This window comes from Sinomonas flava (assembly GCF_039531875.1).
In the GTDB taxonomy this organism is placed as follows: Bacteria; Actinomycetota; Actinomycetes; order Actinomycetales; family Micrococcaceae; genus Sinomonas; species Sinomonas flava.
The window spans coordinates 1-54,710 of the sequence record NZ_BAAAQW010000007.1 but is presented as its reverse complement, the minus strand read 5'-3'; the positions used below and the strand labels follow the sequence as shown (position 1 = coordinate 54,710).

The following is a 54,710-nucleotide window of genomic DNA, read 5'->3' as shown; positions in this document are numbered from 1 at the left end:
CGAGGGCCCGCTGGGTGGAGAAGTAGTCATAGGCGATCTCGGACGGGTGGACCTCGTGGGCGAATCGGACGCCGCACTCGTCGAAGACGTCCAGGATCGGGTTCCACCGGTCGGCGAAGTCCTGGTAGCCGGCCTCGATCACCTCGGCGGGAACCGGCGGGAACATCGCCACATACGGCCAGATCTTCGACCCGGTGAACCCGACAACCGTGTCCACGCCGAGGGCCCTCGCGAGGCGGGCGGTGTTCTTGAGGTCCTCGGCGGCGCGCTGGCGCACGCCCTCGGCGTCGCCGTCGCCCCAGACGGCGGAGCCGACGATGGCCTGGTGGCGGAAGTCGATCGGGTCGTCGCAGACGGCCTGGCCCTTGAGGTGGTTCGAGATCGCCCAGAGCCTGAGGCCGTGCCGCTCGAGGATGCCGAGGCGTTCGTCAATGTAGGCCGCGTCGTCCCAGCGGGCGGCGTCGAGGTGTTCGCCGGAGACGGCGATCTCGAGGCCGTCGTAGCCCCAGCCGGCCGCGAGCTCGGCGACCTCCTCGAGCTTGAGGTCGGCCCACTGGCCGGTGAACAGGGTGAACGGGCGGGGCATCGTGATCTCCTTCAGTTCTCGCGCACGTGGTCGTGTCAGAGCTGGACGGTGATGGATTTGGCGGCGGCGGATTCCTCGATGGCGGCCAGGACGCGCTGGACCTGGAGGCCTTCGTCGAAGGAGGGGGAGGGGGCGGTGCCGTCGCGGATGGCGGTGAGGAAGTCGCGGATCTGGTGGGTGAAGGTGTGCTCCCAGCCGATCATGTGGCCCTGGGGCCACCAGGCGCCTGCGTACGGGTGGGCGGGCTCGGTGACCAGGATGCGGCGGAAGCCCTGCTCTTCGGCGGGGGCGGTGGCGTCGAGGAACTCGAGCTCGTTCAGGCGCTCGAGGTCGAACGCGATGGCGCCTGCCGAGCCGTAGGCCTCGATGCGCAGGGAGTTCTTCCGCCCGGTGGCGGCGCGGGAGACCTCCACGGAGGCCACGGCCCCGGAGGCCAGGGACAGGGTGGCCCAGGCGGCGTCGTCGACGGTGACGTCCTCGGGCCCGTCGGGGCCGGGGCGCTGGGCGGTGAAGGTGTGGAGCCGGCCGGAGGCCTCGGTGACGGTGTCCCCGGTGAGGTACTGGACCTGGTCGATGGCGTGGGAGGCGATGTCGCCCAGCGCCCCGGAGCCGGCGGTCTCCTTGCGCAGGCGCCAGGTCATGGGGGCGTTCTCGTCGGCGAGCCAGTCCTGGAGGTAGGAGGCGCGGACCTCCCGGACGGTGCCGATGCGGCCTGCGGCGATGAGCTGGCGGGCGTAGGCCAGGGCCGGGACGCGGCGGTAGTTGAACCCCACCATGGAGGCGATCCCGCGGGCCCGGGCGGCGCGGGCGGCCTGGGCCATCCGCTCGGACTCGGGCAGGGAGTTGGCCAGGGGCTTCTCGACCAGGACGTGCTTGCCGGCCTCGAGGGCGGCCACGGCGATCTCGGCGTGGAGCCAGCCCGGGGCGCAGATGTCCACGATGTGCACATCGTCCCGGGCGATCACCTGGCGCCAGTCGGTGGCGGACTCGGCCCACCCGTACCTCGCGGCGGCCTCGGCGACCTCCCCGGCGTGGCGGCCCACGAGGACCCTCTGCTGAACGGCCGGGACATCGAAGAACGCCCCCACGTTCCGCCACGCCTGCGAATGCGCCCTGCCCATGAACGCGTACCCGATCACCGCCACACCCAGAGGCGGCTGCGGCTCGGCCGGAGCCTGCTCCGATTTCACATGTACTCCTTCAGTTCGGATGTCCGCGGCCTACTTGACGGCGCCGGCGGACAGTCCCGCGACAAGGTGCTTCTGCACCAGAATGAATCCGATGAGGACGGGAAGCGAGACCACGACGGACGCGGCCATGAGCTGGTTCCAGAAGACGTCCGATTCGCTCGCATAGGACTTGAGCCCCAAGGACAGCGTCTTGGTCGACTCGTTGGTCAGCACCGAGGCGAAGAGGACCTCTCCCCAGGCCGAGATGAATGAGTAGACCGCCACGGCGATGATGCCCGGCTTCGCGACGGGGAGGATGACCCTGACGAGGGCGCCCATCCGTCCCGTGCCGTCGATCATGGCGGCCTCCTCGAGCTCCTTCGGGATCGAGGCGAAGTAGCCGGTGAGCATCCAGATCGCGAACGGCAGGGTGAACGTCATGTAGGTGATGATCAGGCCCAGGTACGAGCCCTGGAGCTGGATCCCCGTGATGTTCCGGATCTGCGTGAAGATCAGGTACAGCGGCAGCAGGAAGAGGATGCCGGGGAACATCTGCGTCGAGAGGACCACGAGGCTGAACGGGCGCTTGCCCCTGAAGGGCAGGCGTGCGATGGCATAGGCGGCGAGGACCGCGACCGTGACCGAGAAGGCCGTGGCGCACGTGGTGATGATCAGGCTGTTCTGGAAGTACTTGGCCAGGGGGACCGTGGACCAGATGTCGATGAACGGCGCGAGGGTGATCTCGCGCGGGATCCACTGGAACAGCCCGGAGACGTCCTTGAGGGGCTTCAGCGAGGTCGAGACCACCACGTAGAGCGGGATCGCCACCCACAGCGAGAGGAACGTCAGGACGACGGCGCGCAGGATGCGGAAGTTGCGGGTCTCAATCATTCTCGTTCCCCTTGGGAAGGACCATGCGGATGTAGAACACGGAGGCGATGAACAGGGCGATGAGGAGGAGGACGCTCATGGCCCCGCCGAGGCCGAAGTTCCAGCTTCCGAACGAGTTCTGGTAGATGAGCGGCGAGACCAGGGTGGCTTCCTTGGGCGACGCCGCCCCGAAGAGCACGAAGGGGATGTTGAACTGGTTGAAGGTCCACAGCGACATGACGAGCAGGAGGACGCCGTTGGCTGGCCGGACCATCGGGAGCGTGATGGTGCGGAACTGCTGCCACAGGGTCGCGCCGTCGATCGAGGCCGCCTCGTAGACGTCGTTGGGGACGTTCTGCAGGGCTGCCAGGAGCATCAGGAACGCGAAGGGCCACAGCTGCCAGATGTTCACGACCACCATCGCGCCGAAGGAGTTCTGGCCGAGGAGCCAGAACGGCCGCTCGTCCCCGAAGAGGTGGAGGGTGTCGACGAGGATCTGGTTCACCGCGCCGTCGCGCTGGTTGAACATGAAGGCCCAGGCGATGGTGCCGACGTAGGCCGGCAGGGCGTAGGGGACCAGGAAGAAGGTCCGCAGGAGACCGCGGCCCTTGAAGTTGGAGGTCAGGAACACCGCTCCGGCCATGCCGAGCGCCCACGAGCAGCCGACCACGAGCACGGTGTACAGGAGGGTCCGGCCCAGGGTCGAGAAGAAGGCCTGGCCGATGGTGCTGTCGGGGTTGAGGCCGTTGACGAAGTTCTGCAGGCCCACGAACGGGGCTGCGAGCCAGTTCGTGAGGTTGAGCTGGTTGAGGGAGATGAACGCGATCCACACGCCCAGGAGCATGGGGCCGATGTGGATGAGCAGCTCGAGCAGCGCTGCCGGGGCGACGAGGCCGTACGGCAGGAACGACCGGCGACGGCGGCGGGGAGCGTGGGCGGGCGACGGCGCCGTCTCGCGCTCGCTGCCCCGCTTCGTGGAGGGCATGGTGGTCTGCGACATGGAGACTCCTCGGGCGGGGTGCGGGGCCTTGCGGCCCCGCACCTGCGCTCATGGCTACTGGGCCGCAGCCATCTGGTTGTTGGCGTCGGCCAGGGCGGCCTTGATGTCCGCCTCGCTGACGGAGCCCGTCGCCGCCTTGGCGAAGAGGCCCTTCATCGCTGTGCCGTTCAGGGTCTCCATCTGGCCTTCCTTGGCGATGAGCGGCATCGGCTTGGCGTGGTTGGCCAGGGCGTCCTGCTTCGCCTTGACCTCCTCCGTCTGGAAGGCCGGGTCCTTGTCGGTCACGCCGTTGACCACCGGCAGGGAGGAGAAGGCCTTGTTGAGGTAGGCCTGCTCGTCGTCGCTCGTGAGCCAGCCTGCGAGCTTGAACGCGTTGTCCTTGTTCTTGCTGTTCTTGAACACGCTGATGTTGATGCCGGCGACGTGGCTCTGCGTGCCCTCGTCACCCGTCGCGCCGGCGGTCATCATCGGGACCGCGGCAACGCCCCAGTCCTTGAAGTCGCGGGCGGTGAAGTTCTTGATCGGGCTCTGGTCGAACATCATCGCGGCCTTGCCGTTGATGAGGTTGTCCACCTTCTGCGCGCCGTCCACGATCTCGGCGTCGGAGGGCGCGATGACCTTGTCTGTCGCCATGAGGTCGATGAACTGCTTGACGCCCTTCACCTGCTCAGCGCTGTCGAACGTGGGCTTGCCGGAGGAGTCGAAGAGCTCGCCGCCGTTCTGGAGGCCGCGCACGAACGCCTGGTGCGCGTTCTGCTGCACCGATGCGCCGGCAACGGTGAAGCCCCACTGGTCCGGCTTGCCGTCCCCGTTGGTGTCCTTCGTGAGCTTCTTCGCGTCGGCCACGAACTCGTCCCAGGTGGCAGGGGCCTTGTCGATCCCCGCGGCCTTGAAGAGCTTGGTGTTGTAGTACAGGTTGTAGGCGAGGCCGTAGATCGGCACCGAGGTGGGCGTCTTGCCGGGGGCGCCGCCGGTGGACCAGCTGGACTGGACGAAGCGGTCCTTGCCACCGACCGCCTCGAGGAGCTTGCCCTCGACCGGCTCGAACGCTCCGGTCTCCTGGAGGGTCACGGCCCACGTGTTGCCGATGTTGAGGACGTCGGGTCCGTCGCCGCTGGTCACGGCGGTGAGGATGCGGTTGTACAGGTCCGGCCAGCCGATGACCTCGAGCTTGACCTTGACTCCGGTCTTCTCCGTGAACCGGTCGAGGGACGGCTTGAGCTTCGCCGCCGTGTCCTCGATGCTGTTGCCCTGGTTCGACGCCCAGTAGGTGATGGTGTCGCCTGAGGCGTTTCCGCCTCCGCCGGATCCGCCCGAGCCGCAGGCTGCGAGGCCCATGGTCATGGCGGCCGCGGCTGCGACGGCGGAGAGGAACTTGAGTGGTTTCTTCATCGTTGCTCCAGGTTCTCGACGTTGAGTGAGTGGGACGTGCTGCGCGGAGGAGGTGCCTAGGCGCCGAGCGTGGGGGCGGTCGGGTCCCAGTCCTCGGGGAGGGCGGGGGCCGCAAGGGCGGTGCTCTCGACGTCGACGAAGCTGCGCGTCTCGATCGATTCGGCGACGGCCACCATGGCGTCGAGCACGTGGAACGCGAGCTCGCCCTGGGCGCGGTGGGGGCGCCCCTCGCGGATCGCGCGGGCCATCTCGAGGACGCCGGCGCCGCGGCTGGCGGTCGAGCCGACGCTCGGGACCGTGGTCCAGTCCTCCTCGCCGAGGCGGCAGATGCGGATGTCGCCGTCGAACATGTTCGGGTCGGGGAGCGCGATCGTGGCCTCCGTGCCCGCGATCTCGACGAAGCCGGCCCGCTTCAGCGCCGAGTCGAAGCTGAAGACGCTCTGGGACGACGTTGCGCCTTCGAACTCCGCCATGGCGCTCACGTGCGTGGGAACCGTCACGGAGAACTCCTCCCCGGCCTTGGGGCCCGAGCCGATCACGCGGATGTCCCGCGACCTGGAGCCGAGGGCGGCGACGCGCTTGATCGAGCCGAAGACCTGGACGAGCGTCGTGAGGTAGTAGGGGCCGATGTCGAAGAGCGGGCCAGCCCCTTCCTGGAAGAGGAAGGCCGGGTTCGGGTGCCACGACTCCGGTCCGGGGGACTGCATGAGCGTCAGCGCGGTCAGCGGGGTTCCGATGTCGCCGCGCTGGATCATGCGGAAGGCGGTCTGCAGCCCGGCGCCCAGGAACGTGTCCGGGGCGCACCCGAGGCGGACGCCCGCGGCGTCGGCCGCCTTGAGGAGCGCCTTGCCGCTCTCCCGGTCGAGGGAGAAGGGCTTCTCGCTCCACACGTGCTTCCCGGCCTCGACGGCGAGGGTGCCCACCTCCACGTGGGCCGCTGGGACCGTGAGGTTCACGACGATCTCCACCTCGGGGTGGCCGATCACGGTGTCCACGCCCCCGTGCACCGGGATGCCGTATTCCTCGGCGCGCGCCTTGGCCGCCTCCGGGAAGATGTCGCCGATGGCCAGCACCTTCACGTCGGGGAAGCTCGTGAGGTTGTCCAGGTACTGCTTGCTGATGAATCCCGCGCCGATGACGCCGACGCCGACCGGTCCCCGCGCGCTCATGCCTGGACCTTCCCGGCCGAGACGAACCCGAAGCTCTGCTCGACGGCGTCGAACATGTCTCCCCTGAAGTCGTCGAGCTCGACGACGGCTGCCTCCAGCGCGGTCGCCGCGCCGATGACCTCGAACACGGGGATGCTGCCCTGGCCGAGCGGGAGCTGGTCCGAGGGCTCACGGGTGACGGGGCCGTCCTTGATGTGGATGAACTTCACGCGGTCACCGAGCCGGCCCAGCAGCTCCACCGGGTCCTGGCCGCCGACGGCCGCCCAGTAGGTGTCCAGCTCCAGGACGACCTCCGGGTCGAGGTGGTCGGCGAGGTGCTCGAGGGGAGTGCGGCCCTCGATCAGGTCCTCGATCTCCCACCAGTGGTTGTGGTAGCCCACGCGGAGGCCGTGCTCGGAGGCCTTCTTCGCTGCCTCGTTGAGCTGCCGCGCGGTCTCCTTGATGCTCTCGAGGTCCTTCCACCGCTCGGCGGGGACGTGGGGGTCGATGACCGTGCCGATTCCGAGGTCACGGGCGGCGGCGAGGATCTCGTCCTGGTCTTCCTGCAGCAGCGGAGCGTGGCCCGACGGCGCAGTCAGTCCGTTCTCCGCCAGCGCGGCGCGCAGCTCCGCGGCCTTCGCGACGAAGCGGTACGGCTCTACCTGCGTGAAGCCGATCTCGGCCAGACGCTTGATGGTGCCGGGCAGATCCTCTTCGAGGGATTTCCGGACGGTGTAGAGCTGGATCGAAAGTGACACTGTCTCTCCTCGTGGCTGGACGCTGGGCAGTCGTCGCGGTCGGAGGTGCGCGGCGAGTGAGCTGCCTCACAGCAAACCTAGGAGTGCTTTTGACGAACGTCAAGCAAAAGATTTCGGTTTATCGTCATTCTTCTGAAGCCGTAGCGTGCAGAAGGGGTGCGTGCTATCACTGATGCATGACGTCGCCATCCAACGCCCCCTCCGCGGCCCTCGAGGCCAGCGGCAGCCTCGCGCGTGCCGGCGACCTGTTCCAGCTCCTGCGGGACGGAAAGCCCTGGACGCGGGCAGAGCTGGCCATGACGACGGGCCTCGCACGGTCTACCGTCGCCGGCAAAGTGGACCTCCTGCTCACCTCGGGCCTCGTCGTGTCCGTGGGCGAGGCGCTCTCGAGCGGGGGCCGCCCGCCGTCGCGCTTCGCGTTCCACGCCCAGGCGCGCGCGGTGCTCGCGGCCGACGTCGGCGCAAGCCACGTTCGCGTGGCCCTCACCGACCTCAACGGGGAGGTCCTCTCCGAGCGGCGGGCAGAGAAGCCGGTCGCGGAAGGCCCCGAGGCGGTCCTGGGCTATGTCGTGGAGTCGGGCAAGAAGCTCCTCGCCGAGAGCGGCCGCCCCGAGAACCGGCTCGCCGGCGTCGGCATCGGCCTCCCCGGGCCGGTCGAGCACGCCACCGGCAGGCCAGTGAAGCCCCCGATCATGCCCGGCTGGGACGGGTTCGACGTGGTCGGATTCGTCCAGCGCACGCTCCCCGTCCCTGTCCTCGTGGACAACGACGTCAACATCATGGCGCTCGGCGAGCGCGCCGCGTACTGGCCGGAGGTCGATGACCTGCTCTTCATCAAGGTGGCCACCGGCATCGGATCGGGCATCATCTCGAGCGGCCAGCTCCAGCGCGGTGCGGACGGCACGGCCGGCGACCTCGGGCACGTCCGCGTCGCGCGCGGCTCCGACGTGGTGTGCCGGTGCGGCAACGTCGGGTGCCTCGAGGCCCTCGCGTCCGGCGGCGCCGTCGCCCTTTTCCTCGCGGGGCAGGGCGTCGAGGCCCAGGCGGGCGCCGACGTCGTCGACCTCGCCGCGAACGGCAATCTCGCCGCGATCCAGGCGCTGCGGCAGGCGGGGCGGGACATCGGCGAGGTCCTCGCGACGTGCGTGAACCTGCTCAACCCCAGCGTGATCGTGCTCGGGGGGTCGATGGCCGCGGCGGGCGACCACATCATGGCGGGCGTGCGGGAGGTCGTCTACCACCGCTCGCCCCCGCTCGCCACGACGAACCTGCGCATCGTGCTCTCCCGCGCCGGTGAGCGGGCCGCCGTGATGGGCGCGAGCCAGCTCGTCTCCCAGCACGTGCTCTCGCCCGCAGGCGTGGAGGCGGCCCTCGCCGCGACGGCGAACGCCGGATGACGCCCCGCACCCTGCGCCACGGCCAGCGGTGCGAGGTCTGGACCGCGCCTGCCGACGGCGGCCAACCCGAGCTCGCCTTCGTCACCGCGGAGACCCTGTTCGAGGCACCCAACTGGCTCGCCGACGGGCGCCTCCTGCTCAACGGCGGCGGACGTCTCTGGTTCCTCGCGCCCGACGGCGGGGGCCCCGAGCCGCTGCCCGCGACCGGCCTGCCGCCTGTCAACAACGACCACGTCCCGGCGCCCGACGGCACCGCCGCCTTCTGCTCCGCCGACGACGGCCACATCTACCGCGTACCGCTCGCGGGCGGCGCGGCGGAGCGCGTCACGCACGACGACGGGGCGCGCCACTTCCTCCACGGGGTCAGCCCGGCGGACGGCGGGCGGCTTGCGTACGTGGAGATCCACGACGGCGACGTCCGCCGCCGGGGGCGCCTCGCAATCCTCGACCTCGCAGACGGCGCGGTGGCCCTCCCCGACGTGGGGGACGGGCACTGCGACGGCCCCGAGTTCACGCCCGACGGGGCGTGGATCCTCCTCAACACCGAGTCCTTCGGCAGGGTCGCAGGCCATGCTCGGCCACCCCGCCGACGTCCTGGTGCACGTGGTCCTGGCAGACCCTGCCGACTGGGCCGCAGAGCGTCGCAGGATCGAGGTGTTCGGCGGCCAGGGGACCATGAACGTCAACAGCTGGGCGCCCGACAGCAGCCGGTTCGCGTACGTCGGCTACCCGATCGGGGACGGGCTCCGATCCGGCGCGTGAGGCCCCTCCGAGAGGGTATACAGCCCTCACCGAGACAGTGAGGCTATCTGCACGAGGAGGACTCATGCGCGCGCTGCAGGAATACGCCGGCCTGCTGAAGGAAGGCGGACCGTGGTGCACCATCCACGTCGACGTCAGCACCGGGACGGTCGACACGCTCGAGGCCACGGACGTGCTGGGCGAGAACGTCGGGCGGATGCTCGCGGCCGCCGGAGCGGACAGGAGCTGCCGGACCGCGGCTGAGCGGCTTGACTGGGCCGCCAAGGGCCTTCCCGCCCCGATCTCGCGGTTCGTGCTCATCCGCGGCGGCGAGGTGGTGGTCAACGAGGTTCTGCCGGGTGCTCCGAGCACTCCGCTCGTGGACGTGGGGCCGATCCCGAACCTCGTCCCGCTTGCCGAACACCGGGGCACCGACCTGGCCTACCTCGAGGTCGAGGCCGAGCGCGCCGACGCCGAGATCCGGCGGCGGCGGGCCTCCGCGCACGCGCCGCTCGCGGAGCAGGAGGTTCACGGCGACACCGAGAACCTCAAGAAGGTGCCCTCCGGCGGCTGGTCCCAGGGCCGCTACCAGCGGCGCACCGAAGAGGTCTGGCGCAGGAACGGCGCCGAGGTCGCAGCGGAGGTAGACCGGCTCGTCGAGGCCGGGGGCGTCGACGTCGTCATCCTCTCCGGCGACGAGCGAGCCCTCGAGAAGATCCGCGAGTCGCTCGGCGAGCGCGCGGCGAAACTCGTCCGCGTGGTGCCGATGAACTCGGCTGCTCCCGGCGCCGACCGCGAACGCTACGAGGAACAGGTCGGCACCATCGTGGACGAGGTCGCCGCGGGACGGCAGGCCCGGCTCCTCGAGCGGATGGCCGAGGGCCGCGGGGCGCTCGCGGCCCACGGCTGGGGCGCGGTCATCCACGCACTGCAGGGCGCCAGGGTCGACACGCTGTTCCTCGCGCCGAGTGCCGTCGTCCAGCGGCGCGTCCTCGCCCTCGACGGCGCGCCCTGGGTGGCGTCCACGGAAGCCGAGGCTGTCGGTGCGGGCGTGCTCGGCCACGCGGATCCGTCGGCGACGCTCCTCCGCGCGGCCGTGCTCACCGACGCGGACACGGTGCTGGTCCCCTCGGACGTGCTCGACGGCGGCGAGGCGGCCTCGCTGCTGCGCTGGTAGCAGCGCCTCCCGAGGCCACCGGCGCCTGCCGGCGGCCCCGGTGTCAGTCGGAGGCGCGACGGGCCGTCAGGACGGTGTCGGTCAGCACGGCCGTCTGCCCCTCCGGCCCCGTCGCCGTGCGGCCCTCGGTCTCGCGTGTCTCCACCGTCCACTCGTGCGGACGCAGCCCGAGCGCGGCGGCGAGCTCGTCCGCCGAGGGCAGCGGCGCCTCGCCGTCGTGCGCGTGCTGGGACCACGGCGGGAAGGCCGTGTGGCCGACCACGAGCAGCATCCCGCCCGGCGCGACCGCGCGGGAGGCCGCGAGCAGGATGTGCTCGCGCGGCAGGTCGACGGGCGAGTGCAGGAAGGCCGCGGTGACGAGGGTGTAGTCGCCCACGGGCTCCCACGTCGCGAGGTCGTGGCGCTCCCAGGTGATGCGGTTGGAGACGCCGGCGTCGAGGGCGTGCTTGGCGGCCCGGCCGAGCGCGACCGAGGAGACGTCGACGCCGGTCACCACCCACCCCCGCTCCGCCAGCCAGATCGCGTCGGCGCCTTCGCCGCAGCCCAGGTCCAGCGCCCGCCCGGGCGCGAGCATCCCTACTTCCCGCACCAGCGCGGCGTTCGGCTTCCCGCTCCACACGGCGTCGCGCTCGCGGTAGAACCCGTCCCAGAATTCGCCCGTCGTGGGCTTCGGCTCGTTCGTCATGGACCACTCCTATCGGGCGCCCGCGCGTGGCACAAGGGGCCTGCGGCCCGGCGGCCGTGGCGAGGCCTTCCCGCTGCCGGTGGCGCTACGTACCCTCGGGGCAAGGAGGTGTGAAGCATGAACGCAGTGCAGGGCGACCGCATCGTCATCCGGGGCCGCACGGTGGACTCCGCAGACCGCCACGGGGAGATCCTCGAGGTCCGTGGAGCGAACGGGGAGCCGCCGTACCTCGTGAAGTTCGACGACGGCCACGAATCCGTCGTCTTCCCCGGCGGGGACTTTTCGGTCGAGAAGGCCGGGAGCTGACGGCGACAGACGGCAAACCTTTGGCACGTTATGGCAAGCGATTGCCATAACGGCCCTGTCCGCCGGACAATGGAAGGTGTGTCCGGTGAACCTGCCCCGATCCGCGCCGTCCTCGTCGGCGCAGGAGCCATCGCCCGCTCCCACGCGAGGGCCATCGCGGCCACCCCAGGCGTGGAGCTGGCCGCGATCGTGAGCCGCGGGGCGTCGGGCGCACGAGTCCTGGCCGACGAGGTCGCGGCGTCCGGTTCCCGCCTGCCGCAGGCTGCGGGGAGCCTCGGCGAGGCGCTCGGCCGGGGCCGGGGCCGGGGCGCCGGGACGTCGGACGGCGCGACGCCGCTCGTCGTCGTCGCGACCCCGACCTCGTCCCACCTTGCCGTGGCTGCCGAGGCGCTGGCCGCAGGTGCCCACGTGCTCATCGAGAAGCCGCTCGACGTCGACCTGGACGCGGCGCGGGCGTTCGCCCGCGATGCGCGTGAGGCGGGGGAGTGCCGGGTGGTCTCCGTCGTGAGCCAGCACCGCTTCGACGCCGCGAGCCTCGCCGTGCGGGACGCTGTCCGCGCGGGCCGGCTGGGGACCGTGGCGTCCGCGGTCGCGACCGTCCCGTGGTGGCGCAGCGCGGCGTACTTCCAGGCCTCCCCGTGGCGCGGCACCTTCGCCGGCGACGGCGGCGGCGCACTCATGAACCAGGGCATCCACACCCTCGACCTCGTCGTGGCCCTCCTCGGCCGCCCGGTGGAGGTCATGGCGATGACGGCGCGGACGGTGCACGCCATCGAGGCCGAGGACACGGCGGGAGTGCTCCTCCGCTTCGAGTCGGGCGCGATCGCGACCGTCCACGCGAGCACCGCGGCGTATCCCGGCCTCGCGTCCCGCCTCCAGGTCTCGGGGAGCCTGGGATCGGCAGTGATCGAGAACGAGACCCTCGTCTACCTGCACACCGACTCCGCGCCGGATGCCCCGGACTACGGCCTGTACGGCGCTGGGAACCAGCTCGCCGGGGCGGCCGCGGCACCGCGGGCGGACCCCACCGAGTCGCCCGCGGGCCTCGCCCGCCAGTACGCGGACGTGGTCGGCGCCATCCGCACCAGGCGTGCGCCGGCCGTGACGGTCGACGCCGCGCTGCTCATCCTGGGCGTGGTCGAGGCGGCCTACCGCTCGGCGCGCGAACGCCGGGCCGTCGCGCTCTAGGAAGCCGCGGCGTCGTGCGCCCCGGCCGCCGATCCGCGCCTCGGTATATTTGATCTATGCCGATCACCAAGCGGGTTGAGCCTACGCTCCTGACCGATCAGGTCTACGCGACGATCCACGCTGCGATCCTGAGCGGAGACCTGCCTGCTGGGTCTCGGCTGACAGTCCGGGAGCTGGCCGAACAGGTCGGCACGAGTGCGATGCCGGTGCGCGAGGCGATCCGCCGGCTCGAAGAGTCGGGCATGGTCGAGCGGGAGCCGCACAAGGGTGCGGTGGTCAAGGCCCTCACGCTCCAGGAGCTCGTGCACGTCTACGACATCCGCAAGCTGCTCGAGGTCGAGGCGGCGCGCCTGGGGGCCCAGGGCATCAGCGCCGAGGACTGCGACCGGATGCAGGATGAGTACGACCTCATGCTCGCCGCAATCCGCGAGCACCGCGTGCCGGACCTCCTGGACCACGACGAGGCACTGCTCACGATCCTGTACCGCGCCTCCGGAAACCCGCTCCTCGTCCGGATGGTCCAGAACCTCTGGCAGCAGTGCCGCCCCTACAAGCTCGTGGGCGCGCAGGGCACGTTGGACACGGCCGGCGACGACTCGCTGTGGCGCTACCAGCAGGAGCTCATCGCCGCGGCGCGGAGCCAGGACCCGGCCGCCGCGGCGTCGGTGAACAACGCGTCGCTCGTGGACGCCACCGAGCGGATCCGGGCCCTCCTCGCGGCCCAGGGCCGCCAGTCCTAGCGGGGCCGCCGGTTTCACCGGCCGCCGGCTCAGAGGCAGCCGTCCGGGCCGCACACCTCTCCGCCGAGGCTCTCGGCGTCGTCCCTGACGCCCGGGCCTGCGGGCTGACCGACCATCACGAGGGGATTCGCCTCGCGCCACGCGGTCTGGAGCGCCTGGGTGAAGAGCTCGGCGGGCTGGGCGCCGGAGACGCCGTACTTGCTGTCCAGGACGAAGAACGGCACGCCCTGGATGCCCAGCGCGCGGGCCTGGCTGATGTCTGCGCGGACAGCGTCGCGGTACGTGCCGGCGTCGAGCGCCGCGGAGATCTCCGCACTCCCGAGCCCGGCCTCAGTCCCGACCGCCATCAGGACCTTGCGGGAGCCGATGTCGAGGCCCTGCTCGAAGTGGGCCGAGAGCAGGGCCTCCTTGACCGAGTCGGCCATGGCGTTCCCGCCGCGGGCCTTGGCGAGGTGGATGAGCTCGTGGCCGGAGAACGAGTTGGCAACCACGACCCGGTCGAAGTCGTAGTGGAGGCCCTCCCCGGAGGCGACCTCCGCAACGTGGTCGAACATCTGCTGAACGCGCGCGGCCGGCACGCCCTTGCGGGTGCTCAGGTAGTCGAGTTCGGTGCCGTCGTAGTGCTCGGGGAGCGTGGGGTCGAGCTGGTAGCTGTGCCAGGTGACCGTGATCTGGTCCTTGTGGGGGAAGGCAGCCAGGGCCTTCTCGAAGCGGCGCTTGCCGATGAAGCACCAGGGGCAGGCAATGTCGGACCAGATGTCAACGTTCATGAAAGCTTCAAGTTCTCCTCGGCCCAGAGTATTCCAACTCTTCTACGTCTTGTAGAAAAGTGGGAGAATGGTGCTGCCCGGAAGGGCATCGAAGGAGATGAGGGCAATGACAACCCTGACGAGGAACTGGCTGGGACGGGCCGCTGCAGCCGCGGGCCTTGCCGCCCTCGGCGTCTTCGCGGCGGTCTTCTTCGTGGCAGCCGAAGCGACGCGGGCCTGGGTCTACACGGCCGGCTTCCTCGTGGCACTGGGCGCGGTGGTCCTCGCGGCGGCCGCGCGGCTCCGGGAGCACCGGGAGAGGCCGACGCTCAGGCCCCTCACCCGGCTCGGATGGTGGGCCGTGGGGCTCGCCGCCGGGGGAGCGGTCCTGCTCGTCGGCGGCCCGCTGCTCATGCGCCTCTTCGTGGCGGCGACCGAGACGGCCTTCGTGCCCGCCTCCCCGGCGCTCCTGGCCCTGGGGGCCATGCTCGCCGCGGGAATCGTGGCCGCGACTGCGTGGTTCCGCCGCGCCGAGCGGTCCCTGCTGGTGCTGCTGACGATCGTCCCCGCGCTGTTCGCGCTCTACTTCATGGTCGGCGAGTTCGTCTTCCCGCACTAGCAGCCTACGCACGACGGCGCCGCCCGCCTCTCGGGGGCGGCGCCGTCGTCGCTGCAGGTGGGATGAGTTGAGGGGCCCCATGTCCGCGCAGCACCACTACGCGGGAGGCCCCTCAACGGTGTTCCCGGATGTCCCGCCCCCGGCCTTCGGGGTGCCTGTTGCGATGGAAGCGCGCGGGATCCGGGAGATTCATTGGGCCCGGGTTTCGACTTCGCTCAACCAGCGGGCCCCAGCGGGCGCAGGCTAGGCCGCGGCGAACTGCCGCTCAGGCAGGCCGGCCTCGAACTCGTCCTCCTTGCCCGCGGTCTCGCACAGGAAGCGCGCGTAGGCCGGCATAGTCAGGAAGGTCGGGAACTCGGCACCGAGGGCGCACTCCTCGAACAGCTCGCGGGCGTCGCGGAAGCGGTCGCCGTCGAAGCGCTCGAGCTTGGCGAACTCCTCGTCGAGGATCTCCTCGACCCACTGGCGGGTCACGATCTCCCCCTGGTCTGTGATGGCCCGGGAGTAGATCCACTGCCAGATCTGCGAGCGGGAGATCTCCGCGGTCGCTGCGTCCTCCATGAGGTTGTGGATCGCGACCGCGCCGGAGCCCCGCAGCCACGCCTCGATGTAGCGGATGCCGACTTCGATGTTGTTGCGGATCCCGCCCTCGGTGATGGTGCCCTGGCACGTGCTCAGGTCGATGAGCGCGCGGTCATCCGGTGTGACGTCCTCACGGAGCCGGTCGATCTGGTTCGGCCTGTCGCCCAGCACGGAGTCGAACACCTCGCGCGCCACGGGCACCAGGTCCGGGTGCGCGACCCACGAGCCGTCGAAGCCGTCGTGGGCCTCGCGCTGCTTGTCGGCGCGGACCTTCTCGAAGGCGGTCGCGTTGATCTGCGGGTCCTTGCGGTTGGGCACGAAGGCGGCCATGCCGCCGATCGCCATGGCACCGCGGCGGTGGCACGCACGCACGAGCTGCTCGGTGTAGGCCCGCATGAACGGCTGCGTCATGGTCACCTGGGAGCGGTCCGGGGTCACGAAGCGCGGCCCGCGGGTGCGGAAGTTCTTGATGATCGAGAAGATGTAGTCCCAGCGGCCCGCGTTGAGGCCCGCGGCATGGTCGCGCAGCTCGAAGAGGATCTCCTCCATCTCGAAGGCGGCCGTGATCGTCTCGATGAGCACCGTCGCGCGGATGGTGCCCTGGGGGATGCCGAGCAGGTCCTGGGCCAGGACGAAGATGTCGTTCCAGAGCCGGGCCTCGAAGCGGTTCTCGATCTTCGGCAGGTAGAAGTACGGGCCGTGGCCGAGGGAGAGCAGGCGCTTGGCGTTGTGGAAGAAGAACAGGCCGAAGTCCACGATCCCGCCCGCGATCGGCCTGCCGTCCACGAGCATGTTCTTCTCGGGCAGGTGCCAGCCGCGGGGGCGCACGACGATGGTCGGGCGCTCGGCGAACGGACGGAGCCGGTACTCCTTACTCTTTGAGCCCTCAGTGAGCGTGAAGTCGATGCGGTCCTCGAGCGCGTCGATGAGGTTGATCTGGCCGCGGATCACGTTGCGCCACGACGGCGTCTGGGAGTCCTCCATGTCAGCCAGCCAGACCTTAGCCCCCGAGTTGAGCGCGTTGATCGTCATCTTCCGGTCCACCGGGCCGGTGATCTCGACGCGGCGGTCGGTCAGGCCGGGTGCCGGCGGGGCAACGCGCCAGTTCGGGTCGTTGCGGATCTCGGCGGTCTCGGCGGGGAAGCGCGGGTCGACACCCTTCGCGATCTCGGCGCGCCGCGCATGGCGCGCTTCGAGGAGCTCCTGGCGGCGCTCGGCCGTGGCCCGGTGGAGGTGCGCGACGAACTCGAGGGCGTCCGGGGTGAGGATCTCGTTCTGGCGGGCCATCGGCTGGGCCGTGAGGGTCACGCCGTTGATCGTGAAGTTGTCGGTGAACGTGTTCATGGGAGGTCTCCTGGGTGATGTACGACGCCGGGTGGGCCGGGAAGCGGCCCCGGCCCACCGGCGTCGTCGGACTGTGCCGAATCGTTAGTGGAACTGGCCCTCTTCGGTGGATCCCACGAGGGCGAGAGTGCTGGCGTTCGGGTTCAGCGCCGTGGAGACCAGATCGAAGTAGCCGGTGCCCACTTCGCGCTGGTGCTTGGTTGCGGTGTAGCCGCGGTCTTCGGAGGCGAACTCGCGCTCCTGGAGGTCGACGTAGGCGCTCATGCCGTTGCGGGCGTAGCCGTGGGCGAGATCGAACATCGAGTAGTTGAGGGCGTGGAAGCCAGCCAGGGTGATGAACTGGAACTTGAAGCCCATCGCGCCGAGCTCGCGCTGGAACTTGGCGATCGTGTCGTTGTCCAGGTGCTTCTTCCAGTTGAACGACGGCGAGCAGTTGTAGGCGAGCATCTGGTCCGGGTACTCGGCCTTGACGGCCTCGGCGAACTTGCGGGCCAGGGCGAGGTCCGGCGTTCCGGTCTCCATCCAGATGAGGTCGGAGTACGGGGCGTAGGCCTTGGCGCGGGCGATGCACGGCTCGACGCCGTTCTTGACCCGGTAGAAGCCCTCGGCCGTCCGCACCGGCTGTCCCTCTTCGCGGAGGATGAACTCGCGGTCCCGCTCGTCCACATCTGTCGTGATGAGCGTCGCGGCCTCGGCATCGGTGCGGGCGATGATGACGCTCGGCACGCCGGCAACGTCGGCGGCGAGCCGAGCAGCATTGAGGGTGCGGATGTGCTGCTGGGTGGGGATGAGGACCTTGCCGCCGAGGTGGCCGCACTTCTTCTCCGAGGCGAGCTGGTCCTCCCAGTGCACGCCTGCTGCGCCGGCCTGGATCATGGACTTCATGAGCTCGTAGGCGTTGAGCGGGCCGCCGAAGCCGGCCTCCGCGTCGGCGACGATCGGGACCAGCCAGTCCTCGACCGTCTGCTTGCCCTCGGAGAACTCGATCTGGTCAGCCCGCTGGAGCGCGTTGTTGATGCGCCGCACGACGGCGGGCACGGAGTTCGCGGGGTAGAGCGAGTGGTCGGGGTAGGTGTTGCCCGAGAGGTTCGCGTCGGCCGCAACCTGCCAGCCCGAGAGGTAGATGGCCTTGAGGCCGGCCTTGACCTGCTGGACGGCCTGGTTGCCCGTGAGGGCACCGAGGGCGTTGATGTAGCCGGTACCGTTCTCGCGGCCCTCCGTCACAGCCTTCCACAGCTTCTCGGCGCCGCGGCGGGCCAGCGTGTTCTCCTCCGGAACGCGGCCGCGGAGGCGGATGACGTCCTCGGCCGAGTAGTCGCGGGTGAGGCCTTCCCAGCGGGGGTCGGCGGACCACTCGAGCTTCAGGGCCTCGGCCTGCTGCTCGAGGGACTGGCTCTGGGGCTCGAACTCTGCGGTCATGGCGGGTCTCCTTCGACTCTGTGCGGTGATGGTGCGGCAGTGGTTTCGGCTTCGCTCAACCACCGTGGGTTTCGCTCAACCACCGTGCTGTTCTTCGTGAGAACAACTTTTCCGTGTCTGCAACCCCGACAACAGGGAAAAACGCTGGAAAGAAATGCCAATCTTCACGTATTCTCAAGAAATGCCGCGTTCGACGTCGCCCGCCCCCGCCCGCACGCAGCCCCCCGCCGGGTGGGGCCGCCCCGCTGAGGCGCCCGCCGCCGTCGTGCGCCGGGCCGGGACCGCCGCGCCCGAGGCGGGCGTCGACGTCATTGCGCTCGGCCGGCGAGTGCGCCACCTGAGGAAGGCCGCCGGTCTCACGCTCGACGACCTGGGCGCCGCGGTGGGCGCGGCCGCGAGCCAGCTCAGCCTCATTGAGAACGGCAAGCGCGAGCCCAAGCTCAGCCTGCTCCAGCAGCTCGCGGGTGCCCTCGGCGTGGGAGTGGACGCGCTCCTCGGCGCCGAGCCTCCGAGCCGCCGCGCCGCCCTCGAGATCGAGCTCGAGCGCTACCAGCGCAGTCCCCTCTACGAGAACCTCAACCTGCCCAAGATCCGCGTTTCCTCACGCCTGCCGCTGGACGTGCTCGAGTCCCAGCTGGGGCTGCTGCGCGAGCTCGAGCGCAAGATGAACGAGCAGGTCGCCACGCCGGAGGAGGCCCGACGGGCGAACGGCGAGCTGCGCAAGATGATGCGCGAGCGAGGCAACTACTTCCCCGAGTACGAGGCGGAGGCGCAGAAGGTCCTCGCCCAGGTCGGCTACACGTCGGGGCCGCTGAGCCAGCACACGATCTCGGACATCGCCACGCACCTGGGCTTCACCCTGTACCACGTGGGGGACCTGCCCCACTCGACGCGGTCCGTCACCGACCTGAAGAACCGCAGGATTTACCTGACGCACAACCAGCGGTCCGACCACGACCCCCGTTCGGTGCTCCTCCAGGCCCTCGGGCACTACGTCCTCGGGCACGAGACCCCGCGCTCCTATGGGGACTTCCTCGCCCAGCGCGTCGCGACCAACTACTTCGCCGCGGCGCTCCTCCTCCCCGAGAAGGCCACGGTCGAGTTCCTGCAACGGGCCAAGGCCGCCAAGGAGATCTCGGTGGAGGACCTGCGCGACTCGTTCGCGGTGAGCTACGAGACGGCCGCGCACCGCTTCACGAACCTCGCCACCCAGCACCTCGGCCTCACCACGCACTTCCAGAAGACCCACCAGTCCGGGATCATCTACAAGGCGTACGAGAACGACGGCGTCAACTTCCCGATGGACCACACCGGCGCGATCGAGGGACAGCCCTCGTGCAAGGCCTGGACGAGCCGTGCCGTCTTCGACGTGCCGGACAAGTTCAGCTCCTACAGCCAGTACACCGACACGGTCACGGGCACGTTCTGGTGCACGGCCCGGACAGAGCGCAGCGCGAGCGGGGAGTTCTCCCTGAGCATCGGCGTCCCGTACCAGCACGTGAAGTGGTTCCGGGGGAGGGAGACGACGGCGCGCGCCGTCTCACGCTGCCCCGACCCGGACTGCTGCCGGCGGCCGCCCATGGAGCTCAGCGACCACTGGGCCGGCTACGCCTGGCCGTCGGCGCGAGCGCACTCGCACCTGCTCGCAGCCATGCCGCCGGGGGCGTTCCCGGGTGTGGACGAGACCGAGGTCTACTCGTTCCTCGAGGCCCATTCGGGCGCCTGAGCGGACCGGGAAGGGTATCCGGGGGCGGGAACGCCGGAGCTCAGCCGGGGAACGGCGCGGCCGGGATGTCCGCCTTGCCGTCGTGGTCGCCGTCGCCGTAGGCCCGCATCGCGATGCGCTCCGCGAGTTCCTCGTTCATCTCGTAGGGGGGAACCTGCCGGAACGCATGGACCTCGCGCTTGCCGGGCTTCTGCCTTGCCTCGGCCGTCGCACCCGTTTCCGACACGGGCTGGGCTTCGTGATCGGAATCCGTGCGCTTCTTGAACAGGCTCATCCTGACCTCCCGTAGGTGGATCACATCACCTTTTCACGATACGCCGGGGGACTGGGAAGTCTAGGGGAGCATGGCCGTGATGCCCCGGGCCGCCGTCCCGCGGCGTGGGCAGCCGCAGTCTCAGCCGTGGAACGCGCGGTACGCCGCTTCCGCCGCCGGGTGCAGGGGGATGCCGCTGGTGTTGATGAGGGTCTCCGGGCTCAGGAACTGCACACCGAGGCTCGAGGCCGGCACGAGCTCGTTTGCGTGCTGCAGCAGCAGGTCCACGGTCGCGCGGACCACCTCCGCGCCGAGGTCCTCGCGGCAGAGCAGCAGGTTGGCGACTCCCACCGTCCACGCGGCGGGGATGCCCTGGTAGCTGTCCTCCTGGACCAGCACCCGGTCGTAGAAGCCGCCGTAGGCTGCCCGGATCGCCGGGATCAACGGGGAGAGGTCCAGCAGGCGCAGGCTCACCTCCTTCGTCGCCGCGGCGATCGCGGCGGTCGGGACCCCGCCGGACCAGAAGAGCGCCTCAACGCTTCCGCTCCGCAGCGCGGCAAGCCCCTGGTTCAGCCCGAGCGGCATCGCGCGGACGGTGATTCCCGCGGCGTCGAGCAGGCGGTGGGCCGTGAGCGACGTCCCGGAGCGCGGATCGCCGACCGCGACCGCGTTCCCCGCGAGATCCGCCACCGCCGCGATGCCGCTGTCGGTGCGCACCACGCAGTGGACGTAGTTCTCGTACACCTTGCCGAGGGCGGCCATCCCCCCGCCGCGCTGGACCGCGGCGTCTGCGAGGGCGATGGCCAGGGTGGCCTCCCCGCGGGCGAGCCGGTCCATGTTGTCCAGGCTGCCGCCGGTCTCGAGGGCTGACGCGTCCGCCGCCACGCCGTGGCGACGGAGGGAGCCCGCGAGGAGGGTCGCGAACTCGAGATAGAAGCCGCCGGGCTCCCCGCCCGCGACGGTCATCGTCCCGCCCGGCGGGTTCGGGCCGCAGCCGGCGGCCGGGAGGACGGCTCCGGCGAGGGCCGCCGCGAGCCCCGCGCGGAGGGCAGTCCGGCGGCTCGGGAAGCCTCCTGAGGCGGAATCAGGCATCGGTGGCCTCCACGCCGCCGTGCGGGAGGGCGCCGTCGTGCGCGGCAGTGGCTGCGGCGGGGAACTCGACCCGGGCGACGAGGCCGTGCGGCTCGGCGGCGGCGAGGACGAGCCGCCCGCCGTTTGCACCGGCGAGCCGCTCCACGATGGTGAGACCGAGCCCCGTGCCCCGGGTGTCCCGGTTGCGCGGGGACCGCCAGAAGCGGGTCGTCGAGGAGGCGAGCTCCTCGGGGGAGAGGCCGGGACCGTCGTCGGCCACCTCGATGGCCACCGCGCCGCCCCGGGATGCGGCGCTGACCCGGATGCGGGCGCCGGGGGCGTACTTGACGCCGTTCTCGAGGAGCTCGCCGACCATGTCCGCGAGGTCCGAGCTGTTGCACACGAGCCGCAGCGGCGGGACGGGGGCATCCGCGAGCACGAGCCGTGTCCCGGTCTGGGCGGCGGCGGGCGCGGCCCGCTCGACGGCCTCCTGGAGCACCGTCCAGGGATCCAGGAGCGCTGCGCGCTCGCCGAATGAGGCGCCCGCGCCGCCGGGCCCGGAGCCCTCGTGGACCCTGTGCTCGGCGGCGGCGAGGCGCAGCAGCCCGTCCAGGATCTCCTCGACGTGCTCGAGCTCGTTCGTCACGCCCGCCGCCGCGGCCCGCTGGGACGGGGTCGTGAGCTCGAGAGCGAGGAGGTCCGCCCGCAGGCGCAGCGCGCCTATGGGGTTGCGGAGCTGGTGGGAGGCATCCGCGATGAGCTGCCGCTGGGCCTCCATGCTCGCTCCGACGTGCTCTGCCATCGCCGAGAAGGCCTGGCTGAGCTCCTGCAGCTCGGGAGGGCCCTCCCCGCGCAGCCGGGTGGCGCGCCCGGACTGCTCGAAGTCGGCGACGGCGGCCGTGAGCCGGTGCACGGGCCGCAGCACCCAGACGGTGGCCCGCTCGGCGCCGACGATGAGGAGCGCCCACCCCGCCAGCGCCCCGAGGCCCACGAGGAGCCAGCGCTCGCGCAGCTTCTGCTCGGCCGCGCCCAGATCGACGTCCAGCACCGCCTCGCCGAGCACCTGGCTCGCCGTCCCGAAGGAGCGGGCGACCACCTCGGACCGCGGGCCGAACGGCCGCACGGGCTCGAGTGTCGTGTCGCTGAGGTTGAGCCGGGCACGGCCGAGCGCATCGCGCACGTCCGGGCGGTCGGGGCTGAGGCCGCCGGAGGCCAGCGTGGCCTGCGGGGTGCGGATGACGATCCCCTCGCCGTAGAGCGCCGAGTACCGGTCCATCTCGCGCTGGAGCTGGGACGTCTCCCCGGACACCACCGCGTCATCCGCGACCTGCGCGAACCGGTTGAGCGCCGCGACGCGATTGATCTGCAGTTCCTGGGTCAGCTCGCGGCTGACGGAGGCGAGGATCGAGGCGGAGACCACGGCGACGATGAGGATCGAGAACAGGCTCAGGATGCCCAGCACCCGCAGCCTCACGCGGTCGTCCCCTGGCCCGGGGCGCCGCTCTCGATCCGGTACCCCACGCCGCGGACGTTGATGATGAACCCCGGCAGCCCGAGCTTGGACCGCAGGCCGCTCAGGTGGACGTCGAGGGAGCGTGAGCTGGCGAGGAACGCGTCCCCCCAGAGCGCGTCGAGGATCTGCTCCCGTGTCACGACCGAGCCGGCGTGCCTTGCCAGGAGCGCGAGGAGCTCGAACTCGGTCGCGGTGAGGTTCAGCTCCCGGGGCCCGACGGCGGCCACTCGCCGGTCGAGATCGACGCTCACCTCGCCGGCCTGGAGCCGGTGCGGCTCGGTGCCGCCGCCGCGGGCCGTGCGGCGGGCCACCGCTTCGATGCGGGCGAGCAGCTCGATGAGCTTGACCGGCTTGACGAGGTAGTCGTCCGCACCGGAGCGGAGGCCGAGGACCACGCTGCGCTCGTCGTCGCGCGCGGTGAGGATGAGGATGGGCGCGCCGGTGACCTGGCGCAGCTTGCGGAGCACCTCGAGGCCGTCCATGTCGGGCAGGCCGAGGTCGAGCAGGATCATGTCGTGCTCGCGGTGCGCGAGGAGGGCGTCCGCCCCGCGGCCCACGCGGGCCGCCTGATGCCCCGCGGAGCGGGCGGAGGCCAGCAGCGCGGAGGCCATCGCGTCGTCGTCCTCGACGATCAGCACCCGCATTGCCATTCCCTCCGCATCCCCGCCCGAGACTATCCGAGCCGAAGACTTAAGGAACTGTTAGGAATGCCCCCTCCGGCTTGGGGCCGTGTCCCGCGTCACCCTAGCGTCGGTGTCCATGAGCATCACACACCCCGGGTCTTCGAGCAGCGCTGCTCAGACCAGGCGAGCCATCGCCAACACCCTCAAGGGCTCCGCAGGGAACCTCATCGAATGGTACGACCTCTACGTCTACGCGGCGTTCTCGGCGTACTTCGCGAGCTACTTCTTCAACGCCAAGGATCCTGCCCAGGCGCAGATCGATGCGTACCTCACGTTCGCGCTCACCTTCCTCATGCGTCCCGTCGGCTCGTGGTTCTTCGGCCGCTATGCGGACCGCCACGGCCGCCGCGCCGCCCTGACGCTCAGCGTGAGCCTCATGGGCGTCGGCTCGCTGCTCGTCGCGGTGCTGCCCGGCACCGCCCAGATCGGCGTGTGGTCCACCGTCCTCATGTACGCGTCGCGCCTGCTGCAGGGCTTCTCCGTGGGCGGCGAGTACGGCACGAGCGCCACCTATATGTCCGAGGTGGCGACCGCGAAGCGCCGCGGATTCTTCTCGAGCTTCCAGTACGTGACGCTTGTCGGCGGGCAGGTCCTCGCGCTCCTCTCGCTCGTGATCCTCCAGTCCACGCTCGGCGAGGCCGACCTCAAGGCGTGGGGCTGGCGCATCCCGTTCGCGATCGGCGCCGTCGCCGCCCTGATCGTCCTGTGGCTGCGCCGCACGATGGACGAGACCATCTCCAAGGAGCAGGTCGCCGCCGCGAAGGGCCACGGCTCGGCGTCCGGCGAGGGGGGCGAATTCGAGGCGGTCCAGCCCGGAACGCTCAAGCTCCTCTTCACCAAGCACTGGAAGCCGTTCGCCGTCGTCGTGTTCCTGACCATGGGCGGCACGTGCGCGTTCTACCTCTACACGACCTACATCCTGAGCTTCATGAACAACGTCTCGGGCATCCCGAAGACGCAGACCTCGGTGATCAACTTCTGGGCGCTGTTCGTGTTCATGCTCCTGCAGCCGGTGTTCGGGCTGCTCTCGGACAAGCTCGGCCGCCGGCCGCAGCTGATCGTGTTCGGCGTCCTCGGCGCCATCTTCACCTGGCCGATCATGTCCACCCTCGCCGGGGTCAAGGACCCGATGATCGCGTTCCTGCTCATGCTCGCGGGCCTTGTCATCGTGGTGAACTACACCTCGATCAGCGCCCTGGTGAAGGCCGAGCTCTTCCCGTCCTCCGTCCGCGCCCTCGGCGTGGGCCTGGGCTACGCCGTGGCGAACTCGCTGTTCGGCGGCACGGTGCCGTTCATCGGCGAGTGGCTCTCCAGCGCCGGGCACAAGGAGTGGCTGTTCACCTACGTGACCATCACCATCGTGATCTCGCTCGTGGTGTACATCTTCTTCCTGCCGAACAAGAAGCACACCCCGCTCGACACCGAGTTCGGCGCGGCGTTCGGCACGCCCGCCACCGCGGACGACGACGGCCGCGAACCTTCCCGCGTCAGCTGACCCGGCGCGCCCCGCGCCCCCGCGCCCCGCGCCCCGCGCCCCGCGCCCCCGCCCCGTCTGGGGGTCACCTCCTGAGGGTCGCGTCCTGTTGGTCTATGTCCTGTCATTGACCAACAGGACGTGACCCTTAGACGGGGGAGAGGTGGGAGAATACTGGCCGTGAAGTCCCCCGCACGCTACGCGTCCATCGGCAGCCCCTTCTTCGCCGTGTTCCTCGCGGCCATGGCCGTGATCCTCATCCTGAGCAACATCGGAGCCTCGAAGGGCGTCCAGCTCGGCCCGATCATCACCGACGGCGGCTTCTTCCTGTTCCCGCTCGCGTACATCCTCGGCGATGTGGTGAGCGAGGTGTACGGCTTCCGGGCCGCGCGGACCGCCATCGTGACGACCTTCTCGCTCTCGCTCTTCGCCTCGGCCTGCTACTGGGCCATCATCGCCCTGCCCGGGTTCGACGACGAGTTCGGCGCCGCGAAGCAGGCCGCCCTCGAGGGCGCGCTGGGCCCGGTGCCGCAGATCGTCGTCGGCTCCCTCCTCGCGTTCCTCGCGGGCCAGCTGACCAACTCCTGGATCCTCGTGAAGATGAAGGCGCGGGTGGGCGAGCGCACGCTGTGGGCCCGCCTCATGGGCTCCTCCGTGGCTGGCGAGTTCATCGACACGCTCATCTTCTGCGCCGTCGCGGCCCCCGTCATCGGAATCGCGGACGTCGGCGCGTTCGCCAACTACGTCCTGGTCGGGTTCGTCTACAAGACCGGGGTCGAGTTCCTCTTCGTCCCGGTCACCTCCCTCGTGATCCGGCGGGTGAAGCGCCTCGAGCCGAGCTACGCCGTTGCGACCGAAGGTGTCCACGCCTAGTACGCCCTTTCGGCCACGGACCGTCCGCGTGATACGAACATGGGGATGACCCCCCGTCCCAGCCCCGCCTCCGCTGCCGCCCGCCCACCCCGCCGGACCGCCGGCGTCGGGCTGCTCCTGGTCTCGATCGGCCTCATCGCCCTGACCATGCGCGGCCCCTTCGTCGCGGTGGCCCCCGTGGTGCGCCACCTCGAGGACGAACTGGGCCTCTCGGCGTGGGAGCTCGGGCTGCTGACGGGCATCCCCGTCCTGTGCTTCGCCCTCGCCTCACCGCTCGCCTCCCTCTCCGCCCGGCGCCTCGGGGCGGAGGTGGCGGTGACGCTGAACCTCCTCGGCGTGCTGGCCGGCGTCGTGCTCCGCTCGCTGGACGGCACGGTTGTGACGATGCTCGGCACGGTCCTCCTCGGTGTCGCCATCACGGTCGGCAACATCGCCGTCCCGCTCATCATCCGGCGCGACTTCACCCCCGGCCGCCAGGGCATGGCGATGGGCGTCTACACGGCCGCGCTCAACGTCGGCTCGTTCGTGACCTCCGTGGCGTCGGCACCTCTGGCGGATGCGTGGGGCTGGCGCTTGTCGCTCGCCTCCAGTGCCCTCTTCGCGGTCGTCGCCCTCGTGTTCTGGGCGGCCGCAGTGGGGGTGCGCCGCGCGGCCGTTCCCGAACCGGTGGCCGCAGAGGGAAACAGGACGCACGACGGCGGCCGCCGCCGGGGCGTCGCTGTCACCGCTGCGCTCGTGGTCGGCTTCGGCGGCCAGGCCTTCTCCTACTACGGCGTCACCGCATGGCTGCCGAGCCTCCTGTCCGACGAGCTCGGGCTGTCCTCCACGTCAGCCGGCGCCGGGGCGTCGCTGTTCCAGATCCTCGCCATCGTCGGCGCGCTCGGCACGCCGCTCCTGGCCCGGCGTGCCGGGACCATGGCGGCCGTCGTGACGCTCGGCGTGCTGTGGCTCGCGGTGCCGGTGGGGCTTCTGGCCGCGCCAGGCCTGTGGGCGGTGTGGTCCTCGCTGGGCGGGGCCGCGCAGGGCGGCGGCATCACCTTGATCTTCAGCGCCATCCTCGCGATCGCCCGGGACCAAGCCTCTGCGGGACGCATGTCCGCGATCGTGCAGGGGGTCGGCTACGGGTTCGGGGCGGTGGCGCCCACGCTCATCGGGTCCGTCCACGCCGCGGCAGGGTCGTGGACGCCGCCGCTGCTCATGGTGCTCGGGTCGGTCCTGTGCTTCGCCGTCGGGACGTTCGCGGGCCTGCGGATGGCCGCCCACCGGCGAGGCTGAGCCGGGCACGCGTCGTCGTGCGTCAGGGGCCGTAGTAGCGGCCGAGCGTCTCGGCCTTGAAGTCGTAGAAGGTGCCGTCCTCGATCGCCCGGCGCGCGTCGTCGACCATCCGGACCACGAACCGCTCGTTGTGGATCGAGATGAGGGTGTGCGAGAGCATCTCGGAGGCCTTGAAGAGGTGCCGGATGTACGCGCGGGAGTAGTTGGCGCACGTGTAGCAGTCGCAGCCGTCCTGCAGAGGGCCCCAGTCCCGCTTGTACTTGGCCCCGGAGAGGTTGAGCCGTCCCTCGGCGGTGTAGAACGCGGAGTTGCGGGCCACGCGGGTGGGGGAGACGCAGTCGAACGTGTCGGCGCCGGCCTCGATGGCCACGAAGATGTCGTCCGGCTCGGAGATGCCCAGCAGGTGGCGCGGCTTGTCCTCGGGAAGCGCCTCGGAGCACCAGCCCACGATCGTGCCGAGGTTCTCCTTCTCGAGCGCGCCGCCGATCCCGAAGCCGTCGAACGGCATCGCGCCGAGGTCACCGCACGCCTTGCGGCGCAGGTCCTCGTACTGCGCGCCCTGGATGACCCCGAAGAGCGCCTGGTACGGCTTGCCGACGCGCTCGTCGGTCAGCCGGAAGTGCTCGGCGACGCAGCGCTCGGCCCACTTCCGCGTGCGCTCGAGCGCCTCCTCCTGGTACCGGCGCGAGTTGTGCAGGGTGGTGAGCTCGTCGAACGCGAACATGATGTCCGCGCCGATCTGGTGCTGGACCTGCATGGAGATCTCGGGGGTGAACCGGTGCCTGTCCCCGTTGAGGTGGCTCTTGAACCACACGCCGTCGTCGTCGATGTGGGCGAGGCGCTCTTTGCCGGGCGCCACGGCATCGTCGGCCCCCGCCTTGGAGGGCGCCGTGGCGTCCCTCTGCGGGCCCGTCATGTCGATGACCTTCTTGAACCCCGACCCCAGGCTCATGACCTGGAACCCGCCTGAGTCTGTAAACGTGGGCCCGGGCCAGTTCATGAAGCGGCCGAGCCCGCCGGCCTCGTCGAGGATGTCCGCGCCCGGCTGCAGGTACAGGTGGTACGCGTTCGCGAGGAGCGCCTGCGCGCCGAGCTCCGCCATGGACTCCGGCAGGACGGCCTTGACCGTAGCCTTGGTGCCCACGGCGATGAACGCCGGCGTCTGGATGGTCCCGTGCGGGGTCGTGATGGTGCCGGTGCGGCCGAGTGCCGGCGCGCCGTCCCCACCCTCGAGGCGGGTGCCGACCCCGAAGGAGAACTCGGACTGGCGCGGATGGGCTGCGGCGGCGGACGACGGCGCCGGGGCGGCTTCGGGGGCGACGGGAGCGGAGTCTGGCACCCGTCCAGTCTGCCACCCGCCCGATAATGGGTGGATGCCGAAGATCTCCGCCCCCTCCGTCCCGGAGCACCGCGAGGCCCAGCGGGCGGCGCTCATCGCGGCCGCCGAGGCGATCCTCCTCGCCGAGGGCGTCGCCGGGGTGGGCCCCCGCAGCGTCACCGAGCGCGCCGGACTGGCCCGGTCCAGTTTCTACGACTACTTCCCCTCGAAGAACGAACTCCTGGTCGCCGTCGCCACCAAGGCCTTCGAGCAGTGGCGCCGGGAGATCGAGGCCGAGCTGGCGCGATGGGCTCCGGGGACGGAGCGGCTCAAGGCGTACATCGCCACGACGCTGCGGATGGCCGCCGACGGCAAGCACGACCTCGCCGCGGTCCTCCAGCAGGCAGAGCTCACGCCAAGCCGGCATGAGGACATCCGTGCTCTCCATGACGCGCTCTTCGCGCCGCTCGCCGCCACGCTCGCCGAACTCGGCCTCACCGACAGCCATTCGTGGGCCGCGCTCATCGAGGGCACCCTCAACGGCGCCCTCAAGCTCATCGACCACGGGGCGGACCACGAGGCGGTCGCTGCCGCCGTCCAGGCCTTCGTCCTGGAGGGCCTGCCCCGCTGACGCCCGGCCAGGGGACACGGGGCTGATTTGTGCGCACCGATGTTTCCGACGTACTGTCGGAATGTTTCCGACAGTATGTCGGAAAGACTACGTTCCTCCTCCGTCCCCAAGGACCCCACATGTTCCTCGCGCTGCGCGAACTCAGATTCGCCCGCGGCCGGTTCACGCTCATGGGCGCCGTGATCGCGCTGATCGCCGTGCTCGTCGTGCTGCTCTCCGGCCTGTCCTCCGGCCTCGTCAATGACGGCGTCTCGGGCCTCAAGGCCATGCCGGCCACGGCCTTCGCCTTCGACAAGGGCACCATCACCGACAACGCCTTCAGCCGCTCCCTTGTCGACGCCAAGCAGCTCGACGCATGGAAGAAGGCCCCCGGAGTGGCCGACGCCGAGCCGATGGGCGTCAGCATCGTCAACGGGACCACCGGGTCCGGCAAGCAGGTCGACCTGACCCTGTTCGGCATCGAGCCGGCCGGGTTCCTCGCCCCCGCGGTCTCCAGCGGTTCCGGGCTGAACGCCCCGGACGGCATCGTCGTGTCGGAGACGGCGAAGTCCGCCGGCGTCGAACTCGGCACCAAGGTCACCCTTGACCGGGTCGGGACGGAGCTGACCGTGGTCGGATTCACCGACGGCCAGGCAACCTTCGGCCATGTGGACGTCGCCTACCTGCCGATCGGCACGTGGCGGCTCCTCGCCTCGAACACCGGCAAGCCGGGCGCGCCCACCCAGGCGCAGCTCGACGCCGCCGACTACGCCTACTCGAGCGTCGTGGCGCTCCGCGCGGCCGACGGCGCGTACCCGGACTTCGCTGGCTACGACGCCACCGCGGGCACCATGACCATGACCAAGGCGAAGGCCTTCAACGCCTCCCCGGGCTACGAGGCCGAGACCATGACCCTGAGCATGATCCAGGCCTTCCTCTACGCGATCTGCGCCCTCGTGGTCGGTGCGTTCTTCACCGTCTGGACCATCCAGCGCACGCACGAGCTCGCCGTCCTCCGGGCCATGGGCGCCTCCGCCCGCTACCTCCTGCGCGACGGCCTCGCCCAGGCCGCGATCCTCCTGGTCGGCTTCACGGCGCTCGGCGTGGCCGTGGGCGTCGGCTTCGGTGCCATGATCCCGGATGCCGTCCCATTCGCCCTCGAGGCCGCACCGATCGCGCTCGCCACGGCCCTCACCCTCGTCCTCGGGCTCATCGGCGCGGGAGTGGCCATCCTGCGCATCGCCCGCATCGATCCCATCAACGCCCTCGGAGGAGCCCGATGACCGCGCCAGCCAACGCCGCCGTACCCGCCCTGGAGATCGTCGACGCCGTCCTGGAGCTCGGGGACGGCGACGCCACCGTCCGCGCCCTCGACTCCGTGTCCCTGACCGTGCAGCCGGGCGAATTCGCCGCCGTCGTCGGCCCCTCCGGCTCCGGGAAGTCCTCGCTCCTCGCGGTGGCCGGCCTGCTCGGGAAGCCGACGAGCGGCGTCGTGCGCGTCCACGGCACCGACGTGACCGCCCTCGGCAAGAGCGCGGCCGCGAAGTTCCGCCGTGAGACCGTCGGGTTCGTGTTCCAGTCCGGCAACCTCATCCCGGCGCTCAGCGCCGCGGACCAGCTGCGGCTCGCGGCGAAGCTCGCCGGAGGGCGCGTCGACCCGCAGCCGCTGCTCGAGGCCGTCGGCATGGGCCACCGCGCCGGGCACCGTCCCGGCCAGCTGTCGGGCGGCGAGCGGCAGCGTGTCGGGATCGCCCGGGCGCTCGTGAACCGCCCGTCCCTCCTCCTCGTGGACGAGCCCACGGCAGCGCTGGACCGGCGCCGAAGCCACGAGGTTGTCGAGCTCCTTGCCCAGCAGGCGCACGCCGCCGGTGTGGCGGTCGTCATGGTCACGCACGACCACGACGTGCTCTCGCATTGCGACCGCGTCCTCGAGATGACCGACGGCCGGCTCAGCGAGGCGGCACTGATGGCGTGATGCGGCACCGGTGCCAGCCACGGCCGAGGCTGTGCACCGCCTATGCTGCGCCACAGCGATGGCACAGCCGGCCCCCGTACCCTGTCTGGGAAGAACAGGGACCGCCTCTGGGGCGCGGGGAAGGCGGTGCACATGCCGGGCAGGCGACGGCCAGGGTGGTTCCGCCACCGCCACCTCCACCTCCGGGGCGCCTCGGCACGCGCACGACGACGCCGCCTCATCCTCGTCGTCATCGTCGCCGTGCTCTTCAGCGGGGCTGCGGTCGGGGCGGTGGCTGGGCAGGGCACCGACCGGAACAGTGCCGCTTCCGCGTCCCGGGGCAAGGGCCCCACTCCGCCGCCCTCGGCCGTCGGTGTCACGCCCTCGCCGGCCCCAGCGGCACCCACCGCCACCGCCCCACCCAGCCAGATACCGTCGCCCGCGAACCCGCAGCCGGCCTGGCAGGACATGCCCGCGGACATGGCAGCCATCGCCGCCGACTTCCTCGACGAGCAGGGCGCCGCGGGACTCGCGGTCGCGGTATCGACCGGGAGCCGGGGGACGGCGTCCGCGCGCTACCTGACGACGGCGGGCCAGGCCGCCGCGGGTACCGCGTGGACTGAGGACACCCGGTCCGCGTACCGGAGCATCACCAAGAGCTTCGTGGGCACGGTGGTGCTCCAGCTGGTCGGGGAGGGCCGGCTCGGGCTCGACGACCCGGTGGCCCGGTACGTGCCCGACGTCGCCGGCGTCGAGCTCGACGGCACGGCCGCCGGGGACCGGATCACCGTGCGGGAGGCCCTCGAGATGCGCAGCGGCCTCGCCGAGTTCTCCGGCACGCAGGAGTTCTCGGACAGGCTCGACGCCGACTACACCCGCTCCTTCTCGGACAGCGAGCTCCTGGGCTACGCCTTCGACGAGCCCCTCGACTTCGCCCCGGGCAGCCAGTACGAGTACAGCAACACGAACTACGTGCTCCTCGGCGAGGTTGTCCGCGCGGTCACCGGCACACCCTGGGACCAGGAGGCGCAGGCGCGCGTCCTCGCGCCGCTCGGGCTCACCTCCGTGGCGTACTCCGGGGCGCAGGACCCGGCCGGGCCCGTCGCGACCCCGCACCAGACCGGCGATTCCGGCCTCGAGAGCCTCGCCCAGGTCAGCCCGTCCCTCTACGGCGCATCGGGCGGCTACTTCGGAACCATCGCAGACCTGCTCACGTGGGGACGTGCACTCGGATCCGGGCAGCTCCTGCCGCCCGGGCTCCAGTCGCAGCGGCTCACCGCCGTCTCCGACCCGGGCGCGGACAATCCGGGGAGCCCCTACTACACCGCCTACGGGCTTGCGGCGGGGGAAATCGACGGCTGGTGGGGCCACTCCGGGACGGGCCTGGGCTACGAGGCCCTCACGCTCTACAACCCGGCAACCGGTACCACCGTGGCGATCCTGATCAACACCCAGCTCCCGAACCCGAACGGGCCGGCCATCCTCTTCGACCGGCTTGAGGGCCTGCTGGCAGACCTCGGCTAGCTCCGCATCTTCCGGAAGCCGCTGTACCGGAGTACAAAAACTATGGGGGACATATAAACCTTCGCCCAGTCCCTGGCCCGCTGGGGGGCCAGAGGCCGGACGGGACGACCAGGAGGTTTCGTTGTCCGATCTCAACGGGCCCACGCGCGACACCCCGACGCGTGCACCAGCCAGGCCACTGCCATACATCATCGCGGGAATCCTGCTCGCAGCGGCGATCATTCTGCCGCTCATGCCGCAGCTGTACTCCTACGACCAGCCGCGGTGGGGCGGCATGCCGTTCTTCTACTGGTACCAGCTGCTCTGGGTTCCCATCTCGGCGGCCCTGAGCGGCATCGCGTACTGGCTCGTCACCACCGAGGACCGACGACGGCGCGTGGCCGCCCGCGCGCCGGGCTCGCCGGGAGCGGGCGGCGGCAGGGCGCCGTCGTCCGGGCGATCGACCCGAGACGGGGGTGAGCGGCGGTGAACGGGCGCCCGATCGACTGGGTCGCGCTCATCATCGTCATCCTGCTGTTCGCGATCGTCGCCGTCATGGGGTTCCTGGCCGCGCGCTGGCGCCGGTCCAAGGAGGAGACGGGCCTGCACAGCCTCGACGAATGGGGCCTCGGCGGACGCGGGTTCGGCACGTGGATCACCTGGTTCCTGCTCGGCGGCGACCTCTACACGGCGTACACGTTCGTGGCCGTCCCCGCCGCGATGTGGGCCACGGGCGCCGTCAGCGGGTTCTTCGCCGTGCCCTACACGATCGTGCTGTACCCGATCATCTTCATCATCATGAGCCGGCTCTGGTCGGTGTCGCACCGGCACGGGTACGTCACGAGCGCGGACTTCGTGGGCGGCCGCTATGGGAGCCGCTGGCTGTCCCTCGCCGTCGCGGTCACGGGCATCGTCGCGACCATGCCGTACATCGCCCTTCAGCTCGTGGGCATCAAGGCCGTCCTCACCGTGCTCGGCCTCGGGAGCCCCGACAACGCGCTCCTGACCGACCTGCCGCTCATCCTCGCGTTCGTCGTGCTCGCCGCGTACACCTACACGTCCGGCCTCCGCGCGCCGGCAATGATCGCCGTCGTCAAGGACCTGCTGATCTACCTCGCGGTGATCGTCGCCGTGATCTACCTGCCGATCAAGTTCGGCGGCTGGGACAGCATCTTCGGCGCAGCGCAGACCAAGCTCGGCACCGTCAGCCAGGCCACGGGCAAGCCGGCCGGAGTGTTCATCCCGACCGAGGGAAGCTACTCGGCGTACTGGACCCTCGCGCTCGGCTCCGCGATGGCGCTGTTCATGTACCCGCACTCGGTCACGGGCGTGCTGGCCTCGAAGGCGCGCAACACGATCCGCCGCAACGCGGCGATCCTGCCGCTGTACTCGCTCATGCTCGGGTTCCTCGCGCTGCTTGGCTTCGTGGCGATCAAGGCCGGGACCAAGCCGATCGACCTCGACGGCTCGACGAACCCGCAGCTCGTGGTGCCGCAGCTGTTCCTCGACCACTTCCCCTCGTGGTTCGCCGGGATCGCGCTCGCGGCCATCGCGATCGGCGCGCTCGTGCCGGCGGCCATCATGTCCATCGCGGCGGCGAACCTGTTCACCCGCAACGTCTACCGGGACTTCTTCCGTCCGGATGCGGACCCGAAGACCGAGGCGAACGTGTCCAAGATCGTCTCGCTTGTGGTCAAGGTCGGGGCGCTCGTCTTCGTGATCGGCATGGACCAGTCAGCGGCGATCAACATGCAGCTCCTCGGAGGCATCTGGATCCTGCAGACCTTCCCGGCCGTCGTCGCGGGGCTGTACACGAGGTGGTTCGACCGGTGGGCGCTCCTGGTGGGCTGGGCCGTCGGCATCGCCTTCGGCACGATCTCGGCGTACAACGTGGTCAACCCCGTCACGCACGCGCACTTCGGCGGCTCGACGGCCGCGATCCCGGGCACGAACTTCACCGTGTACATCGCGGTGACCGCGTTCGCGCTCAACCTGATCGTCGCCGTCGTGCTCACCCTCGTCCTGCGGGCCTTCAAGATCCCGCAGGGGCTCGACGAGACGCGGCCGTCCGACTTCGGCGCCGACGAGACGGACCCGAAGGTGAAGCAGATCGAGGTCACGAACCAGATGGGCCCCATCGCGTAGGAGGTGACCCCCAGGAGATGACCCCCAGAGGAGCCCGTCTGGGGGTCACATCCTGGGGGTCACTAAGCGCGACGGGCGTCAGGCGCGGACGGCGTCGAGCTCGACCTCGATGCGCCGGTCCAGCTCGTCCTGCTCGAAGGCCGTGGATCCGCCATGGGCGCGCAGGTGCAGGAGGCTGCCCAGCCGCAGCATCCGCCAGCCGCGCTCCTCGGCGTGGTCCTTCGCGCCGACAGCCCGGGTGATCTCCTTGTCGTACAGGTTCGGCTCGTTGAGCGCCCGCTGCCGCACGCGCTGCGCCATGCGTGCCCGGAACGGGTCGGTCTCGGCGTCCTCGGGGGTGCGCAGCAGCTCGCCGTAGGCGGCCGCGCGGTCCTCCTGCCCGGCCTCCCTCGCCAGGTGCGCGGCGAGGCCGAGCGCGGACTCGATCGACGCCCAGCGCGCGGGGTTCCCGTCGTAGGGGAGCACGGCGAGCAGGTCCGCGACCTTGAGCGCCCCCTCGGCGTCGTGCTGGCCGATGTACAGCTCGTAGGCGAGGGCCCGCAGGTCGGCCAGGCAGGCGCCCGACTTGACGTTGACGCCCCTGGCCAGACGGGCGGCGAGCTCGTGGACCGCATGGCGCCCGGGGTGGGCGGCGTCGATGGCGCGCATGAGGTCCTCGGGCTTGTCATCGGGAGCGGGGAGGCGCGCGAGGATCGACGCGTTCGCGCGCTCGGGACGTGCCGACGCCGCGCCGGGGACGTGGACCACCTCTCCGGTGTCCAGGGCGATGTCCGAGGGGCCGCGGAGGGGCGCCGCCGGAACCGTCTCGATCGTGGGGGGCGCAACGGCCGCAGCGCCTGCCTCGCCGGCCGGGGCCGTCACCCCGGCGTCTGGGGCCTCCGCCTCGGCAGCCGAAGCCCCCGCGCCCGCGGCGGGGCCGGAGAAGAGGAGGTCGGCGGGCCGCACGGCCTTGCCGCGGGCCGCGCGGACCCGCGTGCCGTGGGCGACGCGGAGGTTGGTGTGGTTGTCGAGGACCGCGAAGTACAGGGCGGGCTGGCCGTAGTCGTCGAGGACCGTGTCCACTTCGAGGACCTCCGCGCTGTCCTTGCCGTCGGGCAGGAGCAGCCGCTGGCCGGGCCTCAGGTCGTCGGCGTCGATAGCGTGGAACTCGGTGGTTCCGGGCCGCTCGTGCGGTCCCGAGCTGTGCTGCATGGGTCCTCCGTGGTGGCTGTCGGTCCAGTGACCACCATATAAAGGATTGGTAACGGGGTGTTTCAGGCGCGCTGGCCCAAGCCCCCGACGCTACGCCGAAAGGCCCGCGAACGCGAGCGCCTGGCGCACGAGCTCGCCCCGTCCGCCCACGAACTCCATCTGCACCGGCCCGCTGAGCACCTCAGCCGGGGACATCCAGGTCAGCTCGAGGGCATCCTGCCGGGGCTGGCACTCGCCGGCCACCGGGATCACGTACGCGAGCGCGACCGCGTGCTGGCGCTCGTCCGTGAAGCCCGTCTGCGAGGGCGACGGGAAGTACTCCACGACCGTGAACGGCACGGGGCTGACGGGCAGCTGGGGAAGGGCGAGCGGTCCGAGGTCCTTCTCGAGGTGGCGCAGGAGGGCGCCTCGGATCGTCTCCTTGTACAGCACGCGTCCGGAGACGAGGCTGCGCATCATGTTGCCCTCGTCGTCGGCCTGCAGCAGGAGCCCGACCTCGTTGACGTAGCCGAGCGGGTCGAGCCGCACCGGCAGCGCCTCGACGTACAGCATCGGCAGGCGATTCCGCGCCTCGTAGAGGTCCTCGGGCGAGAGCCAGCCGGGATACGGGTCGGGAGTGCGCAGAGCCATGCCTACTGTTCTACCCCATGACCGGGCGGAGCTGTGAGGATCGTGACCTCACCGCCGTCCGGCGTCGGGACGCGCACGACGGCGCCCTGCCGCCCCTGCACCTCGCCCACCTCGGGTGACCACCCGGCCCGCGCGAGCCGTGAGGCGAGGGTGCCCACGTCGCCGTCGTACTCGAGGACGAGGTCTCCGCCGCGCAGCACCGGTGCCTCGCGCAGGGCCAGCACACCGCCATTCTTTGCGGTGAACTCGGCTGCCGGGGCGGGGGTTCCGGCCGTGCGGGGACTGGCGCCGATGGCGGAGAGCGCGAGCGCAGCACCCGGAAGGTCAGGGGTGAGCCACTCCATCCGGACTGTGAGGGCGCGGTCCGCGTCGGCGCACGTGGCGCCGTGGGCGGAGGGCTCGGCCAGGAAGCTGAACCCGTCCGGCCCGGTGATCCGCACGCGCACACCACCGATCGCGTCCTCGATGCTCGCACGCCCGCCGTCCTGGCGAGTGCGGCGGGTGAAGGCCTCCGGCTCGCGGATCTCGACCCCGAACGACGTCATCCCGTCGCCGGGGGACCCCGCAGGGACCGCGCGGAGCCGGACGCGGCCGCTCCCGGCGTCGAGCACGGCCCAGCCGCTGCCTTCCTCGGTGACGACGAGGCCCACGTCCTCCAGGAGCCTCCGGAGTTCGGGCATGGCGGACGTGTAGCGGGTGGGGCGGACGCGAAGCATCGGGCTTCCTTTCGGTCGTTCCCATCCTCCCACCGCGGCCTGTCTCCTTGCGCCATCGGGCCGCTCGCGTGGACGCTTGGCGCATGGCCCCGGAACTGCCCGAACTCCTCGTCGCCGATGCCGCCGCGTGGCACGTATGGCTCGCCGCCCACCACGCCGAGAGCCCGGGAGTGTGGCTCGTCCTGACCAAGAAGGGCGGAACGGTGACGGCCTTGCAGTACGAGGACGCGGTCCTCGAGGCGCTCTGCTACGGCTGGATCGACGGCCAGCTGCGCGCCCGCGACGCGGCGAGCTCGGCGATCCGCTTCACACCCCGCCGCAAGGGGAGCCGGTGGTCACGGTCCAACGTCGAGCGCGTGGCCCGGCTCGAGGCCGAGGGACGGATGACGGCGGCGGGCCGGGCCGCCGTCGACGCCGCCAAGGCGGACGGGCGCTGGGAGGCGGCCTACGGCGGCGCCGCGACCGCCGAGGTGCCCGACGACCTCGCCGCCGCGATCGCCGCGGTCCCCGAGGCGCAGGCGATGTTCGACGTCCTCACCTCCACCAACCGGTTCGCCCTGGTGTACCGCGTCACCGACGTGAAGCGGCCGGAGACCCGGGCACGGAAGGTCGCCGAGTTCGTGGCGATGCTCGCGCGGCACGAGACGCCCTACCCGCAGAAGAGACGGCCCTGACCCCCAGCCCTGCGCCCTTCGCCTCTACTGGCCGGGCCATGCCGGGAGGAGCGTGGTCCTCGGGACAACACGGCAACACCCGAGGTGCGCGATGGCAGGACACGACTCCTTCTCTCCCGGGACGGTACGGGACAGGCCCGCCCGGGTCTTCCTTGTCTGCGGCCACCGGATGGAACAGCAGGCGCTGCGCGAGATGCTCGCGGGGGAGGCGTTGGAGGTCGCCGGCGCGACTGGGTCGGCAGCTGAAGCGCTGTCCGCAATCCCGGTCCTCCTCCCGCAGTTGGCCCTCGTGGACACGGCCCTGCGGGATGCGTCCTGGATCCGGGTCTGCCGGAGGATCTGGGATGCGAGCCCGGCCGTTCCCTGCCTGACGCTGGGCAGCCTCGGAACCCGCGAGGAGCTGCGGGGCTCCATCCTCGCCGGGGCGCGGGGCCACGCGGTCAGGATGGTGCGCGGGGGAGACCTGGTCCGGCGCATCAGAGCGGTTGCCGCGGGCGAGGACCTCTTCAGCGCCGGTGAACGCGAGGCCGTCCTCTCCGAGCTGCGCCTCTCACAGCCCTCGCCCGCCCTCACATCCACCGAGCGGCGGATCCTGCTCGACTGTGCCCGAGGGTGCAGCGACACTGAGATGACCCGCCGCATGGGGCTGGCCCGGCCCGCCTTCGAGGCGGCGCTGCAGCGGGCGCTGGCCAAGCTCGGGTATCCGGCGACGGCGCCGCGCGACCCGTGGCCCGCCGCGCTCCGCGCCTAACGGGCCGTCAGGGGCACCCGCCACGAGACCCGGGTTCCCGTACCCGGGATGCTGTCGACGCTGCTCGTCCCGTCCAGGGAGCGGGCCCGGCGCTGGATGTTGGCCAGCCCGCTGGCCCGGGCCGGGCTGGCGAATCCCTTCCCGTCGTCCTCGACGAGCACTTCCACGGCATCCGGGAGGGCGGTCAACGCGACCGTGATGCTGGTGGCGCCCGAATGCCGCGCAGCGTTGCTGACCGTCTCGGTCACCACTGCCAGGACCTGCCGGGCCAACGGAGACGGCAGGTCCTCCAGCCTGCCCTCGACCGTGATCTTGGGGATGATGCCCGTGCTGCGGAGGCACTCGTGGACCGTGTCGAACAGCGACCGTGAGAGGCCCTCGCGGTCCGTCTGCTTGGCGCGGAGCGAGTAGATGGTGTTCCTCAGCTCCCGGATGCTCTCGTCCAGTTCCTCGGTGAGCTTCGTGATGCGCGCCTCCGCGGCGGGGTCCGTGGCGAAGCGCCGGAGGTTCTGGATGCCGAGGCCCGCGGCGAAGAGACGCTGGATCACCAGGTCGTGCAGGTCCTGGGCGATGCGGTCCCGGTCCACCGAGATGAGCGCCTCTTCGCGCTGCCGGTGGGCGATGTTCAAATCGAGGGCCAGCCCCACGTGGGAGCCAAACGCGGCTCCGGACTCGAGGTCCGCCTGCGTGAACTGGCTGCCGCCGGCTTGGCGTGCGAGCAGCAGGAGCCGGTCGCCGGACGTGCCGTGCCCGATCGGAATCGCCAGGACGTGTCCGAGCTTCTCGCCGCTGCCCGGACCGAACACCTCCTCGGGGTTCCGCAGCACCAGCGGCCTGCGCTCCACGTCCGCCTCCCTCAGGGACGGCGGGCAGAGGACTTCCTGGCCGGCCACGACGGCGAGCGCGCCGACCGCGGTGTACACCTCCATCGACTCCCCGTCCGGGGCGGCGACGACTGCGAGTACGGCGTCGGAGGCCCGCAGCGCGTGCTCCGCCACGAGGTCCAGATCAGCGTCGGGCGAGGGGGAGTCCTCGACGATGAGGGAGGTGCTGGCCTCCATGCCCGCCTCGAGCCACCGCTGCCGCCGGCGGCTGTCCTCGTACAGCCGGGCGTTCTGGATCGCGACGCCGGCCGCGGCCGCCAACGCGGCGGCAAGTTCCTCGTCCTCCGCCGTGTAGTCCTCCCCGCCCGCCTTTTCGGTCAGGTACAGGTTGCCGAAGACCGCCTCCCGCACCCTGATCGGTACGCCGAGGAAGGTCGTCATCGGAGGATGGTTCTCCGGGAACCCGACGGAGAGGGGGTGCTCGTGGAGGTCGTGGAGCCGCAGGGGCTTCGGCTCGCGGATCAGCTGCCCCAGGACCCCGTGCCCCGTGGGCACGTCCCCCATGAGGCGCTTCTGATCCTCGTCGATGCCCACGGTGATGAAGTGGGTGAGCGTGTCGTCGGGGCCCAACACGCCGATGGCCGCGTAGCGGGAATTCAGGAGTTCCGCCGCGGACTGGGCCAGCTGCTCGAGGACCGACTGCAGGCTCAGGTCCTCCGCCATCGACACGATCGCGGTCATGAGGCCGTTCATGTGGCCCTGCACGCGCACCAGCTCATGGGCACGTTCGATGAACTCGTTCAGCAGCTCTTGGGCCCTGCGGGGCATTCTGTGAGGCATGAGCGGAACTCCCGGGAGGACGTGGGGGCGAGCGCGGCTGCCCCCATCATGAGCGGCATGAACTGGTCAGGCAAGGCTCGGTGGCCTCGCGGCGGGCGGGACGGGCGCTCGCTTCAGCGCCCCAGGGCCTGTGCCGCCACGAGCGCCGCAGCCGCGCTCCACGCCTGCGGCCGGCACGAGGAAGGGTAGGGCAGCGCCCGGTCCGCCTCCTCCGATCCCTCCCCGGAGAACACTTCGGGGAGGGAGTGCCCGAACGACTCCGACGCCCGCACGAGACCACGCGCGACGGCCGCGGCCTCGGTCCGGAACCCGTCGGCCAGCAGGCCGCGGATGGCGATGCCGGTGTCGTGGCTCCAGACCGAGCCGCAGTGGTAGCTGAGCGGCCAGTATCCCGCCGCGGCGGTGGAGAGCGTCCGGATCCCGAAGCCGCTGAACAGTTCGGGACCCGTGAGCCGTTCCACCACCCGCTCGGCTTCGTGGGCGTCGAGGAGTCCCGTGCCCAGCAGGTGCCCCATGTTGGAGCCGGGCGGGTCCAAGGGCGTCCCGGCGCCGTCGAGGGCCATGGCCGGGAAGGGGCCCGCGCCGTCGTCCACCCAGAACTGCTCGCGGAACCGCTGCCGGAGCCCTGCGGCGAAGTCCCGCAGAGCGGTCGCCTGTTCGCGCAGGCCCGCGCCGCCCCCGGGCTCGCGCAGCTCCTCGAACAGCGCCGCGGCCTCGTGCGCCGCCTGGAAGGCATAGGCCTGGACCTCAGCCAGTGCGATCGGCCCCTCTGCCCGGCGCCCGTCGAGGAACTGCATGGCATCCGCGGAGTCCTTCCAGCCCTGGTTGCTTAGCCCGTGCCCGGACTCATCCCGGTAGGCGAGGAAGCCGTCCGCGCCGGCCGCGAGCAGCCAGTCCGCGGCACCGCGCGCGGCAGGCAGCAGCGCCCGCACGACCTCGGGCGCCCGGCCCGTGCGCCACAGCTCGCCGAGGAGGCACAGCCACAGCAGAGTGGAGTCCACTGATCCGTAGTACACCGGCGGGAGGCGCAGCTGGTCCCCGCCCGGGCCGCCGTCGATCACAAGCTCGCGCGCCCTGACCTCGTGGGGGATCTTCCCCGGGTCCTCGGCGGAGGAGGGATCGTGCCGCTGGCCCTGATAGGCCGCGAGCGTGCGCAGGGTCCCCGCGGCGAGCGCCGTGTCGAGGGGGAGCAGGAGCCGTGCGGCCCACAGCGAGTCGCGCCCGAACAGGGTGAAATACCACGGTGCGCCCGCCGCGAGGAACGGCGCGTCCGGCACCTTCGCGGTGGCCAGGCGCAGCCCGGCCAGCTCCGCCAGCGATCCGGCGACCAGCCGCCCGACAGCGTCCTGCCGCGCTTCCGCCTCGACCCCGCCGTCCGGGGCAGCGCGCACGACGGCGCCGGCGTCCTCGAGCGCCACGCTCCACTCCGCGCGGAACGGCTCGCCCTGCCCGAGGACGGCGCGCCAGGAGAGGGCCGGGTGGCCGGTGGGGAAGCCGTCAGTGTCGTCGCCGTCGCTGTCGAGGGCCGTCGTGACGTTCGCGGCCCCGCCTCCGGGCAGCCCTGGACCCGCCGTGAGCACCGCCCGGTGTTCGCCGTGCGCCCAGGCCAGCCCGCCGCCGTCGTGCATCCCGCTGCCCTGCGGGCCGGGCCCCTCGGGCGGGACGGTGTCGGCGGCGCGCCCCACTCGCACGGCGTCCATGGGCGCGAAGTCGGCGCTGAGGTGAACCGTGAGGGTGCATTCGAGCCGGGGCAGCGACGTGCTCAGCTCGATCCGGTGCCGGACCCTGCCGGGTTCGACGCTCCAGTGCTGCCGGACCCGCACGGCCGGGTCGAGGGTGGGGCCCGGGATGTTCCTTGCGAGGCCGTCGACCGTGAGCCGGGGCCCGCGGCCGGTGACGCCCACCGGCTGCGGCTCGGCGCCGTCGACCATGACGAGGGCCCGGTCCAGGAAGCGCGTGTCCGCGTGGAAGACCCCCGTGACACCGCCTCCGGGTGGCTCGGGCGCAAGGCGGCCGTCCGGCCCGAGCCAGATCTGCGTGGGCGCGGCGAGGGCCACGTGCTGCCGGTGGAGTGAGGGCTGGAGGGGGGCGCTCATGCCGCCACGCTACCGCCGCGGTCCGACACTCCAACAGGCCCGAGGGTGGCGCGCGCTCGTGGGAGCGTCGGAGACTGGGGGCATGTCGATCTTCCGACGCCACCGCGGCGAGCACGACGCCAGCCAGTCACCGCCGGGGGAGGGCGGGGCCCCCGAGGCACGCCTGCACGCGACCGTCTCCGGGATGGTGCAGGGGGTGGGCTTCCGCTACTCCACGCTCGGCGAGGCCGACCGGCTCGGGCTCGTCGGCTCGGCGGCCAACCTGCCGGACGGGACTGTCGAGGTCACGGCCGAAGGGTCCCGCGAGGACGTCGAAGCCCTTCTGGCCTGGCTCCGATCGGAGGACGCCCCGGGACGCGTCGATGCGGTTGATGCCTCCATCGGCCCCGGGACCGGCGAATTTTCCCGGTTCCGCGTGTTCTGACCCTGCGGCCGCCGTGTGGCCGCCGGCTCTGCCTGGCTACGCCCAGCCGCGCAGGTAGTCGAGCTGCGCCGCGACGGAGTTCTCCGCGGCAGGGCGCACGCTGGGGTCGACCTCGCTGTAGACGGCGTCGGTGACGGCGGCGATCGGCGCGTCCTGGCCCAGCTGCGCGAGCGCGGAGCGGATCTGGCCGAGCCGCTCCTCGCGGTGGGCGAGGTAGGCGCGGGCAATTTCGGACACGTCCGGGAGCACGGGACCGTGGGCGGGGAGGACGGTCGCGGGGCCGAGGGCCTCGAGGCGGGCCAGGGACGCGAGGTAGTCCCCGAGCCGGCCGTCGGGGAACACGATCACCGTGGTCCCACGGCCCAGGATGGTGTCGCCCGTGAGCACGGAGCCGTGCACGCCGTCGTCCGGGAGGTGGAGGCAGATCGAGTCCGCGGTGTGCCCGGGGGTGGCAAGGACCTCGATCCGCACGCCCGCGGCGTCGAGCCGTTCGCCGTCGTCGAGCGCCGGGGCGCCGATGCAGAGCGAGGCATCACGGGCGCGGACCGGTGCGCCCGTGCGGCGGTGGAACTCCTCTGCGGCCTCCGTGTGGTCGGGGTGGTGGTGGGTCAGGACGATGAGCTCGACCCGGCCGGCTGCGGCGAGCTCGTCCAGGTGCGTCCCGTCCAGCGGGCCCGGGTCCACCACGACCACCGACTCCGAGCCCGGAGCCGACACCACGTACGAATTGGTCCCGTCCAGGCTCATCGGTCCCGGGTTCGGGGCGAGGCGGTACCGGGTCAGCGCAGAGCTCTCGACCCAGCGCGCTGCCGGAGCGGGGGTGCCGGGGGAGGGGGAGACGTCGTCGGCCATGCGCCCAGCCTAGCTACTCGACGGGGAAGGCCACGCCCTCGCCGATGACCTTGAGGGCGAGGTCCATCCCGGAGCGGGCCATCGCCGCGTTCCAGTGGCGGATCGTGATGATCTCTCCGCCGCCGGGGATGCGCGGGTCGGCGGGGCGCTCGGGGAGCTTGATCCGCACCGAGGACTCGGGGCCGAAGTAGTCCCAGTCCAGCACGGTGCCGTGGATCCGTGAGTCCGCCGCGATGCGGATCTGCTCGGGACGCAGCATGATCTGCACGCGGCCCTGGGCCGGCGGCCGCCGGACGGGGATGGCCCCGAGCGAGCACATCGCGAGCGACCCCTCGAGCCACGCGTCCAGGATCACCGCGTCCCCGAGGAACTCGGCGGTGGCCCGGTCCGCGGGCCGCGTGTACACGACGAACGGGTTGCCGATCTGCGCGAGCTTCCCCCCGCGCATGACGGCGACCTGGTCGGCGAACGAGAGCGCCTCGGCCTGGTCATGGGTCACGAGGATCGTGGTCACGCCGGCCTCGTGCAGGACCTTGCCGATCGCGCGGCGCGTGGCGACGCGCAGGCCGGCGTCGAGCGCCGAGAACGGCTCGTCGAGGAGCATGATCTCCGGCTCGCACGCCATGGCCCGGGCGAGCGCGATGCGCTGCTGCTGGCCGCCCGAGAGCTGGTGGGGACGCCGCTTGGCATAGGAGGGGTCGAGCGCCACCATCTCCAGGAGCTCCTCGATCCGCTGCGTCACGGCCGCCCGTCCGCGGAACTTCTCGCGGTCCAGCCCGAACGCGATGTTCTGCCCGACGGACAGGTGCGGGAATAGGGCGCCGTCCTGGGCCACGTAGCCGATATTGCGCCGGTGCGCGGGGACCCACGTGTCGCCGGCCACTTCGCGGCCGCCCAGCAGGATGCGCCCCGTGTCGGGCGCCTCGAAGCCGGCGATGAGCCGCAGGAGGGTTGTCTTGCCGGAGCCGCTCGGGCCCACGATCGCCGTCGTGCCCCCGCGCGCCACCCACAGGTTGATCCCCTTGAGGACCTGCTGGTGGCCGAAGTTCTTCGTCACCGCCTCGATGTCGAGGTGGTGGTCCGCCGTCTCCGCGATCTGCAGCGCGATGCGGGGCTCGGGGAGCCGGGCCGCGGCGGTGGGGGTGGGGATCTGTTCGGTCACTGTCCGGCTGCTTTCTTGGACTGCTGGAACAACAGGTACGTCATGGGCGCCGAGAGGGCGATCATGAGGAGCGCGTACGGCGCCGCGCCCATGTAGTCGATCTCGCTCGAGAGGCTCCAGAACTCCGTGGCCAGGGTCTTGGTGCCGATCGGGGAGAGGAGGAGGGTCGCGGTCAGCTCGTTGACGACGGCGAGGAACACCAGCGCTGCACCGCCGGCGGCCGCCGGGGCGGCCAGTCGCAGCGTCACGCGCACGAACGCCATGATGGGCGGCCTGCCGAGCGCCTGCGCCGCTTCCTCGAGCTCCTTGGGCGCCTGCGCGAGCCCGGCGCGGAGGTTGACCAGCGCCCGTGGGAGGAACAGGAGCACGTAGGCGGCGATGAGGAGTCCCGTGCTCTGGTAGACGCCGGGGACCGCGCGCAGCGCGACGGTGACGAACGCGAGGGCGAGGACGATCCCCGGCATCGAGCTCGTCACGTAGTTGGACAGCTCGAGTGCGCGGGAGAGCCAGCCCGGGAACCGGACGGCGAGGAACGCGAGCGGGAACGCGGCGACCGTGGTCACGATAGCGCCGAGCAGCCCGAGCCACAGGCTCGAGCCGAGCGCCCCCGCCAGTTCCGACGTCTCCCAGATCCGCGCCCCGCCGGCAAGCGCCCAGCGGCCGACGATCCACAGCGGGACCCCGACGGCGAGCACGGCCACCGCCGCAAGCGCCGCCTGCGCGAGCGGCTGCCACGTGCCGAGCGGCAATCGGGTGGGCGTGGCCTGCGCCCCCGAGCCGATCCGCGCGTACCGCGCGTTGCCGCGCAGCCGCGCCTCGGCGAGCAGGAAGACCAGGCAGACGGCCACGAGCACGGACGCGAGCATGTTCCCGGCGGTGCCGTTGAACGTGGAGCGGTACTGCTCCATGATCGCGGTCGTGAAGGTGTCGAACCGGATCATCGCGAACGCGCCGTACTCCGCCAGCAGGTGCAGCGCCACGAGCAGCGCGCCGCCCGCGACGGCGATCCGCAGCTGTGGGAGCACCACGCGGAAGAACACGCGCCACGCCCCGAGCCCCAGCGAGGCCGCCGACTGCTCCATCGCCGGGTCGAGCCGCGAGAGTGTCGCCGCGGCCGGGATGTACACGAGCGGGTAGTACGAGAGCGTTGCGATGAGCACGCCCGAGAAGATGCCTTCGAGGCCCGGCACCGCGGAGACCCACGCGTAGGAGTTGACGAACGCCGGGATCGCGAGCGGTGCCGCGAGCAGCACGGCCCAGATCCGGTTCCCCCGCAGCCTCGTCCGCTCCACGAGCCACGCTCCGCCCACGCCGATCACGACGCACAGCGGGACTGTGATCGCGGCGAGCAGGAGCGTGTTGCCCAGCAGCTCGAGGGTGCGCGGGCGGACGATGAGCGCGACCGCCGTGTCCCACCCAGTCGCGACCGTCATGACGACGACGAATCCGAGCGGGATAAGTGAGGCCGCGGCGATGAGGCAGCAGAGCAGGACGACGCCGAGAGGCGGGCGAGAGCGCTTGCCCTCACCCGCCGTCGTGCGCGCCCCGCCCGCCGCCGCAGGTGCGGCGGGGATCAAGGGGGCTGGGAGCGTTGCCAAGGCCTAGAGCAGGCCTGCCTGGGTCATGAGCTCGGCGACCTTCTTGGAGTTGAGCTTGGCGGGGTCGACGACCGGCGCCTGGAGGTCGGCGAGCGGGACGAGCTTCTCGTTCGACGGGACGCCGGAGCCGACGGCGTACTCGAACGAGGTGCCCTTCTGCAGGACCTCCTGGCCCTTCTTGCCGGTGATGAACTTCAGGAAGGCCTGGGCCTGCTCCTGGTGCTTCGAGGACTTCAGGACGCCGCCGCCGGAGATCGAGACGAACGCGCCCGGGTCCTGGTTCTTGAAGTAGTGCAGGCCGACCTTGTTCGAGTTCTCGCCGGTCTTGGCCTGGTCGCCGTAGTAGTAGTAGTGGTAGATGACCGCGCCGTCGATCTCGCCGGTGTTGACGGCCTTCATCGCGGTGACGTTGCCCTTGTAGGCCTTCGCGTTCTCCTTCATGCCCGCGAGCCACGCCTTGGTGGCGTCCTCGCCCTTGGTCTCCAGCAGCGCGGACACGATGGCCTGGAAGTCGGCGCCCGACGGCGAGGCGGCCCACCGGCCCTTCCATTCGGGGTTCTGGAGGTCGAGCAGCGACTTGGGAAGCTGCGCCTCCGAGACCTTGTCCTTGTTGTAGACGAACACGGTGGACCGGGCGGCGATGCCCGTCCACTTGTTGGTCGAGGGACGGTACTGGGCCGGGACCTGCGCGGCGGTCGCGGCATCGATCTCCGCGAAGAGGCCGGCGTTCTCCACCTGCGTCATCGCCGGGGAGTTCTCCGTGAGGAAGACGTCCGCGGGGGAGTTCGCGCCCTCCTGGATGATCTGGTTCGACATCTCGCTGTCGTCGCCCTGGCGGTAGTCGACCTTGATGCCGGTCTCCGCGGTGAACTGGTCGATCCACTCCTTCGTGAGCGTCTCGTGCTGGGCGTTGTAGACCACGAGCGTGTTGGGATCCTGGGACGACTGGTTCGCGGAGGAGCCGCCGCAGGCCGAGAGGCCGAGGGCGGCGACGGCGGCCAGCGCGAGGCCGGCAAGCGCGCGGGGACGGAACGTCATGGGGTTCTCTTTCCTGCGATCACGGGTTCTTCGTGATCGACTGTAGGTTAGCCAAGCCTAAGAGCGGGGCGAATCAGCCACCATTGTGGGCGAAATCACGTCAATTACGCAAATGTGGCGTTCGCTAATGCGGGGCGAGGCGGTAGTCGACCGCGACGGCGACTGCGCCATGCCGCCAGGCCCAGGCACCGATGTTGTCCTGGTGCGGGGTGCCCGGCTGCCACTTCGTCCGGCTCCTCGCACCAGGCCCATGATCGTCGTCATCGTCTCGGGCGTGAACGGAGCCCGCGCGAGCGTCCGCAAGGCGTCACGGAGGCTCTCCTCATCCGGAGAAGATTCCATGATGGTTCCTCCTCGCCGAAGGGGCAGGACATGATGTGGACGGCATCCGCCGTGTTGATCATCGTCCGGCCCCTGGCGCGGACACAAGGTCCAGTGCGCGGCTTCAGCCCCGTGTGAGCTGGTGCGCGAACTCGAGGAGCATCCAGGCCTGCAGCTGGGTCGAGAGCTCCACTCCGCGGCCCTCTGGATAGGCGTCCGACGCCGGCCGGCCGGGGTGCATCGGAAACGTCCGGCCGGCGCGCCCCTGCCCATCGGTCCGCTCCTCGGCGCCGGCCCACACCGCCTGCGCTGTATCGATGACGAGCCGCCGCGCCGTCGAGCGGGCATCAGCCGGAAGCCCGCTGCTGACCGCGGCAACCGTCAGGTAGCGGGCGAGGATGCCCATGAAGAGGCCCCCGTCGCCGTCGCCGTTGGCCTGGAGCACGCGGGTGCCGCCGAGGGTCAGCGTGAGCCGCCGGTCCACGGCCTCGACGAGGTCGGCCGCCCGCCCGATGTTCGCGCCGCCGCCGAGCTCGAGGAGGGCCCCCAGCACGGGCCCCTGGTTGTAGGTCCACACATCCTCCACGAGGGTGGTGGACCCGTCGCGGGACATCCGCAGGCCGTCGAGGTACAGGCCCTGCTCGGGGTCCAGGAGGCGGGCGTTGAGCCAGTCGACGAGGCGCTGGGCGCGCTCGCGGTCGCCTGCCCGGGCGAAGTGCAGCGCCGCGGGCGCGGTCGCGGGCGTGTTCTTGAAGTCCCGCTTCATGTTCCAGAAGAGGCCGCCCTCGAGATCGTCGGTGTTGGCCGAGACGAGCTGGGCGCCGAGGACGCGCGCGGCGTTGCGGGCGGACCGGATGCCCCGCTCATCGACCCTCTGCGTGAGGAACTCGGCGCGCCCGGCGGCGAGGGCGAGCCAGGCCATGTCGTCGTAGAAGGCGTTCCGGTACTGGAGGAAGTTCCTGATCCTGATGGTGCGCAGGAGTGCGCGGGCGAGGCGGAGCTCCCGGGGCTCGCGGGGCTCCGACGGCCCTGCCCCCCTTGCGGGGTCCTGTCCCTGCGTTGCGGGGTCCTGTCCCCGCCGAGCAGGGCCGCCCCCTTGGGGCGCAGGGCCACCGAGCTTCCGCCAGGAGGCGTCCACGAGGCAGTCCAGATAGTGGGCCTGCCACCAGTAGTTCCAGGGATCCCAGGGGAGCGTGACCCGCCGCGGCCGGACGATGGATCCGATCCACGTTCCCGGGACGAAGCCCAGGAGGCGATGGCCGAATCCCTCGTTGACACTGTCTGCAGCGGTCTGGGCGCGGCGGGCCCATTCGGCTGCACTTGTCGGGTCTCCAGGCGCCTGGTCCATGCGATCACCCTAGCGAGGCGGGTCGGGCCGGCGCAGGAGCGTGACCCGCCTCACGCGCTCGGCTAGGATGGCGTCCGGTTAGCCACGACTAACTCGATGCATCGATGCGGAGGGCCCATGGAGCTTCAGGGAGCGAGCGCGCTCATCACCGGCGGGGCCTCGGGTCTCGGGGCCGCGACGGCGCGGCGCCTGCACGCCTCAGGGGCCGCCGTCGTGCTCCTCGACCTCCCGGGAAGCGCCGGCGAGGCCCTTGCCGCCGAACTCGGCGACCGCGCCGCCTTCGTGCCCGCCGACGTGACCGACGAGGATCAGGTGCGCGCCGCCGTCGTGCGTGCGGGTGAGCTGGCGCCGCTGCGGGTCGTGGTGAACTGCGCCGGGATTGCGACGCCCGGCAAGGTGCTGGGGCGCGACGGCGTGCTGCCGCTGGCGCAGTTCGAGCGCGTGGTGCGGGTGAACCTGATCGGAACGTTCAACGTCATCCGGCTCGCGGCCGATGCGATGGTGGCCACCGAGCTGGTGGAGACCACGCTGGGCGGCCCGGAGCGCGGGGTCATAGTGAACACGGCGTCCGTCGCCGCGTTCGACGGGCAGATCGGCCAGCCCGCATACTCCGCGTCGAAGGGGGCTGTGCATGCCATGACGCTGCCGATCGCGCGCGAGCTGGCACGGCACCTCATCCGGGTCGTCACGATCGCCCCGGGCATCTTCGAGACGCCCATGATGGCCGGGCTCTCGCAGGAGGCCCAGGAATCGCTCGGGAAGCAGGTCCCGCACCCGGCCCGGCTGGGGCGGCCCGCCGAGTACGCGAACCTTGTGGCCCACATCGTGGACAACGCCATGCTCAACGGTGAGACGATCCGGCTCGACGGCGCGATCCGGATGGCGCCCAAGTAGGACGCCCCGTCCTTGGGCGCGAGGTCACCGCGTGTGGGCGCGAGGTCACCGCGTGTGGGCGCGAGGTCACCGCGAAGGAGGTGATGTCGGCGCCACAGGAGGTGACTTCGGTGCCACGCGGGGTGACTTCGGCGCCACAGGAGGTGACTTCGGCGGGGTGGGCGCGGGCCGCTCACGCCTCGTCGGCCATCTTCTCACCGGCCTCGACCGCCAGGTCCAGCGAGTTGCCCCGCACCGGCATCGGGCACGTTCCGTAAGGGGTGAAGGCGCTCGGGTAGTTGATGGCGCGGTTGAAGTCCACGATGACCGTCCCGTCGGGGCGGGGCGCCGCGGTGGTGACCTTGCGCCAGTCGTCGGTGGTCCGGCCGTTGGTCTCGTCGTGGAACGTGATGGTCAGGTCCTTGAGGCGGCCCTGCTCGGCCTGGAGCCGGTACTCGTGCCCGTGCCGGCTGAAGACCACCTCCCCGGCGGAGACGTGAACCCCGTCCACGAGCGGGTTGGCGGTGGAGATCGGGACCTCGCGCGGCGCGGGGTACGGCTCCCAGCGCGCCTCGATGACCCACTCCGGCGCGTACGGGAACACCGGGACCCCGCGGAATCCAGTGCGGGCGGGCGCCGCCGAGTCGCGCGTCCTGATCGCGTACCGGCCGCCGCGCACCGCGAGCTCGACGACGATCGTCCCGTAGCGCACCCAGTTCAGCGACTCGTCCTCGCTCAGGTGCGCGCTGAAGGTCCCGTCAACGGGAATGCCTTCCTCGTCGAACACGAGGCCTTCGTCCGCGCGGGCAGTGAGGACCGCCGCCTCGACGCCGGTGGACTCGTCCGTGTGCCAGAGGCCGGGCACGAGCTCGACCGCTGATGGCTCCGGAGTGAGCCACTGGAACGAGGTCAGGGTGAGCCAGCCGTGCTCCTCGGCGAGCGCCGCGTTGCGGTTGTCGCGGAAGCGCTGCCAACGGGCCAGCTGGGCGTCGGCGGGGGTCTCAGTCATGGTGCCGACAATGCCACGGGAACCTGCGTGCTTCCAGACCGGCCCTACGCGTGGCGCGTCTCGAGGATGGCGACGACGCCGAAGGCCCCCAGCGCCGTGCCGGTCACCCGGTCGATCCACTTGCGGAACTGGGCCCCGTTGAGCCACCTGCTGAAGAACTGTGCGGCTGCGACGATCGCGACGAACCACAGGATCGCCTCGATGTTCGCCACGACGGAGAGCAGCAGCCCCATCCACACCGCCGGCACGCCCGGGACGAGGAACTGCGGGATCACGGCGATGCAGAACATGCCGTACTTGGGGTTGAGGATGTTGGACACGAAGCCCTTCGCCCACGTGCGGCGCAGCGGCTCGAGGCTGTGCTGCGGGAGAGCGCCCGGCGGCAGGTCGGCGTCGTGCCTCGCGAACGAGGCGCGCCAGAGGCCCACGGCGAGCCACAGCATGTACGCGGCGCCGGCGAGCCGCAGGACGTCGTACGCGACCGTCGACACGGTCAGCAGCGCCGAGACCCCCGTCGCCGCCGCGGCGCCCCACACGAACGCCCCCGAGATCATCCCCAGTGCCGCCGTGTAGGCGTGGCGGCGGCCCTGGCTGAGCGTGTAGCGCAGCACGAGCGCCGTGTCCGTGCCGGGCAGGACCGTGATGAGCGCGGCGATCGCCGCGAAGCCGAGGAGGGATTCGGTGAGGGTCACTGGTCAAGGATACGGGGGGCGCCCGCGCACGACGGCGGTGCTCCCGCTGCCGCTCGTCGCGCGGTGGCTACCGCTCGGCGCATGGCATGTAACGCCGGTCACAGGCTGCGTGAATACTGGTCCGCGAACGGCTGGGGCTCGGCCCGGCCGCCACTTCAGGAGGACCCGCATGGCGTGGCTCGACCGTGCGCACAGCGTTGCGCAGCCAGGATTCAACCGATGGCTTATCCCTCCCGCGGCCCTCGCCGTGCACCTGTGCATCGGACAGGCCTATGCCACGAGCGTCTACAAGACGGCACTCGTGAAGCACTTCGGGGCCAGCCTGACGGAGATCGGCGTCATCTTCTCGGTCGCCATAGTCATGCTCGGGCTGTCGGCTGCGATCATGGGCACGTGGGTTGACCGCAACGGACCGCGCAAGGCGATGTTCGTCGCGGCGGTCTTCTGGGCGGGCGGCTTCCTGGTGGGCGCGGCGGGGATCTTCACGCGCCAGCTGTGGCTGGTGTACCTCGGCTATGGGGTGATCGGCGGGATCGGGCTGGGCATCGGCTACATCTCGCCGGTCTCGACCCTCATCAAGTGGTTCCCGGACCGGCCCGGCCTCGCGACCGGCATGGCGATCATGGGCTTCGGCGGCGGGGCACTGATCGCGAGCCCGCTCTCGACGGCGCTGCTGACGGCCTACGATCCGGCGTCCTCGGCTCCGGGGGCGGTGGCGAGCGGCGAGGCGGTCGGGATGCTGTTCCTGACCCTCGCGGCCGTGTACTTCGCCTACATGCTCTTCGGCGCGTTCACCATCAAGGTGCCGCCGCCCGGGTGGGCTCCTGCCGGCTTCGACCCGGCGTCCGTGCGGTCCCACGAGCTCATCACGACCGCCAACGTCACGGCGGCGAACGCGATCAAGACCCCCCAGTTCTGGTTCCTCTGGACCGCCCTGTTCTGCAACGTGACCGCAGGCATCGGCATCCTCGAGCAGGCCGCGCCGATGATCCAGGACTTCTTCCGCCAGCCGGACGGGAAGTCGCTCGTCGCCGCCTCCGTGGCGGGCGGGTTCGTGGGGCTCCTCTCGATCGGCAACATGGCCGGCCGCTTCGCCTGGTCCGCGACCTCGGATGTGATCGGCCGCAAGCGCATATATATGGGCTACCTCGGCGTCGGAACGGTCCTGTACCTGCTCCTGGCGTTCGCCGGCCACACGGCCACGGCGCTCTTCGTGCTGTTCGCGTTCGTCATCATCTCGTTCTACGGCGGCGGGTTCTCGACCGCCCCGGCATACCTGCGCGACCTCTTCGGCACCCTCGAGGTGGGCGCCGTCCACGGTCGGCTCCTCACGGCGTGGTCCGCGGCCGGCGTCGTGGGCCCGCTCATCGTCAACGCGGTGCTCGACGCCCAGGGCACACCCGGGAAGCTCACAGCGGCGGCGTACCAGCCGGCCCTGCTCATCATGGTCGCCCTGCTGGTGGTCGGGTTCATCGCGAACCTCCTCATCCGCCCGGTCGATCCGAAGTTCCACGAGCCCAGTGAACCCGTCGCCGCCGGCGCGGAGAAGGAGAGCTGACATGAAGACTGCACGACTCGCCCTGGGCTGGATCCTCGTCGGAGTGCCGCTGCTCTACGGGATCGCCACGACCCTCATGAAGGCCTCTGCCCTCTTCGGCTGACCCGAGGGGCCCGGGCCACCGGCCAACGGGCAGGGGCCGACGGGCAGGTGCCGACGGGCAGGGGCCGACGGCGGCGCGGTAGCGTGGGCGCATGCCCTCCTACCGTGCCGTCCTGCAGATCACGGGACTGCGCCCGGGAAACGCGCCGGAGCGCGTCATGGACGCGGCTCGCGAGGCGCTGGCCTCCATGCACCACGTCGAGGCCGACCAGATCGACATCGTCCGCGGCGTGCCGCAGATCACCCTCCGCTTCCTCGTCGAGGCCGAGAATGACAGCGACGAGGTCGCCGCCGCCCGCCGGGCCGCTCTCGCAGTGCAGGACGCGGTCGAGGACGTCGCGACGACCGGACGCCTCCAGGTCCTGCGCCGGTCGCGGGGGCGCTGGGTGCCCCTCGGCCTCTAGGGCCGCCCCGGACCCTCAGCCGTGCATTTCGACACAACTCACGGCGTTTCGGGGCCGTTCTCGGGCGGAATCGCCTCTGGGTGATGTAGTTCTGCACGCTCCGCGGCCCGCCGATGCCGCACCGCCACGACCGCGGCGACCGTGAGGCCCACCGCGACCCCCACTCCAGTGCCGATCACGGCGCTCGTCCAGAAGGGGAGCCCCGTGGCACGTCCGGTCACGTATCCGAGCGCGACGTGCCACAGCGACCACAGGAACCCTCCGATGGCTGCGGCGCCCGCGAACCGCCGCATCGGGACCTCGCCCACGCCCGCTGTCGCACTTGCGGCGAGGCGCCCGCCGGCGAGGAAACGGACGCCGATGATCGCCCCGTAGGTCGACGATGCCCCGAACCTCTCGACCACGCGCCGCACTGTCCGGTGCGTCTGCCGGCCCCAGCCGGTGCGGTCGAGGAAGCCGGTCATGCGGTGCCGGAAGAGCAGGTACACGCCGATGTCGGACAGCCACGAGCCCAGGGTGCCGAGCAGCACGAGAACGACCGCGCTCATCCGCCCCTCCACGGCCAGGCTCCCCGCCGCGACGAGCGCGATCTCCGACGGGACCGGCGGGATGAAGCCGTCCAGCACCACCATCACGGTGAGCCATACGAGCACCCAGGGGCCCGAGAGTCCGTCGGCGAGAGCCGGGTCCACTCAGCCGACCTCGCGCAGCGCTGTCCGGAACGCGGCCGCCATCTCCGGCCCGAACAGGACGAATTCGACGACGTCAACGCCCCCAGCGTCCGCCGTCAGGACGCTTCCCACAGCCGTCGAGGCGACCACCCGGCGGTCCCACCCGTAGATGCCCGCCGAGATTGCGGGGAAGGCCACCGATCCGGCGCCCAGAGCCGCTGCCACCGAAAGGCTCTCGGAGAAGCAGGAGGCGAGGAGGGCCTGGTCGCGCTCGCCGGCGTGCCAGTTCGGCCCCACGGTGTGGATGACCCACCGGGCCGCGAGCCGGTACCCCGGCGTGGCGACGGCGGCCCCGACCGGGAGGCCTTGCGGCAGCCAGTCGCGGCGCAGCTCCCGGCAGGCCTCGAGGAGCTCCGGCCCGGCCGCACGGTGGATGGCGCCGTCCACCCCGCCGCCGCCGAGCAGCGAGGAGTTCGCTGCGTTGACGATCGCGTCGACGTCCCGCTTCGTGATGTCGCCCTCGACGATCTGGATCCGCATAGGTCCAGTGTGCGCCAGAGACCCCGCAACGCGGTGCCAGGGACCCCGCAACGCGGTGGCAGGGACCCCGCAATGCACTGCTCCCCGGAAGTTGGACCGTGATATTCGGTTCCGTCTTCTGGGGAGCA

General features: G+C 71.2%; 54 protein-coding genes (1 of these 54 running past the window's edge). 24 read left to right on the top strand and 30 right to left on the bottom strand.

Annotated elements, in window-relative coordinates; translation table 11 throughout:
- The 7 genes in view from ABD298_RS13540 to ABD298_RS13510 are tightly spaced (at most 56 nt apart) and all read right to left on the bottom strand, a layout consistent with a single transcriptional unit that may run on beyond the window.
- Positions 1-586, bottom strand: the 5' portion of a protein-coding gene (locus ABD298_RS13540) for a sugar phosphate isomerase/epimerase family protein (RefSeq protein WP_344300274.1). It extends 419 nt beyond the left edge of the window; the window shows 586 of its 1,005 coding nt (coding positions 1-586); its start codon is at positions 584-586; the stop codon falls past the left edge of the window.
- A gap of 35 nt (positions 587-621) precedes the next feature.
- Positions 622-1,776: a Gfo/Idh/MocA family protein gene (locus ABD298_RS13535; RefSeq protein ID WP_344300273.1), complete on the bottom strand. Its 1,155-nt coding sequence runs from the start codon at positions 1,774-1,776 to the stop codon at positions 622-624.
- Between the two features lie 30 nt (positions 1,777-1,806).
- Positions 1,807-2,646, bottom strand: a complete 840-nt coding sequence (locus ABD298_RS13530; RefSeq protein ID WP_344300272.1) for a carbohydrate ABC transporter permease — start codon at positions 2,644-2,646, stop codon at positions 1,807-1,809.
- On the bottom strand, positions 2,639-3,625 hold the full coding sequence (locus ABD298_RS13525) for a carbohydrate ABC transporter permease (protein WP_344300271.1): 987 nt from the start codon (positions 3,623-3,625) through the stop codon (positions 2,639-2,641). The genes ABD298_RS13530 and ABD298_RS13525 overlap by 8 nt, the downstream gene beginning before the upstream one ends.
- A 54-nt stretch (positions 3,626-3,679) precedes the next feature.
- The gene (locus ABD298_RS13520) at positions 3,680-5,017 is read right to left on the bottom strand and encodes an extracellular solute-binding protein (protein ID WP_344300270.1); all 1,338 of its coding nucleotides are present in this window, start codon (positions 5,015-5,017) and stop codon (positions 3,680-3,682) included.
- A gap of 56 nt (positions 5,018-5,073) precedes the next feature.
- Positions 5,074-6,186 carry a Gfo/Idh/MocA family protein gene (locus ABD298_RS13515; RefSeq protein WP_344300269.1) on the bottom strand — a complete coding sequence of 371 codons (1,113 nt, stop codon included), beginning with the start codon at positions 6,184-6,186 and terminating at the stop codon, positions 5,074-5,076.
- The gene (locus tag ABD298_RS13510) at positions 6,183-6,923 is read right to left on the bottom strand and encodes a sugar phosphate isomerase/epimerase family protein (protein ID WP_344300267.1); all 741 of its coding nucleotides are present in this window, start codon (positions 6,921-6,923) and stop codon (positions 6,183-6,185) included. The genes ABD298_RS13515 and ABD298_RS13510 overlap by 4 nt, the downstream gene beginning before the upstream one ends.
- Positions 6,924-7,099: 176 nt before the next feature.
- Here ABD298_RS13510 and ABD298_RS13505 point away from each other — a divergent pair, with 176 nt between their 5' ends.
- The 3 genes from ABD298_RS13505 to ABD298_RS13495 all read left to right on the top strand — a co-directional run bounded on the left by ABD298_RS13505 (position 7,100) and on the right by ABD298_RS13495 (position 10,238).
- Positions 7,100-8,320 carry an ROK family transcriptional regulator gene (locus ABD298_RS13505; RefSeq protein ID WP_344300266.1) on the top strand — a complete coding sequence of 407 codons (1,221 nt, stop codon included), beginning with the start codon at positions 7,100-7,102 and terminating at the stop codon, positions 8,318-8,320.
- Between the two features lie 570 nt (positions 8,321-8,890).
- On the top strand, positions 8,891-9,082 hold the full coding sequence (locus ABD298_RS13500) for a hypothetical protein (protein WP_344300265.1): 192 nt from the start codon (positions 8,891-8,893) through the stop codon (positions 9,080-9,082).
- A gap of 64 nt (positions 9,083-9,146) precedes the next feature.
- Complete coding sequence (locus ABD298_RS13495) at positions 9,147-10,238, top strand: baeRF2 domain-containing protein (protein WP_344300264.1); 1,092 nt, start codon at positions 9,147-9,149, stop codon at positions 10,236-10,238.
- Positions 10,239-10,281: 43 nt separating this feature from the next.
- Here the strand turns inward: ABD298_RS13495 and ABD298_RS13490 are convergent, their stop codons facing one another.
- Positions 10,282-10,923 (bottom strand): SAM-dependent methyltransferase, encoded by a 642-nt coding sequence (locus ABD298_RS13490; RefSeq protein ID WP_344300263.1) that lies wholly within the window; start codon positions 10,921-10,923, stop codon positions 10,282-10,284.
- A 117-nt stretch (positions 10,924-11,040) separates the two neighbouring features.
- Here ABD298_RS13490 and ABD298_RS13485 point away from each other — a divergent pair, with 117 nt between their 5' ends.
- The 3 genes from ABD298_RS13485 (at position 11,041) to ABD298_RS13475 (ending at position 13,157) form a co-directional block, all read left to right on the top strand.
- Positions 11,041-11,229: a DUF1918 domain-containing protein gene (locus ABD298_RS13485; RefSeq protein ID WP_344300261.1), complete on the top strand. Its 189-nt coding sequence runs from the start codon at positions 11,041-11,043 to the stop codon at positions 11,227-11,229.
- Positions 11,230-11,307: 78 nt separating this feature from the next.
- Positions 11,308-12,417, top strand: coding sequence for a Gfo/Idh/MocA family protein (locus ABD298_RS13480; RefSeq protein ID WP_344300259.1), 1,110 nt, complete (start codon positions 11,308-11,310; stop codon positions 12,415-12,417).
- Between the two features lie 56 nt (positions 12,418-12,473).
- Positions 12,474-13,157: a GntR family transcriptional regulator gene (locus tag ABD298_RS13475; RefSeq protein WP_344300258.1), complete on the top strand. Its 684-nt coding sequence runs from the start codon at positions 12,474-12,476 to the stop codon at positions 13,155-13,157.
- Positions 13,158-13,186: 29 nt separating this feature from the next.
- Here ABD298_RS13475 and ABD298_RS13470 read toward each other — a convergent pair whose 3' ends face one another.
- Positions 13,187-13,927, bottom strand: coding sequence for a DsbA family oxidoreductase (locus ABD298_RS13470; protein ID WP_344300257.1), 741 nt, complete (start codon positions 13,925-13,927; stop codon positions 13,187-13,189).
- A gap of 106 nt (positions 13,928-14,033) precedes the next feature.
- Between ABD298_RS13470 and ABD298_RS13465 the strand changes: the two genes are divergently transcribed.
- Positions 14,034-14,525 carry a hypothetical protein gene (locus tag ABD298_RS13465; RefSeq protein ID WP_344300256.1) on the top strand — a complete coding sequence of 164 codons (492 nt, stop codon included), beginning with the start codon at positions 14,034-14,036 and terminating at the stop codon, positions 14,523-14,525.
- A gap of 243 nt (positions 14,526-14,768) precedes the next feature.
- Here ABD298_RS13465 and aceB read toward each other — a convergent pair whose 3' ends face one another.
- Together aceB and aceA are read right to left on the bottom strand one after the other, a co-directional pair.
- The gene (gene aceB / locus ABD298_RS13460; protein ID WP_344300255.1) at positions 14,769-16,451 is read right to left on the bottom strand and encodes a malate synthase A; all 1,683 of its coding nucleotides are present in this window, start codon (positions 16,449-16,451) and stop codon (positions 14,769-14,771) included.
- Between the two features lie 84 nt (positions 16,452-16,535).
- Positions 16,536-17,870 carry an isocitrate lyase gene (gene aceA, locus ABD298_RS13455; RefSeq protein ID WP_344300254.1) on the bottom strand — a complete coding sequence of 445 codons (1,335 nt, stop codon included), beginning with the start codon at positions 17,868-17,870 and terminating at the stop codon, positions 16,536-16,538.
- 154 nt (positions 17,871-18,024) lie between these two features.
- On the opposite strand from aceA, the gene ABD298_RS13450 reads away from it, so the two are divergent.
- A complete protein-coding gene (locus ABD298_RS13450) occupies positions 18,025-19,596 on the top strand; it encodes a helix-turn-helix domain-containing protein (protein WP_425564415.1) in 1,572 nt (523 codons plus the stop codon).
- A gap of 40 nt (positions 19,597-19,636) precedes the next feature.
- On the opposite strand, the gene ABD298_RS13445 is transcribed toward ABD298_RS13450, so the two are convergent.
- From ABD298_RS13445 to ABD298_RS13430, 4 genes are all read right to left on the bottom strand, one after another.
- On the bottom strand, positions 19,637-19,870 hold the full coding sequence (locus ABD298_RS13445) for a hypothetical protein (RefSeq protein WP_208711503.1): 234 nt from the start codon (positions 19,868-19,870) through the stop codon (positions 19,637-19,639).
- 120 nt (positions 19,871-19,990) lie between these two features.
- Positions 19,991-20,941 carry a TAXI family TRAP transporter solute-binding subunit gene (locus ABD298_RS13440; protein ID WP_344300252.1) on the bottom strand — a complete coding sequence of 317 codons (951 nt, stop codon included), beginning with the start codon at positions 20,939-20,941 and terminating at the stop codon, positions 19,991-19,993.
- Positions 20,934-22,394, bottom strand: a complete 1,461-nt coding sequence (locus tag ABD298_RS13435) for a sensor histidine kinase (RefSeq protein WP_344300251.1) — start codon at positions 22,392-22,394, stop codon at positions 20,934-20,936. Before ABD298_RS13435 ends, ABD298_RS13440 begins: the two co-directional genes overlap by 8 nt.
- Complete coding sequence (locus ABD298_RS13430; protein ID WP_344300250.1) at positions 22,391-23,077, bottom strand: response regulator transcription factor; 687 nt, start codon at positions 23,075-23,077, stop codon at positions 22,391-22,393. Before ABD298_RS13430 ends, ABD298_RS13435 begins: the two co-directional genes overlap by 4 nt.
- Positions 23,078-23,192: 115 nt before the next feature.
- On the opposite strand from ABD298_RS13430, the gene ABD298_RS13425 reads away from it, so the two are divergent.
- From ABD298_RS13425 to ABD298_RS13415, 3 genes are all read left to right on the top strand, one after another.
- Positions 23,193-24,611 (top strand): MFS transporter, encoded by a 1,419-nt coding sequence (locus ABD298_RS13425; RefSeq protein WP_344300249.1) that lies wholly within the window; start codon positions 23,193-23,195, stop codon positions 24,609-24,611.
- A gap of 159 nt (positions 24,612-24,770) precedes the next feature.
- Positions 24,771-25,463, top strand: a complete 693-nt coding sequence (locus ABD298_RS13420; protein ID WP_344300248.1) for a queuosine precursor transporter — start codon at positions 24,771-24,773, stop codon at positions 25,461-25,463.
- Between the two features lie 45 nt (positions 25,464-25,508).
- Positions 25,509-26,738 (top strand): MFS transporter, encoded by a 1,230-nt coding sequence (locus ABD298_RS13415; protein ID WP_344300247.1) that lies wholly within the window; start codon positions 25,509-25,511, stop codon positions 26,736-26,738.
- Between the two features lie 22 nt (positions 26,739-26,760).
- Here ABD298_RS13415 and tgt read toward each other — a convergent pair whose 3' ends face one another.
- On the bottom strand, positions 26,761-28,077 hold the full coding sequence (gene tgt / locus ABD298_RS13410; protein WP_344300246.1) for a tRNA guanosine(34) transglycosylase Tgt: 1,317 nt from the start codon (positions 28,075-28,077) through the stop codon (positions 26,761-26,763).
- Positions 28,078-28,111: 34 nt separating this feature from the next.
- On the opposite strand from tgt, the gene ABD298_RS13405 reads away from it, so the two are divergent.
- The 6 genes from ABD298_RS13405 to mctP all read left to right on the top strand — a co-directional run bounded on the left by ABD298_RS13405 (position 28,112) and on the right by mctP (position 34,268).
- Positions 28,112-28,687: a TetR/AcrR family transcriptional regulator gene (locus ABD298_RS13405; RefSeq protein ID WP_344300244.1), complete on the top strand. Its 576-nt coding sequence runs from the start codon at positions 28,112-28,114 to the stop codon at positions 28,685-28,687.
- A 119-nt stretch (positions 28,688-28,806) separates the two neighbouring features.
- Complete coding sequence (locus tag ABD298_RS13400) at positions 28,807-29,949, top strand: ABC transporter permease (RefSeq protein WP_344300243.1); 1,143 nt, start codon at positions 28,807-28,809, stop codon at positions 29,947-29,949.
- Positions 29,946-30,641, top strand: coding sequence for an ABC transporter ATP-binding protein (locus ABD298_RS13395; protein WP_344300242.1), 696 nt, complete (start codon positions 29,946-29,948; stop codon positions 30,639-30,641). Before ABD298_RS13400 ends, ABD298_RS13395 begins: the two co-directional genes overlap by 4 nt.
- 132 nt (positions 30,642-30,773) lie before the next feature.
- Entirely contained in the window at positions 30,774-32,144 is a 1,371-nt protein-coding gene (locus tag ABD298_RS13390) for a serine hydrolase domain-containing protein (protein ID WP_344300241.1), read from the top strand.
- A gap of 121 nt (positions 32,145-32,265) precedes the next feature.
- Positions 32,266-32,613 (top strand): DUF3311 domain-containing protein, encoded by a 348-nt coding sequence (locus ABD298_RS13385; RefSeq protein ID WP_344300240.1) that lies wholly within the window; start codon positions 32,266-32,268, stop codon positions 32,611-32,613.
- Positions 32,610-34,268, top strand: a complete 1,659-nt coding sequence (gene mctP, locus ABD298_RS13380; protein WP_344300239.1) for a monocarboxylate uptake permease MctP — start codon at positions 32,610-32,612, stop codon at positions 34,266-34,268. The genes ABD298_RS13385 and mctP overlap by 4 nt, the downstream gene beginning before the upstream one ends.
- A 78-nt stretch (positions 34,269-34,346) precedes the next feature.
- On the opposite strand, the gene ABD298_RS13375 is transcribed toward mctP, so the two are convergent.
- From ABD298_RS13375 to ABD298_RS13365, 3 genes are all read right to left on the bottom strand, one after another.
- Entirely contained in the window at positions 34,347-35,459 is a 1,113-nt protein-coding gene (locus ABD298_RS13375) for a DUF6707 family protein (protein WP_344300238.1), read from the bottom strand.
- Positions 35,460-35,549: 90 nt separating this feature from the next.
- Positions 35,550-36,089, bottom strand: a complete 540-nt coding sequence (locus ABD298_RS13370) for an NUDIX hydrolase family protein (RefSeq protein ID WP_344300236.1) — start codon at positions 36,087-36,089, stop codon at positions 35,550-35,552.
- 2 nt (positions 36,090-36,091) lie between these two features.
- Positions 36,092-36,769, bottom strand: a complete 678-nt coding sequence (locus ABD298_RS13365) for a VOC family protein (protein WP_344300235.1) — start codon at positions 36,767-36,769, stop codon at positions 36,092-36,094.
- 119 nt (positions 36,770-36,888) lie between these two features.
- On the opposite strand from ABD298_RS13365, the gene ABD298_RS13360 reads away from it, so the two are divergent.
- Positions 36,889-37,479, top strand: coding sequence for a YdeI/OmpD-associated family protein (locus tag ABD298_RS13360; protein ID WP_344300234.1), 591 nt, complete (start codon positions 36,889-36,891; stop codon positions 37,477-37,479).
- Between the two features lie 91 nt (positions 37,480-37,570).
- Positions 37,571-38,230, top strand: a complete 660-nt coding sequence (locus tag ABD298_RS13355; protein ID WP_344300232.1) for a hypothetical protein — start codon at positions 37,571-37,573, stop codon at positions 38,228-38,230.
- Here the strand turns inward: ABD298_RS13355 and ABD298_RS13350 are convergent.
- Together ABD298_RS13350 and ABD298_RS13345 are read right to left on the bottom strand one after the other, a co-directional pair.
- Positions 38,227-39,882: a GAF domain-containing sensor histidine kinase gene (locus ABD298_RS13350; protein WP_344300231.1), complete on the bottom strand. Its 1,656-nt coding sequence runs from the start codon at positions 39,880-39,882 to the stop codon at positions 38,227-38,229. The two genes, ABD298_RS13355 and ABD298_RS13350, sit on opposite strands and share 4 nt — an antisense overlap.
- A 125-nt stretch (positions 39,883-40,007) precedes the next feature.
- Complete coding sequence (locus ABD298_RS13345; protein WP_344300230.1) at positions 40,008-41,990, bottom strand: glycogen debranching N-terminal domain-containing protein; 1,983 nt, start codon at positions 41,988-41,990, stop codon at positions 40,008-40,010.
- Positions 41,991-42,072: 82 nt separating this feature from the next.
- Between ABD298_RS13345 and ABD298_RS13340 the strand changes: the two genes are divergently transcribed.
- Positions 42,073-42,414 carry an acylphosphatase gene (locus ABD298_RS13340; protein WP_344300229.1) on the top strand — a complete coding sequence of 114 codons (342 nt, stop codon included), beginning with the start codon at positions 42,073-42,075 and terminating at the stop codon, positions 42,412-42,414.
- Positions 42,415-42,450: 36 nt separating this feature from the next.
- Here the strand turns inward: ABD298_RS13340 and ABD298_RS13335 are convergent, their stop codons facing one another.
- The 5 genes from ABD298_RS13335 to ABD298_RS13315 all read right to left on the bottom strand — a co-directional run bounded on the left by ABD298_RS13335 (position 42,451) and on the right by ABD298_RS13315 (position 48,733).
- The gene (locus ABD298_RS13335; RefSeq protein ID WP_344300228.1) at positions 42,451-43,266 is read right to left on the bottom strand and encodes an MBL fold metallo-hydrolase; all 816 of its coding nucleotides are present in this window, start codon (positions 43,264-43,266) and stop codon (positions 42,451-42,453) included.
- 13 nt (positions 43,267-43,279) lie between these two features.
- Complete coding sequence (locus tag ABD298_RS13330; protein ID WP_344300226.1) at positions 43,280-44,428, bottom strand: ABC transporter ATP-binding protein; 1,149 nt, start codon at positions 44,426-44,428, stop codon at positions 43,280-43,282.
- Positions 44,425-46,026, bottom strand: coding sequence for an ABC transporter permease (locus tag ABD298_RS13325; protein ID WP_344300224.1), 1,602 nt, complete (start codon positions 46,024-46,026; stop codon positions 44,425-44,427). The genes ABD298_RS13330 and ABD298_RS13325 overlap by 4 nt, the downstream gene beginning before the upstream one ends.
- A 3-nt stretch (positions 46,027-46,029) precedes the next feature.
- Entirely contained in the window at positions 46,030-47,064 is a 1,035-nt protein-coding gene (locus tag ABD298_RS13320) for an iron ABC transporter substrate-binding protein (protein WP_344300222.1), read from the bottom strand.
- Between the two features lie 445 nt (positions 47,065-47,509).
- Positions 47,510-48,733 (bottom strand): glycoside hydrolase family 76 protein, encoded by a 1,224-nt coding sequence (locus tag ABD298_RS13315; RefSeq protein WP_344300221.1) that lies wholly within the window; start codon positions 48,731-48,733, stop codon positions 47,510-47,512.
- A gap of 117 nt (positions 48,734-48,850) precedes the next feature.
- Between ABD298_RS13315 and ABD298_RS13310 the strand changes: the two genes are divergently transcribed.
- Positions 48,851-49,627: a 3-hydroxyacyl-CoA dehydrogenase gene (locus ABD298_RS13310; protein ID WP_344300220.1), complete on the top strand. Its 777-nt coding sequence runs from the start codon at positions 48,851-48,853 to the stop codon at positions 49,625-49,627.
- A 172-nt stretch (positions 49,628-49,799) separates the two neighbouring features.
- Here the strand turns inward: ABD298_RS13310 and ABD298_RS13305 are convergent, their stop codons facing one another.
- Both ABD298_RS13305 and ABD298_RS13300 read right to left on the bottom strand, forming a co-directional pair.
- Positions 49,800-50,615 (bottom strand): DUF1684 domain-containing protein, encoded by an 816-nt coding sequence (locus tag ABD298_RS13305; protein ID WP_344300219.1) that lies wholly within the window; start codon positions 50,613-50,615, stop codon positions 49,800-49,802.
- A 44-nt stretch (positions 50,616-50,659) separates the two neighbouring features.
- Positions 50,660-51,307, bottom strand: a complete 648-nt coding sequence (locus ABD298_RS13300; RefSeq protein ID WP_344300218.1) for a LysE family translocator — start codon at positions 51,305-51,307, stop codon at positions 50,660-50,662.
- A gap of 169 nt (positions 51,308-51,476) precedes the next feature.
- Here ABD298_RS13300 and ABD298_RS13295 point away from each other — a divergent pair, with 169 nt between their 5' ends.
- From ABD298_RS13295 to ABD298_RS13290, 3 genes are all read left to right on the top strand, one after another.
- Positions 51,477-52,865, top strand: a complete 1,389-nt coding sequence (locus ABD298_RS13295) for an OFA family MFS transporter (RefSeq protein ID WP_344300217.1) — start codon at positions 51,477-51,479, stop codon at positions 52,863-52,865.
- A gap of 1 nt (position 52,866) precedes the next feature.
- On the top strand, positions 52,867-52,968 hold the full coding sequence (locus tag ABD298_RS18705; protein ID WP_413249860.1) for an MFS transporter small subunit: 102 nt from the start codon (positions 52,867-52,869) through the stop codon (positions 52,966-52,968).
- Between the two features lie 91 nt (positions 52,969-53,059).
- The gene (locus ABD298_RS13290; RefSeq protein ID WP_344300215.1) at positions 53,060-53,371 is read left to right on the top strand and encodes a hypothetical protein; all 312 of its coding nucleotides are present in this window, start codon (positions 53,060-53,062) and stop codon (positions 53,369-53,371) included.
- Positions 53,372-53,409: 38 nt separating this feature from the next.
- On the opposite strand, the gene ABD298_RS13285 is transcribed toward ABD298_RS13290, so the two are convergent.
- Positions 53,410-54,063 carry a DedA family protein gene (locus tag ABD298_RS13285; RefSeq protein WP_344300214.1) on the bottom strand — a complete coding sequence of 218 codons (654 nt, stop codon included), beginning with the start codon at positions 54,061-54,063 and terminating at the stop codon, positions 53,410-53,412.
- Entirely contained in the window at positions 54,064-54,582 is a 519-nt protein-coding gene (locus ABD298_RS13280; RefSeq protein WP_344300213.1) for an O-acetyl-ADP-ribose deacetylase, read from the bottom strand. It abuts the gene before it with no gap.
- Positions 54,583-54,710 lie beyond the last annotated feature (128 nt).

Excerpts from the sequence above, each read along its gene's own strand:
- ABD298_RS13295 (WP_344300217.1), top strand. The coding sequence starts at position 51,477 with ATGGCGTGGCTCGACCGTGCGCACAGCGTTGCGCAGCCAGGATTCAAC.
- ABD298_RS13365 (WP_344300235.1), bottom strand. The coding sequence starts at position 36,769 with ATGCCCGAACTCCGGAGGCTCCTGGAGGACGTGGGCCTCGTCGTCACC.
- ABD298_RS13335 (WP_344300228.1), bottom strand. The coding sequence starts at position 43,266 with ATGGCCGACGACGTCTCCCCCTCCCCCGGCACCCCCGCTCCGGCAGCG.
- ABD298_RS13360 (WP_344300234.1), top strand. The coding sequence starts at position 36,889 with ATGGCCCCGGAACTGCCCGAACTCCTCGTCGCCGATGCCGCCGCGTGG.
- ABD298_RS13505 (WP_344300266.1), top strand. The coding sequence starts at position 7,100 with ATGACGTCGCCATCCAACGCCCCCTCCGCGGCCCTCGAGGCCAGCGGC.
- ABD298_RS13520 (WP_344300270.1), bottom strand. The coding sequence starts at position 5,017 with ATGAAGAAACCACTCAAGTTCCTCTCCGCCGTCGCAGCCGCGGCCGCC.
- ABD298_RS13305 (WP_344300219.1), bottom strand. The coding sequence starts at position 50,615 with ATGACTGAGACCCCCGCCGACGCCCAGCTGGCCCGTTGGCAGCGCTTC.
- ABD298_RS13450 (WP_425564415.1), top strand. The coding sequence starts at position 18,025 with ATGCCAATCTTCACGTATTCTCAAGAAATGCCGCGTTCGACGTCGCCC.
- ABD298_RS13490 (WP_344300263.1), bottom strand. The coding sequence starts at position 10,923 with ATGACGAACGAGCCGAAGCCCACGACGGGCGAATTCTGGGACGGGTTC.
- ABD298_RS13440 (WP_344300252.1), bottom strand. The coding sequence starts at position 20,941 with ATGCCTGATTCCGCCTCAGGAGGCTTCCCGAGCCGCCGGACTGCCCTC.
- ABD298_RS13485 (WP_344300261.1), top strand. The coding sequence starts at position 11,041 with ATGAACGCAGTGCAGGGCGACCGCATCGTCATCCGGGGCCGCACGGTG.
- ABD298_RS13390 (WP_344300241.1), top strand. The coding sequence starts at position 30,774 with ATGCCGGGCAGGCGACGGCCAGGGTGGTTCCGCCACCGCCACCTCCAC.
- ABD298_RS13430 (WP_344300250.1), bottom strand. The coding sequence starts at position 23,077 with ATGCGGGTGCTGATCGTCGAGGACGACGACGCGATGGCCTCCGCGCTG.
- ABD298_RS13345 (WP_344300230.1), bottom strand. The coding sequence starts at position 41,990 with ATGAGCGCCCCCCTCCAGCCCTCACTCCACCGGCAGCACGTGGCCCTC.
- ABD298_RS13405 (WP_344300244.1), top strand. The coding sequence starts at position 28,112 with ATGCCGAAGATCTCCGCCCCCTCCGTCCCGGAGCACCGCGAGGCCCAG.
- ABD298_RS13315 (WP_344300221.1), bottom strand. The coding sequence starts at position 48,733 with ATGGACCAGGCGCCTGGAGACCCGACAAGTGCAGCCGAATGGGCCCGC.
- ABD298_RS13320 (WP_344300222.1), bottom strand. The coding sequence starts at position 47,064 with ATGACGTTCCGTCCCCGCGCGCTTGCCGGCCTCGCGCTGGCCGCCGTC.
- ABD298_RS13500 (WP_344300265.1), top strand. The coding sequence starts at position 8,891 with ATGCTCGGCCACCCCGCCGACGTCCTGGTGCACGTGGTCCTGGCAGAC.
- ABD298_RS13445 (WP_208711503.1), bottom strand. The coding sequence starts at position 19,870 with ATGAGCCTGTTCAAGAAGCGCACGGATTCCGATCACGAAGCCCAGCCC.
- ABD298_RS13465 (WP_344300256.1), top strand. The coding sequence starts at position 14,034 with ATGACAACCCTGACGAGGAACTGGCTGGGACGGGCCGCTGCAGCCGCG.
- aceB (WP_344300255.1), bottom strand. The coding sequence starts at position 16,451 with ATGAACACGTTCACCGACAACTTCACGATCAACGGCGTGACCCTCACG.
- ABD298_RS13340 (WP_344300229.1), top strand. The coding sequence starts at position 42,073 with ATGTCGATCTTCCGACGCCACCGCGGCGAGCACGACGCCAGCCAGTCA.
- ABD298_RS13395 (WP_344300242.1), top strand. The coding sequence starts at position 29,946 with ATGACCGCGCCAGCCAACGCCGCCGTACCCGCCCTGGAGATCGTCGAC.
- ABD298_RS18705 (WP_413249860.1), top strand. The coding sequence starts at position 52,867 with ATGAAGACTGCACGACTCGCCCTGGGCTGGATCCTCGTCGGAGTGCCG.
- ABD298_RS13525 (WP_344300271.1), bottom strand. The coding sequence starts at position 3,625 with ATGTCGCAGACCACCATGCCCTCCACGAAGCGGGGCAGCGAGCGCGAG.
- aceA (WP_344300254.1), bottom strand. The coding sequence starts at position 17,870 with ATGACCGCAGAGTTCGAGCCCCAGAGCCAGTCCCTCGAGCAGCAGGCC.
- ABD298_RS13310 (WP_344300220.1), top strand. The coding sequence starts at position 48,851 with ATGGAGCTTCAGGGAGCGAGCGCGCTCATCACCGGCGGGGCCTCGGGT.
- ABD298_RS13415 (WP_344300247.1), top strand. The coding sequence starts at position 25,509 with ATGACCCCCCGTCCCAGCCCCGCCTCCGCTGCCGCCCGCCCACCCCGC.
- ABD298_RS13470 (WP_344300257.1), bottom strand. The coding sequence starts at position 13,927 with ATGAACGTTGACATCTGGTCCGACATTGCCTGCCCCTGGTGCTTCATC.
- ABD298_RS13355 (WP_344300232.1), top strand. The coding sequence starts at position 37,571 with ATGGCAGGACACGACTCCTTCTCTCCCGGGACGGTACGGGACAGGCCC.
- ABD298_RS13350 (WP_344300231.1), bottom strand. The coding sequence starts at position 39,882 with ATGCCCCGCAGGGCCCAAGAGCTGCTGAACGAGTTCATCGAACGTGCC.
- ABD298_RS13290 (WP_344300215.1), top strand. The coding sequence starts at position 53,060 with ATGCCCTCCTACCGTGCCGTCCTGCAGATCACGGGACTGCGCCCGGGA.
- ABD298_RS13400 (WP_344300243.1), top strand. The coding sequence starts at position 28,807 with ATGTTCCTCGCGCTGCGCGAACTCAGATTCGCCCGCGGCCGGTTCACG.
- ABD298_RS13280 (WP_344300213.1), bottom strand. The coding sequence starts at position 54,582 with ATGCGGATCCAGATCGTCGAGGGCGACATCACGAAGCGGGACGTCGAC.
- ABD298_RS13375 (WP_344300238.1), bottom strand. The coding sequence starts at position 35,459 with ATGCAGCACAGCTCGGGACCGCACGAGCGGCCCGGAACCACCGAGTTC.
- ABD298_RS13530 (WP_344300272.1), bottom strand. The coding sequence starts at position 2,646 with ATGATTGAGACCCGCAACTTCCGCATCCTGCGCGCCGTCGTCCTGACG.
- ABD298_RS13515 (WP_344300269.1), bottom strand. The coding sequence starts at position 6,186 with ATGAGCGCGCGGGGACCGGTCGGCGTCGGCGTCATCGGCGCGGGATTC.
- ABD298_RS13425 (WP_344300249.1), top strand. The coding sequence starts at position 23,193 with ATGAGCATCACACACCCCGGGTCTTCGAGCAGCGCTGCTCAGACCAGG.
- ABD298_RS13370 (WP_344300236.1), bottom strand. The coding sequence starts at position 36,089 with ATGGCTCTGCGCACTCCCGACCCGTATCCCGGCTGGCTCTCGCCCGAG.
- ABD298_RS13475 (WP_344300258.1), top strand. The coding sequence starts at position 12,474 with ATGCCGATCACCAAGCGGGTTGAGCCTACGCTCCTGACCGATCAGGTC.
- ABD298_RS13495 (WP_344300264.1), top strand. The coding sequence starts at position 9,147 with ATGCGCGCGCTGCAGGAATACGCCGGCCTGCTGAAGGAAGGCGGACCG.